The organism is Rhodanobacter glycinis, assembly GCF_900114325.1.
In the GTDB taxonomy this organism is placed as follows: Bacteria; Pseudomonadota; Gammaproteobacteria; order Xanthomonadales; family Rhodanobacteraceae; genus Rhodanobacter_A; species Rhodanobacter_A glycinis.
In genome coordinates this window covers 255,595-312,195 of the sequence record NZ_FOSR01000001.1, presented here as the reverse complement: position 1 = coordinate 312,195, position 56,601 = coordinate 255,595, and the positions used below count along the sequence as shown (strand labels likewise).

Below are 56,601 nucleotides of genomic sequence, written 5' to 3'. Positions count from 1 at the left end.
CGATCTGGTCGCCGGCCTTGACGTCGTTGTATTGCTTCACGGCGATACCGCATTCCATGCCGTTGCGCACTTCGTCCACCAGATCCTTGAAGCGGCGCAGCGATTCCAGCTCGCCCTCGAAGACCACGGTGTTGTCGCGCAACACGCGAATCGGCTTGCTGCGCTTGACGTGACCCTCGGTCACCATGCAACCGGCCACCGCGCCGAACTTGGAGCTGCGGAACACCTCGCGCACCTGGGCGATGCCGATGATCTCCTCGCGGATCTCCACGCCAAGCAAGCCGGAGGCCGCCTGTTTCACCTGGTCGATCACGTCGTAGATGATCGAGAAGTAGCGCACGTCGAGGCCGGCCGTATCGATCACCTTGCGCGCCGAGGCATCGGCACGCACGTTGAAGCCGATCACCAGCGCCTTGGAAGCGGCCGCCAGGGTCGCATCGGACTCGGTAATGCCGCCGACGCCGGCAGCGATCACGTTGACCTTCACGTTGTCGTTGCCGATCGCGCTCAGCGACTCGCGCAGTGCCTGCACCGAACCTTGCACGTCGGCCTTGACCAGGATATTGAGCGTCTGCTGCTCGTTGCCCTGGCCCATCTGCGCAATGATGTCCTCGAGACGGTTGGCCTTGCTGACCAGGCGTGTCTCGCGACGCTTCTGATGACGCTCTTCCGCCACCTGGCGAGCCAGCCGCTCATCGGCCACGGCGACGAAATCGTCACCCGCCTCGGGCACGCCGGACAAGCCGAGCACCTGCACCGGAATCGACGGACCGGCTTCCTGCACGGTCTTGCCGGTCTCGTCGACCAGCGCGCGCATGCGGCCGTATTCGATGCCGCAAACCACGAAGTCGCCGCGCTTGAGCGTGCCCTGCTGCACCAGCACGGTAGCCACCGGGCCGCGCCCCTTGTCGAGGCTGGATTCGATCACCACGCCCGAGGCCGGACCGTCGACCACCGCGGTCAACTCCATCACCTCGGCCTGCACCGTGATCGCTTCGAGCAGATCCTCGACGCCCATGCCGGTCTTGGCCGACACCGGCACGAACATGGTGTCGCCACCCCAGTCTTCCGGGATCACTTCCAGGTTGGCCAGGCCCTGCTTGACGTGGTCGGGATTGGCGTCGTCCTTGTCCATCTTGTTCAACGCCACGATCAGCGGCACCTTCGCCGCCCGCGCATGCTTCACGGCTTCGGCCGTCTGCGGCATCACGCCGTCATCGGCGGCCACCACCAGCACCACGATGTCGGTGGACTGCGCGCCACGGGCACGCATCGCGGTGAACGCGGCATGGCCCGGGGTATCCAGGAAAGTGATCACGCCCTTGGGCGTATCCACGTGATAGGCGCCGATGTGCTGGGTGATGCCACCGGCCTCACCCGAAGCCACCTTGGTACGGCGAATGTAATCGAGCAGCGAGGTCTTGCCGTGGTCGACGTGGCCCATGATGGTGACCACCGGCGGACGGGTGCTCTTCTCGCCATCCAGTTCGACACTCTGGGTATGGGCAGCCAGAGCAGCCTCGGCGTCATTGGCGCTGGCATCAACCGGCGTATGGCCAAGTTCTTCGATCACCAGCACCGCAGTGTCGTGATCGATGGTCTGGTTGATGGTGGCCATCACGCCCATCTTGAACAGGGCCTTGACCACCTCGGAACCCTTGACCGCCATCTTCTGCGCCAGTTCGGCGACCACGTTGGCGTCGCCCACCATCACTTCGCGCACAACCGCAGCCGTGGGTCGGGTGAAACCGTGCGGGCCGGACGCCGTGCTGCCACGCGATGCATCGCGGCTCGCGCCACGCCCGGGCTTGCCACGGCGGCTGGAACGACGCGCGCGGTCGGCGGCGGACAGATGCAACTCGCCACTGGCGAAGCGCTTGCCGCCCGGGGTGTCGTCGCGATCGCGCCCGTGGCGCGCCTTGCCACCACGAGCGGCGTCGGCGGCAGGAGCCGCCGGGGCCGGTGCGGGAGCTGGGGCCGGCGCCGGAGCAACCACTTTCTTCTCGCGCTTGCGCGGCTCGTGAATACGCGGAACGATCATGCCAAAGCTGCTGTGATCGGTGGTGCCGCCAGAACCTGCGGCTGTCGATTCGGAAGCGGACGGCTCGGCAGCGGGCTCGGCCTTCGTTTCAGGTTTGGGCTCGGCCGCCACCGGGCTCGCGGGTGCATCTTCGGCAGCGGGCTTCACAGCCTCGGCCTGCTCTGCCGCGGACTCGGCGTGTGCCGCAGCCTGTTGCTCACGGGCAATGCGTGCCGCTTCCTCGGCCTTGTGCTGCTCGTCGAGTGCGCGCTGCTGCGCTTCTTCCTCGCGGCGATGTTCGGCCTCGGCACGCGCGCTTTCTTCCTGTTCGCGCTGCTGCTGCGATTCGGCCAGCTTGCGCACGGCCTCTTCGCGCTCGGGCTCGGCGCTGGCTTCCTCGGCAATCACGCTGCGCTTGACGTAGGTGCGCTTGGCGCGCACTTCCACGTTCACCGTCTTGGCGCTGCTGGCCGCGCCGCGGCCGCCTGGCGTGGCAACCTTGAGTTCGCTGACCTTGCGTCGCTTCAGGGTGATCTGGCGCGGCGAGCTGTCCTCGACCTCGGCCACGGCTTCGCCCTTGCCGTGCGTGCGACGCAGAAAACCAAGCAGCTTCACCTTTTCAGTGCTGCTGACGACTTGCTCCGGATCGGAGAATTTCATGCCGGCCTCGCCAAGCTGTCCAAGCAGCTTGTCTACCGGCATGCCCAGTACCTGGGCGAGTTGTTTGATCGTGACATCCGACATCGTGTGCTTTCTCCGCCGTTCCCGCGCTTATCGTCCGTGCGGCCTTGCCTGCACGTCCACCTCCATCCATGGCGGGAAGCTGCCTGAGCTTCCCTCGGCGCACCCATCCAGGGTGCTGCCGTTTCGCGGTTAGCCGCCCTTCTCCAGTTCAGCGATCATCGGGGCTCGCGCCGCCATGATCAGTGCCGCAGCCCGCTCCTCGTCCATGCCCTCGATATCGATCAGGTCGTCGACCGCAAGGTCGGCCAGATCATCCATCGTGACCACGCCGCGAGCGGCCAGGGCAAAGGCCGTCGTCTCATCCATGCCGTCGAGGGCCAGCAGCTCTTCGCTCGGCTGGTGCTCGTCGATATCCTCTTCCACCGCCAGGGCCTCGGTGAGCAGCGCATCACGCGCACGCGCACGCAGCTCCTCGACGATGTCCTCGTCGAAGCCTTCCACGGCGAGCAGCTCGGCGCTGGGCACGTAGGCGATTTCCTCAACGCTGGAGAAACCTTCCTGCACCAGGATGATGGCGATCTCCTGGTCCACTTCCAGCTTGTCCATGAACAACTGGCGTGCCGCGTCCTGCTCGGCCTCGCTCTTGGCGGTGACCTGGTCCTGCGTCATCACGTTGAGCTGCCAGCCGGTGAGCTTGCTGGCGAGACGCACGTTCTGGCCACCACGACCGATCGCCTGCGAGAGCTTGTCCTCGGCCACGGCGATGTCCATCGAGTGCTTTTCCTCGTCCATGATGATGGACTGCACTTCGGCCGGCGCCATCGCATTGATGACGAACTGGGCCTGGTTCTCGTGCCACAGGATGATGTCGACGCGTTCGCCGTTGAGCTCGTTGGACACCGCCTGCACGCGCGAACCGCGCATGCCGATGCACGCGCCGATGGGATCGGTGCGGGTGTCGTGGGCCAGCACGGCGATCTTGGCGCGGTCGCCCGGATCGCGGGCACAGCCCTTGATCTCCACCAAACCCTGGCCGACTTCCGGCACTTCGAGCTTGAACAGCTCCATCATGAATTCGGGGGCTGCGCGCGAGACGAACAACTGCGGGCCGCGCACTTCCGAACGCACTTCAAAAAGATAGCCGCGCACGCGATCGCCGACGCGGGCCGACTCGCGCGGAATGGTCTTGTCGCGCGGGATGAAGGCCTCGGCATTGGAACCCAGGTCCAGGTACACGTTGCCGCGCTCGACGCGCTTGACGATACCGGTGATCAGTTCGCCAACGCGGTCGACGTATGCATCGACCACCTGCTGGCGCTCGGCTTCGCGCACGCGCTGCACGATCACCTGCTTGGCGGCCTGCGCGGCAATGCGGCCGAACTCGGCGTTCTCGATCTGCGTCTCGATGTATTCGCCGACCTCGGCGCCCTCACGTTCGTCCAGCGCATCCATCAGGCGCAGCTGGTAGAACGGGGACTCCATCTCGCCATCGTCGGCGATGATTTCCCAACGACGGAAGGTCTCGTAATCGCCGGTGTCGCGGTCGATCGAGACGTGGATGTCCGGATCTTCCTCCGGATAGCGCTTCTTCGCCGCAGAAGCCAATGCGGCTTCCAGCGCTTCGAAGATCACTTCGCGCGGCACGCCCTTTTCGTTGGCAACCGCGTCAACCACCAGCAAAAGCTCTTTGCTCATTGCAGCAACTCCGTAGACACCACCCGGCGCCCGCTCGTTAACTTTGGCATCCGTCCATGAATGCTTGGGATCAAAAAGCGGCCTGTCCATGGCCGCACCATTCAATTCACTTGCCTCAATTCACTTGCCGGCTTTCTTCTTGCTTCGCGTGCTGCCGCCACGCTTGGGCTGCGGCACGTAGCCGAGACCGGCCCAGTCGGGCACCACGCGTGCACTTTCCACCGCGGCATGCTCGAAGCCGAATGCTTTGCCTTCGGCCTCCAGCGCAATCTGCTCGCCTTCCACCGACACCACCTTGCCACGAAGCCGGCGACGCCCGTCGATCGGCGCTTTCAGCAGAATCTTCACTTCCTGCCCCACCACCTTCGCGAACTGCCCCGCGCTGAACAGCGGGCGATCAAGCCCCGGCGAAGACACTTCCAGTACGTAATGCCCCGGAACCGGATCTTCAACGTCGAGCAGCGCCGACAACTCGCGGCTGGCTGCTTCGCAATCGTCCAGAGTGACCTCGCGGCCCTCCGTGGTCTGATCAAGCACGTCCAGATAAACGCGCAGGGTACTCTGCCCTTGCGCCGGGGTGAACTCCACACCGATGCATTCCAGGCCCAGATCACCCAGGACGTCGGTAAAGCGTTGCGCGAGTGCTTGTGTATCCATGTATTGCCCGTCGTGGGATCTGTATGTCAGCTGTCGCCAGAAACAAAAAATGGGCTCAAGCGGCCCATTTCCCTATCTCGCCGATGTCCCGACTCCTCCAGCATCTTTCCGGCGTTGCGGCGCCCTGCGGGCCAGCCAAACAACACGACGCATCCTTGCGCCCAACAAAAAAGCCTCACTAAGGAGGCTTTCTTGTCCAAGAAAGACCTGGTAGCGGGGGCAGGATTCGAACCTGCGACCTTCGGGTTATGAGCCCGACGAGCTGCCAGACTGCTCCACCCCGCATCAGAGTCCGCAAAGTCTAACGAGATGGCCGGTTTCTTGCAAGCCTTATCATCAAACTTTCTTGCTGCTTGCCGCGCATCGCGGCGTGAAACTCAACCGACGAACGCTTGCTTGCACCAGCCCAGCAGCGGTCCCCAGTAGATGCCCAGCGCCACCAGCACCAGCGCATTCAGCGACAGCACGACGCGCAACGTGGCATCCGGCTGCAACTTCGTCAGCACGCCCTCTTCGGCCTTGTCGAAGTACATCATCTTCACTACGCGCAGGTAGTAGTACAGGCCGATGATGGCGAACACCACACCGACGATGGCCAGCCACAACATGTGCGCATCGATGGCAGCCTGCAGCACCAGGTACTTCGCGAAGAAGCCGTACAGCGGCGGCACGCCAGCCAGCGAGAACATCGCCAGCATCATCAGGAAAGCCATCCACGGCGAACGCTGGTTCAGGCCCTTGAAGTCGTCGATCTCCTCGCACTCGAAACCGGCACGCGCCAGCGCCAGGATCACACCGAAGGCGGCGGTGGCCATCAGCGCGTAGCTGATCGCGTAGAACATCGCGGCGGAGTAACCCTCCGGCCCGGCATTGACCAGGCCGATGATCAGGTAACCCATGTGCGAAATGGTCGAGTACGCCAGCATGCGCTTGAGGTTGGTCTGCACGATGGCGACCAGATTGCCGATCGCCATCGACAGCACCGCGATCACGGCCAGCATCGGTTGCCAGTAATGCGCCAGGTCAGCCATGCCGCCTTCGAGCAGGCGGTATGCCATGCCGAACGCGGCCAGCTTGGAAGCCGAGGCAATGAACGTGGTGACCGGGGTGGAAGCGCCCTGGTAGACGTCGGGAATCCACATGTGGAACGGCGCGGCACCCAGCTTGAAGGCGATACCCACCAGCATGAAGATCAGGCCAAACAGCATCAGGTGCGGCATGCCGGCATGGGCGGTGGCACCGTGCAAGGCGGCAAGGTCGAGCGTACCGGCGGCACCGTACACCATCGACATGCCGTACAGCAGCATGCCTGAGGACAACGCACCCAGCACGAAGTACTTCATTGCCGCTTCGGACGACAACGGCGAATCGCGATTCAGCGCCACCAGGCCATACGAGGACAGCGTCAGCAGTTCCAGGCCCAGGTAGATCATCACCAGGTTGCCGGCCGAGACCAGCAGCATCACGCCGATCACCGCGAAGATCATCACCGTGTAGAACTCGCCCTGGAACAGCTTGCGGTCGACCAGGTACGGGCGCGAGTAGATGAATACCAGCACCACGCTCAACAGCGAGAACACCTTGAGTATCTCGGCCGCGCGATCACGGACGAACATGCCGCCGAACGCGGTGACCGTTTCCGGTGGCTGGCCGGCGATGACCAGGTAGATCGCCACCAGCAACACGGCGATGGAGATCCAGTGCAGCACGCCGCGCTGCTCCGGCTTCATGAAGGCGTCCAGCAGCAGCAGAAGGCACGCCGCAGCTACCAGATAGAACTCCGGCAGCAGGACAAGGATGTCGTTGAAAGTCGGCATTGGCTGTGTTTCCGCTTAAATCTTGTGGACGGCGAGCTGCTGCACCAGTTGCGTCACCGAGCTGTCCATCAGATGGACCAGCGGCTCGGGCCAGATACCGATGAACAGCACCAGTGCGGCAAAGGCGGCCAGCACGAAGGTCTCGCGACCATTGATCTCTTTCATTTCGGCCACGTGCGGGTTGGTGATCTGCCCCCACAGCACCCGCTTGACCAGCCACAGTGTGTAACCCGCGCCGATGATCAGGGTGAAGGCGGCGAACAGGCCGATCCACGGATTCGCACTGAAGCTGGCCAGGATCACCATGAACTCGCCGACGAAACCGCTGGTGCCCGGCAGGCCGCAGTTGGCCATCGCGAACAGCACGTAGAAGAAGCCGAACCAGGGCATCACGTTGATCAGGCCACCGTAATCCTTGATCAGGCGCGTATGCAGGCGGTCGTACATCACGCCGATGCAGGTAAACATGGCGCCGGAGACGAAACCGTGCGAGATCATCTGCACCATCGCACCCTGCATGCCCAGGCGCGCCGCGTCGACGTTGCCGTCGTGGCGAATCAGCATGAAGGCGATGAAGATGCCCAGCGTGACGAAGCCCATGTGCGCGATCGACGAGTAGGCCACGAGTTTCTTCATGTCCTCCTGCACCAGCGCCACGTAACCGATGTAGATGATCGCGATCAGGCTGAGCACGACGATCAGCCAGGTGAAATGCTCACCCGCGTCCGGCACGATCGGCAGGATGAAGCGCAGCATGCCGTAGGTACCGACCTTCAGCATCACTGCAGCCAGCACCACCGAGCCGCCGGTTGGCGCCTCCACGTGAGCATCCGGCAACCATGTGTGCACCGGCACCATCGGCACCTTGATCGCGAAGGCGATCAGGAAGCCGAAGAACAGCCAGGTCTGTTCCTTCATCGTCAGCGGCAACGACGCCCACACGTGCATGTCGAACGTGCCCGAGCGCTCATACAGATACATCAGCGCGATCAGCATGAAGACCGAGCCGAGGAACGTGTAGATGAAGAACTTCAGCGTGGCATAGACGCGCCGCGGGCCACCCCAGACACCGATGAGGATGAACATCGGGATCAGCATGGCCTCGAAGAACACGTAGAACAGCAACGCGTCGGTGGCGCAGAACACGCCGATCATCAGGCCTTCGAGCACCAGCATGGCGGCCATGTACTGGTGCGTGTTGACCTTGATGACCTCCCACGCGCCGACCACCACCAGGATGCCGACGATCGTGGTGAGCACGATCAGCGCTACCGAGATGCCGTCCACGGCCAAGCCGTAGTGCACCCCGAGCGAGGCGATCCAGACATGGCTTTCGACCAGCTGCATGCCGCCCGCCGTGGCGTTGTATTGCGGCAGCAGGAACAGGCTCACCACGAAGGTGAGCACCATGAACAGCAGAGCGAGCCAGCGCGCCGCGTTGGGCCGGCCGGAACCGGCCAGCAGCACCGGCACCGCGCCGATGATGGGTAGCCAGATCAGCAGGCTGAGCAAGTGATTGAACATGTGTGCTCGCTTCCCTTATTGCCCGATCAGCCAGTACCCGCCTAGCAGCAGGATCAGGCCGACAATCATCGCGAAGGCGTAGTGATACAGGTAACCGGATTGCAACCGGCGCGTACCGGCGGCGATACGTCGAACCGTCGCTGCCGAACCATTGACCATCACGCCGTCGACCACGGCGGTATCGCCCGCCTTCCAGAACAGGCGGCCAAGTTTCTGGCTTCCCGTGGCGAACAGCGCGTAGTACACGTTGTCGACCCAGTACTTGCGATCGAGCACCGTCCACAACGGCTTCAGCAGGCTCTTGACCTTGTCGGCCATCGCCGGATTGAACAGATAGATGTACGTGGTGATGGCAAAGGCCAGCACGACCAGACCGAACGGCAGGCTGATGAAACCGTCCAGCGCCATGGCGAGCGCACCGTGGAAGTGCTCACCCATCTCGCCGAGGATGTCGTTGGCCGGATTCACGTGGATGGCGCTGCCGAACCAGTGACCGAACAGCAACGGCTTGACCGTGAAGAAACCGACCAGCGCCGACGGGATCGCCAGCAGGATCAGCGGCAGCGTTACCACCCACGGCGATTCTTTCGGCGCGTGCGCAAGGACGCCAGGCTCATGGTGGCCGTGGTCGTCGTGGTGACCGTGTCCATGATGCTCGACGACGGTGAAGCGTTCCTTGCCGTGGAAGGTCAGGTACATCTGGCGGAACGTGTACAGCGCGGTGACGAACGCACCGGCGACCACGCAGAAGTAGGCATAACTCGCGCCCCAGCGGTGCGATTCGCCCACCGCCTCAATGATCGCGTCCTTCGAATAGAAACCGGAGAAGAACGGCACCGCGCACAACGCCAGCGAGCCCACCCACATGGTGATCCAGGTGATCGGCATGTACTTGCGCAGGCCGCCCATGTAGCGCATGTCCTGCTCATGGTGCATGGCGATGATGACCGAACCCGCGCCGAGGAACAGCAGCGCCTTGAAGAACGCATGCGTCATCAGGTGGAACACCGCACCGGCGTACACCGACACGCCCAGCGCCACGGTCATGTAACCCAGCTGCGACAGCGTGGAATACGCGATCACGCGCTTGATGTCGTTCTGCACGATGCCGATCATGCCGGTGAACAGCGCACCGGTGGCACCGATCACCAGCACGAAGCTCAGCGCGGTGGTCGACAGCTCGAAGAACGGCGACATGCGCGCGACCATGAAGATGCCGGCGGTCACCATCGTGGCCGCGTGGATCAACGCGGAAATCGGCGTCGGGCCTTCCATCGAGTCCGGCAGCCACACGTGCAGCGGCACCTGTGCCGACTTGCCCATGGCACCGATGAACAGCAGGATGCAGATCACCGTGGCCGCATCCCAATGCGTGCCCTGGGTAATTGCCAGCGTCTTGCCGACCAGCGTCGGTGCCGCGGCGAACGCGGTGGCGTAGTCCAGCGTGCCCATGAAATACAGCACGGCAGCAATGCCCAGCAGGAAGCCGAAGTCGCCCACGCGGTTGACCAGGAACGCCTTGAGGTTGGCGAAGATCGCCGTGGGCTTCTTGTACCAGAAGCCGATCAGCAGGTACGACACCAGGCCCACCGCTTCCCAGCCGAAGAACAGCTGCAGGAAGTTGTTCGACATCACCAGCATCAGCATCGAGAAGGTGAACAGCGAAATGTAGCTGAAGAAGCGCTGGTAACCGTCGTCGTCGGCCATGTAACCGATGGTGTAGATGTGCACCAGCAGCGACACGAAGGTCACCACCACCATCATCATCGCGGTCAGCCGGTCGATCATGAAGCCGACGCTGGCATTCAGGTGACCGATCTCGAACCAGGTGTACAGGTTGTGGTTGTAGGCCGGTGCGCCGGCAAACCCGATCTGGTAAAGCACGTAGAACGAGAGGCCGCAGGAAATCAGCAGGCCGAGGATGGTCACGCAGTGCGCGCCGGCCCGACCGATCTGCTTGCCGAGGAAACCGGCCAGCAGGCAGCCGACCAGCGGTGCGAGCGCGATCGTCAGCAGGATGGATGTAGACAAAGGCATCGGATCAACCCTTCATGCTGTCGATTTCGGCGACATTGACCGTGCTGCGGTTGCGGAACAGCAGCACCAGGATCGCCAGGCCGATCGCGGATTCCGCCGCGGCCACGGTGAGAATGAAGAACACGAACACCTGCCCGGCCACATCGTGGTTGAAGCGGGAGAACGCGACGAAGTTGATGTTCACCGCCAGCAGCATCAGCTCGATCGCCATCAGCAGCACGATCACGTTCTTGCGGTTGATGAACAGGCCCGCGACGGCGATGCAGAACAGAATCGCACCGAGCACGATGAAGTGCGAAAGCGTAATCATGGCTTGGACTCCTGTTCCGGGGCTGCAGCAACCACCGGTTCGACGGGACGCACGGCGTCCATCTTCACGATGCGGATGCGGTCGCGCGGATTCACGCTGACCTGCTCGCTGGCCATCTGGTACTTGGCACTGTGACGCTGGCGCAGGGTCAACGCGACCGCGACCACCACACCCACCGTCAGGATCAATGCGGCGATCTCGAACGGCAGCAGGTAATTCGTGTACAGCGCGGTGCCCAGCCAGGCCGTGTTGGACTGCCCCGCCGCCGTGGCCGGATTCACGCCCATCGCTTGCGCATGCATGGCACGCACGCCGATCAGCGCCAGCATTTCCACCAGCATCACCACGGCCACGATCAGGCCCACCGGCAGGAACTTCACGAAGCCCTCGCGCAGTTTTTCCTGGTCGATGTCCAGCATCATCACCACGAACAGGAACAGCACCATCACCGCGCCCACGTAGACCACGATCAGCGCGATGGCCAGGAACTCCGCCTCGGCCAGCATCCAGATGCAGGCGGTGCTGAAGAAAGTGAGCACCAGCGCAAGCACGGCGTGCACCGTGTTGCGCAGCGTGATCACCGCCAACGCGGCACCCACCGTGATCACGGCAAAGGCGTAAAAACAGACCAGCTCGAATACTTGAAGATTGATCATGATGCCCTGCCTCAGCGATACGCCGCGTCTTGAGCGCGGGCTGCAGCAATGTCGGCCTCGAAGCGGTCGCCAATGGCGAGCAACTGCGGCTTGGTCACCACGTTCTCACCACGATGCTCGAAGTGGTACTCGTGGATGCTGGTTTCGACGATCGAGTCCACCGGGCAGCTTTCTTCGCAGAAGCCACAGAAGATGCACTTGAACAGATCGATGTCATAACGCGTGGTACGACGCTGGCCATCGCTTTCGCGCGGCGCGGAGTCGATGGTGATCGCCAGCGCCGGGCACACCGCCTCGCACAACTTGCACGCGATGCAGCGCTCCTCGCCATTCGCGTAGCGGCGCAACGCATGCAGGCCGCGGAAACGGTTCGACTTGGGGATGTGCTCCATCGGGTAGCGCATCGTGTACTTCGGGCTGAACATGTAGCGCATGGTCAGCGCCATGCCCTTGAACAGCTCGGCCAGCAGCAGGCTGTTGAAATAGTTGAATATGCGTTTCATCGGATTTCTCAGGCCCCCGCGATGCCGTAGAACTTCATGCAGCCGGCCACCAGCACCCAGACGATGGCGATGGGAATGAATACCTTCCAGCCCAGCCGCATGATCTGGTCATAGCGATAGCGGGGGAACGTGGCGCGGAACCACAGGAACATGAAGGCGAACATGAAGGCCTTGATGAACAGCCAAAAGAAGCTGGCATGGCCAATGAAGCCCCAGGTCACCGGGAACGGGCTCAGCCAGCCGCCGAGGAACAGGATCGAGGCAAGAAAGCTCACCAGGATCATGTTGGCGTATTCGGCCAGGAAGAAGATCGCGAACGCCGAACCGGAATACTCCACGTGGAAGCCCGCGACGATTTCCGACTCACCCTCCGCCACGTCGAACGGGGCGCGGTTCGTCTCGGCCACGCCGGAGATGAAATAGACCACGAACACCGGCAACAGCGGCAGCCAGAACCAGTCGAGGATGCCCTTCGAACCGGCCTGCGCATGCACGATGTCGGTGAGGTTCAGCGAACCGGCCAGCACCAGCACGCACACCAGGCACAAGCCCATGGCCAGTTCGTAGGAGATCACCTGCGCCGCCGAACGCATGGCACCGAGCAGCGCATAACGCGAGTTCGACGCCCAGCCGGCCAGGATGATGCCGTACACGCCTAGCGAGGTCATCGCCAGCAGGTACAACAGGCCTGCATTGGCGTTGGAGAGCACCAGCTTGTCGTTGAACGGAATCACCGCCCAGGCAGCGAGTGCCGGCACCAGCGCCAGCATCGGCGCGAGGTAGTACAGGAACTTGTTCGCATTGGTCGGAAGAATCACTTCCTTGATCAGCAGCTTGACCACGTCGGCAAAGGCCTGCAGCAGGCCCAGCGGACCGATCTTGTTCGGCCCCATGCGCACGTGCATCCAGCCGATGACCTTGCGCTCCCAGTAGACGAACATCGCCACCGCGAGAATCACCGGAATGGTGATGCACAGGATGTAGATGACCGGCCAGATGAGCTGGTTGAGGATCTGTTCGCCCATGTGCCTTACACCTTGCTCAAGGTAATGGCTGCGCCGTAAGGCGGCAGCGTGGCGGTGATGTCCTGCGCGGCCTCGATCCAGACGGCGCCATCAGGCACCGTGCGGTCGACGACCACCGGCAGCGTCGAATCGGCAATGCGCACCTGCACGCCCTCGGCGAGCCCCTGCCGCTGTGCTTCATCCGCGTTGAGGCGCACGGCGGGCGCGCGATTCAGCGGATGCGCATTGAGCGCCGTGGCCCGACGCAGCACGGCGTCGCTGCGGTAGATCGGCCAAGTGGCCAAGCGTGTCAGCCCGGCAGCCGGCTTGCGCTCGGCCAGACCGTCGACCGCAGCCACGGCACGAGCGGTGATGCCATCACGCAGGCCCGCGAGGTCATCGAACTCGAAACCGGCCAGTTGCATCGAACCGCCCAGCGCACGCAGCACCTTCCAGCCCGGGCGCGCCTCGCCCGGCGCTTTCGCACCAGCTTGCACGCCCTGCTCCAGGCCATCCACGTTCACCAGCGTGCCGTCCATTTCCGGCAACAACGCGATCGGCAGGATCACGTCCGCCACTTCGCGCAACGCCGGGCTGGCAAAAGCACTGAAGGCCACGACTTGCGCCGCGCCCAATGCCTTGAGCGCCAACGCGCCATCGGCGAAATCATGCGGCGGCTCCGCCCCGTACAACACGTAAGCCTTGCGCGGCTGCGCCAGCATCGACTGCGCATCGAGGCCACCGGCGCCCGGCACCACGCCAAGCCGGGACAGGCCCAGTGCATTGGCACCGACCGGCAGCTCGTTGTAACCGGCGCCGGTGGCACTGGCGATGAAACGCGCGATGGCGCGCAGCCAGGAGGCCTGCGGATGCGTGACCGCGGCTTCGCCGAGGATCACCACCGCCTTGCCAGCCTTCAGCGCAGCGATTGCATCACTGTCGCCCTGATCACTCTGTGCGGCCCCGATGGCCGTGGCCAGTGCGGCAGGCGCACTCGCGCCAGCCGCCACGGCGGCCTTGGCCAGCGCCAGCAGCGCGTCGGCCATGCCCTGCGGCGGCACGATCGAAGTCGCGGCGAGCTTGTAGTTGAATTCGAAATCGGCCGGATTGACCGCAAACACCTTCGCGCCAACCTTGGTGGCCTGATGCAGGCGGTGGTTGAGCAGCGGCATCTCGTGGCGCAGGTCGGAGCCGACCAGCAACGCGGCCTTCACCTGGCTCACCTCGGCAACCGGCAGCTCGAAGCGCGTGGCCACGGCGTTGTCGGCGAAGTCGAGCTGGCGCAGGCGGTGGTCGACATGGGCACTGCCCAGGCCGCGCGCCAGGCGCATCAGCAGGTCCGCTTCCTCGTTGGTCGTGGCCGGATGCACCAGCACGCCCAGATCGCTGCCAGGGGCCTTCTTCAATGTTTCGGCGGCGACCGCGAGAGCGTCGTCCCACGTCGTGGCCTGCCACTGGCCGTTGCGCTTCACTTCCGGTGCATGCAGGCGATCGGCGGCGTACATGCCCTGGTGGCTGTAACGGTCACGATCGGACAGCCAGCATTCGTTGACCGGCTCGTTGTCGCGCGGCACGGTGCGCAGCACTTCGCCGCGACGCACGTGCAGCCACAGGTTGGAACCCAATGCGTCGTGATAGGCGACCGACGGCTTGGCGATCAGTTCCCATGCACGGGCCTTGAACTGGAACGGCTTGTTGGTCAGCGCGCCGACCGGGCACACATCGATGATGTTGCCGGACAGCTCGGTCTCCACCGTCTTGCCGATGTAGGTGCCGATCTGCAGGTTCTCGCCGCGATTCATGCCACCCAGTTCGTAGGTGCCGGCGATCTCGCTGGTGAAGCGGATGCAGCGCGTGCACTGGATACAACGGGTCATTTCGGTGGCAACCAGCGGCCCGATGTTTTCATCGGCGATGGTGCGCTTGCGCTCGGTGTAGCGCGACACGCTGCGGCCATAGCCCAGTGCCACGTCCTGCAGCTCGCACTCGCCGCCCTGATCGCAGATCGGGCAATCCAGCGGGTGGTTGATCAGAAGGAATTCCATCACGTCCTTCTGGAACTTCAGCGCCTTGTCCGAACGCGTGGTGACCTTCATGCCCTCGCCCACCGGCGTGGCGCAGGCCGGCTGCGGCTTGGGCATGGGACGACCACCCATCTCCACGTCGACCAGGCACATGCGGCAGTTGGCGGCGATCGGCAACTTGCGGTGGTAGCAGAAACGCGGGATGGCGATGCCGACGGCGTCGGCCGCCTCGATGATCATCGCGCCCTTGCGGATCTGCGTGGGCTTGCCGTCGATCTCGATGTTGACGAGGTCGGGCGCGGCGTTGCTGGTGGGCTGCGCACTCATGCAGCGACTCCACTGGTGGCGGTGGCAAACTTGTCGTCGGTCATCGAGCGACCGTTGCGCACGTAGTATTCGAATTCGTTCCAGAACTTGGCCAGGAAACCCTGTACTGGCCACGCCGCAGCTTCGCCGAAGGCGCAGATGGTGTGGCCTTCGATCTGGCCGGCGATGGCCTTCAGGCGATGCAGGTCGTCCTCGGTGCCCTTGCCCTCGACGATGCGCGTGAGCACCCGGTACATCCAGCCGGTGCCTTCGCGGCACGGCGTGCACTGACCGCAAGACTCGGCCTTGTAGAAGCGCGCGATGCGATGACAGGCGCGCACCATGCAGGTGGTTTCGTCCATCACGATCACGGCCCCCGAACCCAGGCCCGAACCGGCCTTCTGCAGGCAGTCGTAATCCATGGTGGCCGCCATCATTTCCTCGGCGTTGAGCACCTTCATCGAGGAACCGCCCGGGATCACCGCCTTCAGCTTGTGTCCGTTGCGCACGCCACCGGCCATTTCCAGCAGCTCGGAGAACGGCGTGCCGAGACGGATCTCGAAGTTGCCCGGCTTGGCCACGTGGCCGGAGACCGAGAAGATCTTCGGGCCACCGTTGTTGGGCTTGCCGAGATTCAGGAACCAGTCGGCGCCATGGCGCAGGATCGCGGGTACCGAGGCATAGGTCTCGGTGTTGTTGATCGTGGTCGGCTTGCCGTACAGGCCGAAGTTGGCCGGGAACGGCGGCTTGAAGCGCGGCTGACCCTTCTTGCCTTCCAGCGACTCCATCAGCGCGGTTTCCTCACCGCAGATGTAGGCACCGGCGCCCAGTGCGCCGTAGATGTCCACATCGATGCCGCTGCCCTGCACGTTCTTGCCCAGCAGGCCGGCGGCATAAGCCTCGGCCAGCGCTTCCTCGAAATGCTCGAACGGCTCGTGGTGGAACTCGCCGCGCAAGTAGTTGTAGGCCACGGTGGAGCCGGTGCAATAGCAGGCGATGGCAAGGCCTTCGATCACTGCATGCGGGTTGTAGCGCAGGATGTCGCGATCTTTCGCGGTGCCGGGTTCCGATTCGTCCGAGTTGCAGAGGATGTACTTCTGCATGTCGCCCTTGGGCATGAACGACCACTTCAGACCGGTGGGAAAGCCTGCGCCGCCGCGGCCGCGCAGACTGGACTTCTTGATTTCCTCGACCAGACCCGCCGGATCGGGCTTCTCGGCGAGAATCTTCTTCCACGCCTTGTAGCCGTCCATCTGGACATAGCTGTCCATCGCCCACGGCTTGTCGAAATGCAGCGTGGTGTAGACGACCTGATGGTCCTGGGGTGCGGGTCCGACCGGACCGGTGGTGCTCGCCATCGTTCTTACTCCAGCCCGTCCAGGATCGCATCGAGCTTCTCGGTGGTGAGCCGCTCGTGGTAATGACCGTTGACCGTCATCGCCGGCGCGTACACGCACGCAGCGATGCACTCTTCTTCCCGCTTGAGGTAGATGCGGCCGTCCGGGGTGCTTTCGCCGAGCTTGATGCCCAGCTTCTTCTCGCAATGCTTCACCAGGTCCTCGGCGCCATTGAGCCAGCACGAGATGTTGGTGCAGATCGCCACGTTGTTGCGACCGACCGGCTTGGTCTCCAGCATCGAGTAGAAGCTGGCGACCTCATAGGCCCACACCGAAGGCAGGTCGAGGTACTTCGCCACGGCGGTGATCAGTTCGTCGGTGAGGAAACCGCCGTTCTGTTCCTGCGCGGCAAACAATGCCTGGATCAAGGCCGAACGCTTGCGATCCGGCGGGAACTTGCCCAGCCAGTGATCGATGTGCTGCCGCGTGTGGTCGGTCAGGACGACGAGCGGATCGACGTTCTTGACCTGGTCGTAATGCCCGGTGGCTTTCATGGGATATCTCCGTCGTGCCGGCTCAGCGATCGACTTCGCCGAACACGAGGTCATAGGTGCCGATCATGGCCACCACGTCGGCCAGCAGGTGGCCACGCACGATGGTGTCGATCGACGACAGATGGGCAAAGCCCGGTGCGCGCAAATGCACGCGGAATGGCTTGTTGGCGCCGTCCGAAACGAGGTAGCAGCCGAACTCGCCCTTCGGCGCCTCGACCGCGGCATAGGTCTCGCCCGCGGGCACGCCGTAGCCTTCGGTGAACAGTTTGAAATGATGGATGAGCGCTTCCATGCTCTCCTTCATCTCTTCGCGCTTGGGCGGCGCAACCTTGTAGTTCTCCACCATCACCGGGCCGGGGTTGGCACGCAGCCATTGCACGCACTGCTTGATGATGCGGTTGGACTGGCGCATTTCTTCGACGCGCACCAGGTAGCGGTCATAGCAATCGCCGTTGACGCCGACCGGGATGTCGAAATCCATCTCGGCGTACTTCGCGTACGGCTGCTTCTTGCGCAGATCCCAGGCGACGCCGGAGCCACGTAACATGGCGCCGGTCATGCCCCATGCCTGGGCATGCTCGGGCGAGACCACGCCGATGCCCACGGTGCGCTGTTTCCAGATGCGATTGGTGGTGAGCAGTTCTTCGTACTCGTCCACCTTGGTCGGGAAATCCGCGGTGAAGGCGTCGAGGAAGTCGAGCATGGAACCTTCGCGCCACTGGTTCAGCCGCTTGAGATCCTTGCCCTTGTGCCAGGGCGACTCGCGATACTGCGGCATCTGCGCCGGCAGGTCGCGGTACACGCCGCCGGGGCGATAGTAAGTGGCGTGCATGCGCGCGCCGGAGACCGCTTCGTAGCAGTCCATCAGCTCTTCGCGCTCGCGGAAGGCGTACAGGAACACCGCCATCGCGCCCAGGTCGAGCGCGTTCGAGCCCAACCACATCAGATGATTCAGGATGCGGGTGATTTCGTCGAACATGGTGCGGATGTACTGCGCGCGTTCCGGCGCCTCGATCCCCAGCAGGTTCTCGATCGCCTTCACGTAGGCGTGTTCGTTGCACATCATCGACACGTAGTCGAGGCGATCCATGTAGCCGATCGACTGGTTGAACGGCTTGGACTCGGCCAGCTTTTCCGTACCGCGATGGAGCAGGCCCACGTGCGGATCGGCGCGGACGATGGTTTCGCCGTCCATCTCCATGATCAGGCGTAGCACGCCGTGCGCAGCAGGATGCTGCGGACCGAAGTTCATCGTGTAATTGCGAATTTCCTGGGCCATCTCAATTCTCCCGCCAGTGGTCGGCGGCTTCGGCCTTGGCCTGCAAAAGGTCAGCGTCATCGCGGATCGTGCGCGGCACCAGCACGCGCGGTTCCACCGAGGTCACCGGTTCGTAGATCACGCGCTTCTGATCGGGGTCGTAGCGCACTTCGACATTGCCGATCAACGGGAAGTCCTTGCGGAACGGATGCCCGACGAAACCGTAATCGGTAAGGATGCGGCGCAAGTCCGGATGACCGTCGTAAATGATGCCGTACAGGTCGAACGCCTCGCGCTCGAACCAGTTGACGCCCGGCCAGATGCCGCTCACCGACGGCAGCATCGGCAGCGAATCGTCTTCGCAAAACACACGCAGGCGCAGGCGCTGGTTGTGCTCGACGGAAAGCAGGTGGATCACCGAGGCGAAACGGCGCGGCTGGTCGACATTGCGCGGGCGATCGCTCCACTGGAAGCGCCCCATGGCCTCGCCTTCCACGCCGCGCGAGAAACCCGTACCGGTAACGGTCTGGGTATCCCATTCGGTCTGGCCGTAGCCGAGGTAGTCGACGCCGCACAGATCCACCAGCTCGCCGAAGCTGAAGCCGGGTTCGTCATGCAGCGCGGAGGCCACCGCAAGCAGGTCGGCGGCAGCCAGTTCGGCGGTGGTTTCATTGCGGGCGGTGCTGATTTTCAGCGTATCGCCGAATCGCGCGGCAAGGCGCTCGGCCAGCGAGGACGATTGCAGGTCGGTCATGACGGCGCCTTCAGGAGCGGGCGATGGTGCTGGTGCGACGAATCTTCTTCTGCAATTGCAGAATGCCGTGGATCAATGCTTCGGCCGTAGGCGGGCAGCCCGGCACGTAGATGTCCACCGGCACGATGCGATCGCAACCACGCACCACCGAATAGGAATAATGGTAATAACCGCCACCATTGGCGCAGCTGCCCATCGAGATCACCCACTTCGGCTCGGGCATCTGGTCATAGACCTTGCGCAATGCCGGGGCCATCTTGTTTACCAGGGTGCCGGCCACGATCATCACGTCGGACTGGCGCGGGCTGGGGCGGAAGATCACGCCGTAGCGATCCAGATCCAGTCGTGCGGCGCCGGCATGCATCATTTCCACCGCGCAGCAGGCCAGACCGAACGTCATCGGCCACATCGAGCCGGTACGCGCCCAGTTCATCAGCGCATCGACGCTGGTGGTGACGAAGCCGCGCTGGACGACGGGGTTGTCGCCGGCTGGACGCAGGATGTCGTCCACCAGGTTCAACGGCTGCGGGTTGTGCATCACCCGGTCGATGGAGGACATCACTCCCATTCGAGCGCTCCCTTCTTCCACACGTAAGCGAAGCCGATCACCAGCAGCAGCAGGAACAATGCCATCTCGATCAGGGCGACAAGGCCGATCTGCTTGAATACCACCGCCCACGGAAACAGGAATGCAATTTCCAGGTCGAAGATAATGAAGAGGATCGCCAGCAGGTAATAGCGCACATCGAAACGCATGCGCGCATCTTCGAATGCTTCGAAACCGCATTCATAAGGCGCAAGTTTTTCCGATTCGGGACGACGCGGACCGGCAAGCATGCCGATCACCAGCAGCGCGATACCAAGGCCGATGGCGACAAGGATGAACAGCAGGACAGGCCAATATTCGGCAAGCACGATGAAACTTACCTCCGCGCCGCATGGCGCATCAGTGACCGTCGGGGGAAACGGTCTGGAACCTCGGGACAGGCCTTGCGGCCAGAATCATCCACATGACGTGGCGTGGACATCCGAATTTCCACGATACAAGCTCGGGAATCTCGCCATTGTACCAGTGCAAATAGGTAACACGACAAGCCTTGACTGCCACCAAGACGCGACAATCACGCACGAATCATGCCGGGTGTCGCGAATTACATGGTGAGCGTGGGGCGTTCGGCGCCAAGAATGCCAGCCAGCAGTGCCTCGATGCGGCTGCGCGCCGCCTCGCCATCGGGCGATTCGTTGAACTGGATGCCGATGCCTGCAGTGCGATTGCCCTGCGCACCCAATGGGGTGATCCACACCACCTTGCCGGCCACCGACAAACGTTCACCGGCGTCGATCAGGTTGACCAGCAGCACGACTTCGTCACCCAGCGTGTACGACTGCGCGGTGGGCGCGAACAGACCGCCCTGTTTCAGGAACGACATGTAGGAGCCGTACAGCGCGGCGGTATCCTTGAACTTCAGCGAGATGATGCCCTGGCGGGCCGCGGCCGGATTCATGCCTGTTCCTGTCGTGCTTGCGCCGGATGGCGTGTCAGCATCCTAGCGAGCACCGGCATGCCGCGCAAAGCCGCATTCACCGCAGTGCGAACTGCCGCTCACAGCCGGCACCAGCCCCAATGGTCGAAGATCCACGGCGAAGGCCAGTCCAGGTGAAGCCTGGCGAAGCACGGACCACTCGATGCAACAGCACTCATGTCGAGCCGATAGCTGCCGTCCGCCCCGCGTGTCATCGGCCATTGCCGCCACGGCCGATCCGAGACGCCAGCCGGCCCCGCCACCAGCAGGCGCAGGAAAGGATGCAGCACCGTCGGCGGCTGCCACGGCAGCCGACCCGTGCCCGAAACCTCCGGCCCTTCCGCTGGAACATAACGCTCCGGACGGGCGGCAAGGCCGCGCATGCGCCTGCCGCTCAACGCCATCTGGGTCGCATGCTCGGTCAAAGCGGAAAGCTTGCGCTGCCGCTGTGCCGGCGAGCCCTCTTCCACGGCCATGGCCAGCCCGTCCTCATGGCTGCCATGGACCGGATAGGCCAGCCACGCGACGGAATCCACGCGACGGGCCAACGCCAATCGGCACATCACGTGCGCCGCGCCGTGGTCCGGATGGCGGTCACCCAATGCCGGCAGCGCCACCAGGGTGGGGGCAAAAGCGTCGATGGCGGCGGTCAGGGCATCCAATGTGATGATCGTGTCGTCCCGCAGTCGCGCCAGCAGACCCATGTCGGGCCAGCCCAGCGGCAACAGTCTGGTCGACGGCACGCCCAGGCGATCCAGCGCACGATGAACCTCGATACGTCGACGACGCCCCCAGCGCTGCCGGTCAACGGCACCGATCCGCCAGCGCCGCTCCAGCCAGCGCTGCGGCCAGGGGTTCGCGTCGCCGTCGGTAAGCAGCACGATCCGCACCTGGCCACCGGCCGCCATCACCTGCTGGATCAGCACTCCCGTGGCCAATGTTTCGTCATCGGGATGTGGCGCCACCACCAGCAGGCGGGTCTGCGCGGACAGCTCGGGCACGGTTACGGTCGACACCGTCCGGTCCCGGGCCTCAGCGCCAGTCGCCAAACAGCTCGAGCAGCAGCAGATCGCCACGCAACGGACCGCGCAAGGCATCGCGGGTGCGGTTGACGCGGTCGTACCAGTGCCCCAGCGATTCGATATCCAGTGCACTGGATAGTGGGCCGTCCTGCCCGCCGGAACGAGCCTTTACCTCGTCGGCCACGGCCTGGGCGGCAAACCACAGTCGCTGTGCCGGCTCGTTGTCCAGCCAGCGCCGCACCACCTCCATGGCTTCGCCGCGACCCGCCGCAAGCGCAGCCAGGTCCTTGCGCACCTCCTTGCGGCGATCGAGTGCGCCTTCGCGTGCCCAGTCGCGCGCCAATCCCGGATTGCCACCGGCCGCGTCGAGCGCGGCCACCGCATCGGCCACGCCTTCGGCCTGCAGCCACGCCAGGGCCTGCTCGCGCGGAGGCAAGGCGAAATCGATGCGCTGGCAGCGGCTGCGGATGGTCTGCGGCAAGCGCCAGGGCGCGTCGGCCACCAGCACCAGCATGGTCTCCCGTGTCGGCTCCTCCAGCGTTTTCAGCAAGGCGTTGGCGGCAGCCGCATTCATGGCGTCGGCCGGATCGATGCTGGTCACCTGCCAGCCGCCGAACTGGCTGGAGGTGGCCAGGCGCGCGGACAATTCGCGAATCTGGTCGACCACGATCTCGCTGCGTTGCACGCCATCCTTGCGCAGGCCGTAACTCAACGTGACCCGATCCGGATGCGTACCGGCATCGAGCAACAGGCAGCTGCGGCAGCGACCACACGCATCGCCATCCACCGGCTGCTGGCACAACAGGCCGCGCACGAAGCGCTGCAGGAAGTCGCGCTTGCCCAGCCCGGCCGGCCCGGCCAGCAGCGGCGCGTGCGGCAAGGCATCGCGTTGGCGCCGCGCTTGCAAGCGCGTCCACGGCTCGGCATGCCAGGGAGGCGTATTCATGGCGTGGCTCCGAAAACGTGGGCGGACGCGTCCAGCGCAGCCTGCAGGACTTCTGCGGGGGCCAGGCTGGCGTCGATCACGCGGAACCGCTCCGGCTCGGCGACGGCAAGCTCGCGGTACGTCGCGCGCACGCGTTCGAAAAAGGCGTCGGCCTCGACCTCGATGCGATCGGCCTCGCCGCGACCGGCGGCGCGCGCACGACCCGTCGACACCGGCAGATCCAGCAACAGGGTCAGGTCGGGTTTCAGGCCGGCACACGCCCACGCTTCCAACGCAGCGATGCGTTCGCGCGGTTGCCCGCGACCACCGCCCTGATAGGCGTAGCTGGCATCCACGTAGCGATCGCACAACACCCAGCGTCCCGCCGCCAACGCCGGCTCGATCACTTCGCGTACCAGTTGCGCGCGGGAGGCGAACATCAGCAACAACTCGCTTTCCGCACTCATGCCGCGCCGCGCCGGATCGAGCAGGATGCTGCGCACCGCCTCGCCCAGATCGGTGCCACCGGGCTCACGGGTCAGCAACAGGTCGATGCCGCGTGCCGCGAAGCGTTCACGCAAACCCGCCAGCAAGGTGCTCTTGCCGGCGCCCTCGCCGCCTTCCAGGCTGATGAATTTGCCGCGTGGAGCAGTCATCGACGACGCAGTCATGGGCAACGCTTCAGTTGATAGCAGGCCACATTGTGATTTTGCTCCTGCAAGGTGTCGGCGAACACGTGGGTACCGTCGCCGCGAGCGACGAAATACAACGCGGTACCGTCCGCCGGATGCAACGCCGCCTCGATCGCCGGTTTGCCCGGCAACGCGATCGGCGTGGGCGGCAGGCCCGGGCGCGTGTACGTGTTGTATGGCGTGTCGGTGGTGAGATCGACCTTGCGGATGTTGCCGTGGTAATTCGCGCCCATGCCATAGATCACGCTGGGGTCGGTCTGCAGCAGCATGTGCTTCTGCAAGCGCCGCACGAACACGCCGGCGATCTTCTCGCGTTCGTCGGCACGCCCGGTTTCCTTCTCCACGATGGAAGCAAGGATCAGCGCGTCGTAGGGCGTGGCCAGCGGCAAATTCTCCGCACGCTGCGGCCACAGCCGGGCCAGCATCTTGACCATCGCCTCGTGCGAGCGCTTGAGTACATCAAGGTCGGTGTCGCCCTTCACGTAGGCGTAGGTCTCGGGCAGGAAGCGTCCTTCGGGTGCTTCGCCTGCCGCACCGATGCGCTGCATGATCGTCGCGTCGTCCAGCCCCACGCTGTCGTGCTTCAGTTTCGGCGCCTGCTGCAAGGCCTGCAGCATCTCGTGGAAAGTCCAGCCATCGACGATGGTGAAGTCGCGCTGCAACACCTTGCCCTTGGCCATGTTGTCCAGCAACCGGGTCGGCGTGATGCCGACCGGCAGCGCGTACTCGCCGGCATGCAGGCGACCGGTCACGTGCATGCGTTCGGCCAGCAGGCGCCAGGCGAAGGGTGCGGCATGGGTGAAACCGCGCCGGCGAAGTTCGCGCACGATTTCCTTGAAGCTGGTGCCGCGCCCGATATCGATGCTCTGCCCGGCCGCTGTCACCTGCATGGGCGCGGCGGTGAAGCGCGTGAAGTCGCGCCAGCCCCAGGCCAATGCGGCGACCAGTGCCAGCACGACTACCAGTGCCAGCACGCGCGCCAGTGCGCCCCCCCGTGTTGTCTTGCGTCGACTCATGCCTGCTCCATCGGAAAGCCAAGGTCCGCCCAGTGCGCCTGCATCGCGCGCGTGACTGGGCCGGGACCATACACGTTATCGCCCACGGCCTGAACCGGCAGGATGCCGCGCACGCTGGAAGTGAGGAACAGTTCAGACGCACGCAGGCATTCGTCCAGCGGCAAATCACGCACCTGCGCCTGCGGCAGGGCAGCCAGCACCTCGGCACGCGCCACGCCGGCCACGCCGCAACGTTCCAGCGACGGTGTCATCGCCACGCCATCGATCACCGCGAACAGGTTGGCCGACACGGCCGAGATCACGCGGCCATGCACGTCGCACAGCAGCCCCTCGGCAATCGCCGGATCGTTCCATTCGGCCCGCGCCAGCACCTGCTCCAGTCGATTGAGGTGCTTGAGGCCGGCCAGCGTCGGCTGTTCCGCCAGGTGCGTCTTGCACAAGTGCAGGCGAATGCCATCGACATGGGCCGATGCCATCGACGGCATCGGGAACGACGCCACGATACGCGTGCAACGCGGACTTGCCGGCATCGCGTAACCGCGTTCGCCGACACCCCGGGTCAGCGTGATGCGCACCACCGCACCAGCCATGCCTTCGCATACCCGGCGTGCCTCGCGCTCCAGCGATTCGGGATCGGGTAACGGCAGGCGCAGGCGTTCGCAGCCATGGGCCAACCGCTGCATGTGGCGTGGCCACAGCGGGGCGCCACCGGCGACGAAGCGGATGGTCTCGAACAGGCCATCGCCATAACCCAGCCCGCGGTCGTCCGCGGAGATCGTGTCGGCCGGCTCGCCGTCGACCAGCCTCATGCGCCCGCCATGCCCAAGGCGCGCAACAGGCCACGCGCCTTGGCCCGCGTCTCGTCCAGCTCCTTCTCCGGTACCGAGTCGGTGACGATGCCAGCACCGGCGCGCAGCGAAACCTGTGCGCCCTCGACGGCAAGCGTGCGAATCAGGATATTGAGGTCCATGTCGCCATTATCGTCCAGATAGCCCAGCGCACCGGTGTAGGCGCCGCGCGGCTCCTGTTCGAGCGCGCCGATGATGTCCATGCAACGCACCTTGGGGCAACCGGTGATGGTGCCACCAGGGAACGTCGCGGCGATCACCTGCCCTGGCGTAATGCCCGCACGCGCGCGGCCGCGCACATTGGAAACGATGTGGTGCACGTGCGCGTAGCTTTCCACCACCATCAGCTCGTCAACCTGCACGCTGCCCGGCACGCACACGCGCCCCAGGTCATTGCGCTCCAGGTCGATCAGCATGACGTGCTCGGCACGCTCCTTCGGATGCGTGGTGAGTTCGCGGATGCGCTCGACGTCGTCGTCGCCCGCCACGCGGGGCCGGGTGCCGGCAATCGGGCGCGTCTGCAGCAGGCCGTCGCGCGACTCCACCAGGCGCTCGGGCGATGAACTGACCACCGCCCATCCCGGCTGTTGCAGCAAGCCCGCGAAGGGCGCGGGATTGGCGGCGCGCAACGATCGCATCAAGCTCGCCGGCGAAGGTGGCTCGGCGTAATGCGCGGTCCAGCGACGCGAAAGATTGACCTGGAACACGTCGCCGTCGCACAGATGCTCGTGGATGCGCCGAACGCCTGCCAGAAAGTGCTGCGGATCGTCCTCGTCGATCCCCAATGGCGCGGCCAGCGGCAGCTCGGGCATCGGCGTGTCCAGATCGGCTGCCAGGGTGTCGAGCCAGTGTTCACTCCCCTCTTCCGCGACCAGCACCGTTCGATCACCGACATGATCGACGATGGCCGCAGCCGGGATGCGCAACGCGAATGCGACCGGCATGGCGCCCGTCGAAACGGGAAGGCGCAGGCTGGGCTCGATCTGGCCAACCAGTTCATAGCCGAGATAGACAAACCAGCCACCGTGGAACGGCACGCCATCCTCGATCCGTTCGCGGCGATGCGCAGACCAGACAGCATCCAGCGCATCGAGAAAACTGCCGGGGACGACGATGCCCTGCCCGTCGCGCACGGTGCCGTCGGCACCCAGCGCCAGCGATGCACTACCGGCAGTAAAGAGGATATCGAAGCGCGATTGCGGCGTACCGGTGACCGCGCTGGCCAGCAGCGCGGGATAGCGCTGCGGATACGACGCGGCCGGCGCGAGCAGATCGCGCCGGCCGGGCAGGATTCGCGTGACCGAGGCCACGCGGTTCAGACGCGACGGAAGACGAGCGTGCCGTTGGTGCCACCGAAGCCGAACGAGTTCGACATGACGACGTTGAGGTCGGCCTTTTCCGCCTTGTTCGGCACCAGGTCCATGCCGAGCGCAGCGACTTCCGGATCGACGTCGACAAGATTCATCGTTGGCGGCATCACGCCATCGCGCAGCGCCATCAGCGAGAAGATCGCCTCCACGCCGCCGGCCGCGCCAAGCAGATGCCCGGTAACCGACTTGGTGGAGCTGACCGCGAACTGCCCCTTCTTCGTGGCGTGCTCGCCGAAGACATTGCGAATCGCCTTCGCTTCGCCCAGGTCACCCACCGGCGTGGATGTACCGTGTGCATTGACGTACTGCACGTCGGACGGCTGCAGTTGCGCATCGTGCAGCGCGTTGCGCATGGCCAGTTCGGCGCCATCGCCGCTGGGCGCGGTGATGTGATACGCGTCGCCGCTCATGCCGAAACCGATCAGCTCGCCCAGGATGTGGGCGCCACGGGCCTTGGCAAACTCGTATTCCTCGAGCATCAGCATGCCCGCGCCGTTCGACAGCAGGAAGCCGTCGCGACCGACATCCCACGGACGACTGGCGTGCGTCGGATCATCATTGCGCGTGGACATCGCCTTGGCCGAGCAGAAGCCCGCCATCGCCGTCGGCGTGGTAGCGAACTCGGCGCCGCCGGCAATCATCGCGTCGGCATCGCCGTACTGGATCAGGCGCATCGCCATGCCAATGTTGTGCGCGGCCGTGGTGCAGGCCGAGACCAGTGCGATGTTCGGCCCCTTCAGGCCGTGATAGATCGACAGGTTGCCGGCGACCATGTTGATGATCGAGCTGGGCACGTAGAACGGCGACACCTTGCGCGGGCCCTTCTCGGCCAGTTCCAGCGCCGTGGACTCGATGGTGTGCAGGCCGCCGATACCGGCACCTGCAGCGATGCCGATGCGGCCGGCATTCGCGTCCGTGACCACCAGCCCCGACTGCCGGAACGCATGCGTGCCGGCAACGATGCCGTAGTGAATGAACGGATCCATCCGCTTGAAATCCTTCGCGATGGCGCGCCGCTCGTCATCCGGCGTATCGGTGCCGACGAAATAGGCGTCGACAGGATCGAAATCACGGACTTCGCCCGCAATGCGGGTGGCATAGGCGCTGACGTCGAAGTTGGTGACAGGGCCAATGCCGCTGTGACCCTCGACGACGTTCTTCCAGGCGGTGGCGATGTCGTTGCCGACCGGCGAGACGATGCCCATGCCGGTCACTACCACACGTCGTTTGCTCATGGATGAAAGTTCCTTCGTGCTCCGGGGATTCGGACGGCCCGCCGTCGCTTTCCCTCATTCTCGGGTGCCCGCCGAACCAGCACACCATACGGGATCGGACGTTGCAGATTGCAGAAACGAAAACTGCGCCCGTTCGGCGCAGCTTCCGATATCGCCACGTGAGCGACGGCACGGCCTGCGCCGTTGGCCGCCACATGTCGATCAGTCCTTGGTGTGGGCCTTGATGTAATCGACGGCCTGCTGCACGGTGGTGATCTTCTCGGCTTCCTCGTCCGGAATCTCGGTCTCGAACTCTTCCTCGAGGGCCATCACCAGTTCGACCGTGTCCAGCGAATCGGCGCCCAGATCATCCACGAACGACGCATTCGTCGTGACTTCATCCTCTTTCACGCCCAACTGCTCGACGACGATTTTCTTGACACGCTCTTCGATGGTGCTCATGTTGCCAAACCTCCCACGGGGAATTTGCTTGATTCAGCGCCGGCCTCGGCCGGCAAAGACCGGCGGATTGTAGTGGCTAAACCGTGAAGTCGCCACGTACCTGCCGCCGGCAATGGTACGGCGCCGACCCCACGGTCGACGCGAAGGATCAATTGTCGCCTAAAACGAAGCCGCTGGCGACAACTGTTTGAATACGCTTCCGAATGGAACCGGAACCTAGGAGCGTGGACGGTAGAAACTTTCGAGGCGAAAAAGTGGCTGCGTGAGGACAGATTTTCGGCGATTCGCCGGCCCATAGTGGTTCTATGGGCCAAGAAGCGACGGGAATATGGACCACGCAGACGCTTTTGCAGCCCGGAAGATTTCTGCCGCCCACGCTCCTAGAACTGGCTCACGAAGCCGGATCGACACGCTTCGTGCAGGAAACGTGAATGCCTCAGGGCATGTACATGCCGCCATTGACGTGCAACGTCTCGCCGGTGATGTAGGCCGCGGCGGGCGATGCAAGAAACGCCACCGCCTGCGCAATGTCCGAGGCCTCGCCCAGCCGCCCCAGGGCGATTTGCCCCAGCAACGCCTGCTTCGACTCTTCCGGCAACGCACGGGTCATGTCGGTATCGATGAAACCGGGCGCCACCACGTTGACGGTAATGCCGCGGCTGCCGATCTCGCGCGCCAGCGACTTGGAGAAAGCGATGATGCCCGCCTTCGCCGCCGCGTAATTGGCCTGCCCCGGATTGCCGGTCAGGCCGATCACCGAGGCGATCGAGATGATGCGCCCCTTCTTCGCCTTCATCATGCCGCGCATCACCGCCTTGGACGTGCGGTAGACCGAGGTGAGGTTGGTGTCGATGATCGCCTGCCAGTCCTCGTCCTTCATGCGCATCAACAGTTGGTCGCGGGTAATGCCGGCATTGTTGACCAGGATCGAGACCGCGCCGAACTCCTTGGCGATATCGCCGATCAGCGCCTCGACGGCGGCACCGTCGGTCACGTTCAGCACGCGGCCATGGCCGCCGTGCGCAGCCAGGCGCTCGCCGATCGCGGCGGCGCCGGCGTCACTGGTGGCCGTGCCGATCACGGTCGCGCCCTGGGTGGCCAGGGTGTCGGCAATCGCCGCGCCGATGCCGCGGCTGGCGCCGGTGACCAGGACGACTTCACCTTGCAGTGTGTTGCTCATCAATCGGATTCCTTGCGGGAATGAATTGGAAAAAGGGTCAGGAAACGGCTGTTGAAAAGCGTAACGCGTGCCCGCTCAACGCCATTCGGCCAACGCGGCATCCATCTCGGCAGGCGCACCAATGGCGCGCGACTGTACGCTCTTGTCGATGCGCTTGATCAAGCCGGACAACACCTTGCCGGGGCCGCACTCGGCCACTTGCGTGGCACCACCGGCAGCCAGCACCTGCACGCACTCGGTCCAGCGTACCGGCAGGTACAGCTGGCGCTGCAAGGCGCCACGAATGTCGTCGAGGCTGTCATAGGCCTTCGCCTCGGCGTTCTGCACCACCGGAATCGCCGGCGACTGCCAATCGATCGAAGCCATGCGCTCGCCCAGGCGATCCGCCGCTTCGCGCATCAAGGCGCAGTGCGAAGGGACCGACACGGCCAGCTTCACCGCTTTCTTCACGCCAAGCTCGGCCAGTTTCGCCAGTGCGCGATCCACGGCTTCGGCATTGCCCGCGATCACCAGCTGACCCGGCGAATTGTAATTGGCCGGCGCCACCACCTGGCCCTGCGCCACCTCTTCGCACACCGCTGCGATCTGCGCGTCGTCGCCACCGATGATGGCCGCCATCGCGCCAACACCGGCCGGCACCGCCGACTGCATCAAGCGGCCACGCTCGGCCACCAGCGCCGCCGCCTCATGCAGCGACAAGGCACCTGCGCAAACCAGTGCGCTGTACTCGCCCAGACTGTGGCCGGACAGGCATGCCGGCTGGGCGCCGCCCTGCTTCTGCCACACGCGCCACACTGCCACGCTGGCGGCCAGCAAGGCCGGCTGGGTATTTTCGGTGCTGTTGAGCTGCGCTTCCGGTCCCTGCTGACTGATCTGCCACAGGTCGACACCAGCACCTTGCGACGCCTCGTCGAACGCGGCCTTCACCTCACCATGCGCGCTCGCCAGTTCGGCCAGCATGCCGACCGACTGCGAGCCCTGGCCCGGAAACACGAAAGCTAGCGAAGCAGAAACTGGACTCATGGCAGCAGATCACCGTCGACTGAAACCGCAATGGTGCCAGCATCGGCGCGCATGCGCAGCCGTATTCGCACCACGAAACGCATGATGCCGCCTCGCGGGCGGCATCATCTGCATCCGGACTGACGACCGACTCAGTAGCGCAGCAGTGCCGAAGCCCAGGTGAAACCGCCGCCAAACGCTTCCAGCAGCAGGTTCTGGCCACGCTGCACCTTGCCCGAACGCACCGCGTAATCCAGCGCCAGCGGCACCGAGCCGGACGAGGTATTGGCATGCTTGTCGACGGTCACGATCACCTGGTCCATCGACATGTGCAACCGCTTGGCGGTCGCTTCGATGATGCGCAGGTTGGCCTGGTGCGGGATCAGCCAGTCCAGCTGCGACTCGTCCATGCCCGCGGCCTTCAGGGTCTCGTCAACCAGTGCGTCGAGCGTCTTCACCGCCACCTTGAACACTTCGCGGCCGGACATGCGGATACGCACGCCATGATTGGGCTCATCCTTGAAACCGACGGACACGCCTACCGGGTTGTACAGCAGCTCCTTGAAGCCGCCGTCGGCATGCAGGCAGGTGGCATGGATGCCCGGTTCACTGGAGGCTTCCAGCACCACGGCGCCCGCGCCATCGCCGAACAGCACGCACGTCTCGCGCTCGGTCCAGTCGACCATGCGGGTCAGCGTCTCGGCACCGATCACCAGCGCCTTTTTGGTCTGTCCGCTCTTGATGAACTTGTCGGCCACGCCCAGGGCGTAGACGAAACCCGAACAGGCGGCATTGACGTCAAACGCTGCGCAGCCATTCGCGCCCAGGCGGTGCTGCACCAGGCAGGCAGTGGACGGAAAGATGATGTCGGGCGTGGTGGTGCCCAGCACTATCAGATCGAGCTCGGACGCCTTGACCCCCGCCGCCTCCAGTGCACGCTGCGCGGCCAGGAAAGCCAGGTCGCCGGTGGTCTCGCCATCAGCGGCGATATGACGCTGGCCGATGCCGGTGCGTGAACGAATCCATTCATCGCTGGTGTCCACGATCTTTTCCAGATCGGCGTTGGTCACCACGCGCTCGGGCAGCGCACTGCCGGTAGCGATGATTCGGGAGTAGATCGAGGCCATTCACCTGTCCATCAGCGGAAATCGGAAACAGCGCACGGACGCCCGACGAAAGCGAAGTGCGCGCGTGAGGCGCCAAAGGCTACGTGCAAAGGCCCCGCAAACGCAAAGCGGCGCGTTACCGCGCCGCTCGCTGAACGGATGCCGGCACGCGGCCGATCAATCCTCGTCGGCAACCGCGACGGCGGTCTCGATCACCTTCTTGCCACGGTAGTAACCGTCAGCCGTGACGTGGTGGCGCAGATGCACTTCGCCGCTGGTCGGATCGGTCGACAGCTGCACGGTCTTCAGCTTGTCGTGGGCACGGCGCATGCCGCGGGTGGACGGGGTACGGCGGCTCTTGGCAACGGCCATGGTAGTTCTCCGGGTAAATCAGTGGTTCTTGAGTTCGCGCAATGCCGCGAACGGGTTGTCGTCACGCTCCGCGGCCGACGCATCGTCGTGTGCGGAACCGGTTACTTCGTCGGGTAGCGTGCTGTCCGGATTGACCGGAACCAGCGGCAACGCCAACAGCATTTCATCCTCGATCACGTCCGCCAGGTTCAGCTTGCCATCGCCGGAAACCAGCAGCGGCTCGCAACCCGGCGGCAGGCCGGCTTCCTCCGACTCGCGCCGAATCAGGCCGAGCCGGGTATTCACCACCACCGGCAGCACGAACGGCTCCAGCGTACGCTGGCAAACCAGCGTCAGCGGTGCCTGGGCACGCACATCGAGGTAAGCCGTGTCGAACTCGTCCCGGCCGAAATCCAGCTCGAAACTCGCCGTTCCCTCGCTCGACGCCAACACCTCGCACAAGCGGGCAAGGGCGCCAACGGGCAACGATCCTTCGAACGAACGCCGCGCCGAGACCATGCGCCAAGCGTCCACGGACTCTGGCAGTGTCACGGACATAATCGCGAAATAGTATGTTTGACCCCGTCCGAAGTCAACCAGTACAGGGGCTCGGACCATGCGAACCGTTCCATTTTGCCTGAAATGGCGGCATGCGTCAGACTGTTCTTCCGCCGACTTCCCCCGGATTCTCGTGGATGCCTACCTGACAATCGGCGTGGTCGCCCTGTTCGTACTGCTGGCCATCGCCGTGGTGGCCAGCCTGCTGTTGCGCCGCCGGCTGTCCCGCCGTAGCGCCAGCATGCGCTATCTGCTGGAACTGGCCGACCACCTGGAAAGCGACCTGAAGACCTGCCGCGCCGAACTGCAGCAGGCCCATGCCGTGATGTCGCTCAACCCCGACCTGCCCGCCGCCAGCGAACAGGAAGCCGCCCATGCCATCGAGGCCGGCCTGCGTTCCTTGCTGCAACAGCGCCTGTGGATACGCGACCGCGCCCCGCGCGCCAGCCAGGCCGAGCTGGACGAGGCCGCGCGCTCGATGAGCGATGCCCGCGAGCGCCTGCGCCCCTTGCTGCAGGCCCTTGGCCAGGCCCAGCGCGAGCTGGATAGCGCCATGCGCGAGCATATTCGCCGCGAGCCGGAAGCATGAGCATCCCGCGGGTTGTCCTGGGGTCCACCTCGCGCTACCGCGCCGAACTGCTGCGCCGGTTGCTGCCGGATTTCGAACAGCGTGCCCCCGGCACCGATGAAACCCCGCTGCCCGGGGAGACTCCTGCCGAACGTGCGCTGCGCCTGGCCATCGCCAAGGCCGAAGCGGCGGCGAATGGCCTGCCCGGTGCGTTGGTGATCGGTTCCGACCAAGTGGCCGAGTTCGATGGCACGGTGCTGGACAAACCCGGCTCCGCCGAACGCGCCCATGCACAGCTGACCGCCTGTTCCGGCCGTACCGTGCAGTTCCATACCGCCGTGTGCCTGCTCGATACCCGCGATGGCCGCAAGCGCACCCATGTCGACCACACCCGCGTGCGCTTCCGCCCGCTCGAGGCCGACGCGATCACCCGCTACATCGAACGCGAACAACCGCTGGACTGCGCCGGCAGCTTCAAGTGCGAAGGTCTCGGCATCAGCCTGTTCGAACGCATCGACAACGACGATCCCACCGCCCTGATCGGCCTGCCGCTGATCGCGCTGGCCCGCCTGCTGCGCGAAGCCGGCCTCGCCCTGCCCTGACCCGGCCTACAACGTGCTGGTGATTGCTGCATGCGCCTGCAGCCAGATCGGACAGGCATCGCGTTGCGCCTGTGTTGCCGGCACGGGCGCCGGTGCATGCGATGGCACCCGCCCCGCATAGAACGCCACGCGCTTGCGGCCGTCGTAAAGATCCAGCCGTCGCAATGGCCTGGGATCATCGATCCGGGAACACAGCCCGCCCAGCCAACCCGTGCGGTCGTGCACGCGCAAGGCATCCTCGCCCACCGCCAGCAGCATCGGCGCACCGGCATGCTCCGCCCGCAAGGCGGCCCCATCGCGATGCCACACGGTCAACTGCGGTGCGCGGCCATGGAAGGTGTTGAGCGGGCTGTCCAGCACATAGACCGGGGCGCGGCCATCGAGCTGGAAATCCAGCTCCGCGGCCAACATGAAGTTGTCGGCTACCAGCACGCTGCCGGACGGTTGCGCGCGCAACAGTTCGCGTGCCACGGCGCCACTTTCACGCCAGCCCACGAAGTTCCACGGAAACGCCTTTACCCCGGCCAACATACGCGCAGCCCCCGGCCACGCGGCCACGCCCAGATAGGCCAGCCCGGTCAATTGACCCAACGCCGCTAGCGCGAAAGCCACTCGGGCAACGATCCGCCAACCACGCCGCACGGCCAGCGGACGCCACAGCACCGGTAGCGCGGCCAGCAGCGGCAGGTAGCCGGGCAGCGGCCAGTGCGCGCGAAAGTGCAGGTCGTCGGCGAACAAGCCGGCGACGAAATACACCACGATGAAGGTAAGCGAGGTCCACGCCAGCACATCCCACGGCCCGCCCTCGCCGCGTCGACACCAGCAGCGCCATGCCGTCCACAGCAACATGGCATACAACAGTGGCGTGCAGGCCAACGCCTGTTCCAGCGGCTGCACCAGCGCATCGGCGTGGAAACGCCATGGGTTGCGCTGGATCAGCTGAAACGCCAACCCGGCCCCATCCTCTTGCCAGTTGGATATCAACAAGGGCAGCAGGCCCAGGGTCGCCACCGCCAGCGCCAGCCAGAAACCGCCGCGTCGCCATTGCTTGCGCCCGCGCGGACTGAATATGCAAAGCAACAGGCCCGCCAGCATCGGCATCGCGGCGCGGTAATGGGTCAGCCAAGCCAGCGCCAGTGCCACGCCCAGCAGCAGCCAGTCGCGCATCCGGTTCTCGTCCATCGCGCGCACCAACGCCAGCAACGCCAGCATGATGGCCACCGTCAACGGCACATCCGGCAACGCCAGCACGCCCAGGCTTACCGCCAATGGCAACACCAGGCACCACAGGCCGGCTTGCCATGCCATTGCCGATGCGCCGAAGCACCGCCTGGCAAACGCCACCACCAGCCACGGCAAGCTGCTGCCGATCAACAGGAACGGCCAGCGCATGCCGAACAGTCCATGCCCGGCCACGTCCTCACCCAGCCGGATCAGCCATGCCGTCAGCGGCGGCAGGTCGCTGTAGCCCCACGCAAGATGCCGGCTTTCCTGCCAGTAGAACGCCTCGTCGCCGAAGGGCGCGAGCGTGCATGCAATCACCAGCTTGATCGCCAGCAACACCACGAATGCCGTGACGAAGGTCGCTCGCCAGCGCGCAAGGGCCGCCGTTACACTGGCCTGGTCAGGCATGGGCCGCCGGCCGCGCCATTCGCACCGCTATCGAAAAAACCATGTCCGCCATCACTCCGCTTCGCGATGAAATCCTGCATCAACGCCTAGAAAGCGCACTGGCCCAGGTCAACCAGGTGCTGCTGGGCAAGCCGCGTCAGGTGAAACTGGCGTTTGCCGGCCTGATCGCCGGCGGCCACCTGCTGCTGGAAGACGTGCCCGGCGTGGGCAAGACCACGCTGGCCCGCGCGCTGGCGGCCAGCTTCGCGCTGGAATTCCAGCGCGTGCAGTTCACCAGCGACCTGCTGCCTTCGGACATTATCGGGGTCAGCGTGTACGAGCGCGAGACGGGCGAGTTTCGCTTCCATCCCGGCCCGATCTTCAGCGGCCTGTTGCTGGCCGACGAGATCAACCGTGCCACGCCCAAGACGCAGAGCGCGTTGCTCGAGGCGATGGCGGAAAACCAGGTGACCGTGGATGGCCAGACCCACACGTTGCCGCGGCCGTTCTTCGTGGTCGCCACGCAGAACCCGCTGGACCTTGCCGGCACTTTCCCGCTGCCCGACTCGCAACTCGACCGCTTCATGCTGCGCCTGTCGCTGGACTATCCGGACGCGGCCGCCGAACGCGCGCTGCTGAATGGTGACGATCGGCATGACCTGCTCTCCCGCATGACGCCACAGCTGGACGATGCCGCACTCATTGCGCTGAACCGTCAGTCGCAAGGCATCACCGTGAGCAGCGCGCTGCTCGACTACTTGCAGGCGCTGCTCACGGCCAGTCGTCGGCATGCGGACATTCGCACCGGCCTGTCGCCTCGCGCCGGCCTCGCCCTGCTCGCGGCGTCCCGGGCGTGGGCCTTGCTCAGCAGCCGCTCGCATGTGTTGCCGGAAGACATCCAGGCCCTGTTCGTCCCGCTGGCCGCGCATCGACTGGTACCTGCCCGCGGTGCCAGCGGCGATACCCTCGCGCGCACCCTGCTGGCCGAAGTCGCCGTCGACTGATGCCCGCCACCTTGCGCCGCGTGCAGCAGTGGGCCGAGCGCCGACTGCCTGCGCTGACCCGCTACCGACGACCCGAACCGCTGCCGATCGAACTGCATCGACGGCGCATCTATATCGTGCCCACCTCCTTCGGCCTCGGCTTCACCGTGCTGCTGCTGGTGATGCTGGTCGGTGCGCTGAATTATTCGAACAATGCCGCGCTGCTGCTGACCTGTCTGCTTGGCGCAGCCAGTGCCGCCAGTATGCTGGTGGCGTTCCGCACACTGGATGGCCTGCGCTTGCAAAACATTCGCGCCGGTCACGCAGTCGCCGGACAGCCGATCGATGTCAGCTTCGGTTTCACCTCGCACCGAACACGTTGCGCCGTGCGATTGGATGCGGGCGACACGGGAGCCGCATTCGCCGTGGATGCCACCCGCGGCGAGACCGACGTCACCGTGTCACTGGCCACCGAACATCGCGGCTGGCAAACGCTGCCCCGCCTGCGCGTATGGACGACCTGGCCACTGGGCCTGTTCCGCGCATGGAGCTGGCTGCACCCGGAACAAGCCGTGCTGGTGTGGCCACGCCCGGAAGCCGAGGGGCCGCCGCCCGGTGGCCATGCCGAGGACGAACAGCGGCAGCGCCTGCACCACGGCGATGACCCGGCCAGCTTGCGCGACTACCGCCGCGGCGACCCGATCCGCCATGTCGCCTGGAAAGCCAGTGCCCGACATCACGACTTGCTGGTGAAAGATTTCGAGGAGCCGGAAACGCGTCGCGATTGGCAACTGGACTGGCGCCAGCTCGGTCGCATGGACCACGAACGTCGCATTGCGCGGCTGGCCCGCTGGCTGGGCGAAGCACAGGCCCAGGGACGCCGCTACAGCCTGTGGCTGCCGGACGAGCCCATCGAAACCGGCAGCGGTCCGTCGCACTACGAGCGCTGCATGAACGCGCTGGCGCGCTTGCCATGAGCCACCTCGCCAAGCACGCGGAAATACCGCTCGATGCGCGCGCCTTCGGCCTGCTCTGCTTGACCGTCGCCGTCGTACTCGCGCTGCACGCACCGCACCTGCCGTGGTGGCTCAGCGCAGTGCTGGCGCCGGTACTCGCGTGGCGCTGGTGGCAGCGGCATCAGCATCCCGGACGCGTGCCGGTCTGGCTCAAGCTGCCGCTGCTGGGCGCGTTGGCGCTGGCCATCATCGTGTATTACGGCAGCCTGTTCGGACGTGCGCCTGGTACGGCGCTAGCGGTCGGCCTGCTGGTATTGAAGATGCTGGAGAGCGAGCGCCAGCGTGATGCCCGCGTCGGCGTCGGCTTTGCCTGTTTCGCCCTGATGACGGCGCTGCTGTTCGACCAGGGCATGGTCGTCACTGCCGTCGTCGTGCTCGGCCTGCTGCCGGCGCTGGCCACCTTGCGCGTACTGGAGCCGGCACAGCCGCGATCACGCGGCCTGCCGCGCGAACTGCTGCCCGGACTGGGCCTGCTCGGCGTTGCCCTGCCACTGGCCCTGCTCGCCTTCGTGTTCGTACCCCGCCTGAGCTCACCGTTATGGGGTGCCCCCAATGCGCACGAAGAGCGCACCGGCCTCAGCGACCGGATGACCCCAGCCGGCTTCACCCAATTGCTGACCGATGACCGTCCGGCGATGCGGGTGAGCTTCGACGGGCCGCCGCCACCGCCGGACCTGCGCTACTTCCGTGCCTACGTGATGGCTTACTACGACGGCACCAGTTGGCAATACCACGACGTCGCCAATCAGCACCCCGCCACGATCGAGGTCGCACGCAGCATCCACTACCGAATCAGCCTGGAACCCAGCCACCAGCGCGTGCTGCCCACGCTGGACGTGCCGGTCGACGTACCGGCGGGCGCCCATATGCGCCGCGACCACGTGGTCATGGCCGACAAGCCGGTGAACGACCCCTTGAGCTACAGCGGCACCTCGGCCACGCGTTACCACCTGGAGCCGCAACTGGGGGCGCATCACCAGCGCTGGCTGCAATTGCCCGATGGATTCAACCCGCGCACCCTGGCGCTGGGGCAGGCGTGGCGCCAGCGTTACGGCAGCGACGACGCGGCCATCGTGCAGGCGGCGCTGTCACTGTTCCATGACGGCGGCTTCCGCTACACGCTGGCGCCGGCACCGCTGGGGCGCAACGCCATGGATGACTTCCTGTTCGACACCCGCGAGGGTTTCTGCGAGCACTATTCGTCCGCATTCACCGTGCTGATGCGCGCCGCCGGCATTCCTGCACGAGTGGTCACCGGCTATCAGGGTGGCTACTGGAGCGATGCCGGGCACTATCTGCTGGTGCGCAACTCCGATGCGCATGCGTGGAGCGAGGTGTGGCTGGCCGGGCGCGGCTGGGTGCGCATCGACCCCACCGCTGCCGTGCGCCCGCAACGCGTCGATCTTGGCGCTGCAGCGGCCGCCGGCGACCAGTTACCATGGACCCAGACGGGTTGGCTGCAATCCCTGCGCAACCACTGGGACATCGTCAACCACTGGTGGAACGAAGGCGTTATAGGGTTCGATACACTGCGTCAGCGCGGCCTGTTGACGCCCTTCGGCATCCGCAAGGCCGATCCGGCGCTGCTGGGCCTGCTGCTGGCGATCAGTTGCGTGCTGTCCGGCGCACTGGGCCTGGTATGGGCCTTGTGGCGCCGTGGTGAAGCCGATCCAGCCCGTGCAGCCCTGCGCGCGCTGGAACGAAAGCTGGCGCGCTGCGGTGTCGTGCGGCGACACGGCGAGGGTCCGCGGCATTATCTCAGTCGCGCCGCCCGCGCCCTGCCGGCACGACGGGTTGAATTGCAACAGTTGATGGACTGCTATCTTGAGCTTCGTTACGCCCATGTCGAGCCGCCACCTGAATTCCTGCAGCGCTTTCGTCACGCCGTACGGAATTTTCGAGTCATTCGCGTGGTCAAATGAGTACACGCAGCCGTACCTCGCGTATGTGTCCTCCCCACTGGAGAAACCGTGATGTCTCCCCGCTACAGAATATTGATACTGGCCGCAGCCAGCGCTGCCCTCGGCGCCTGCGCCACCATGCCGCAGCCGCTGCAAGGCAACTACGCCAATGTCCCCACGTCCGCCGCGCAACAGGGTGGTGCCGGTGGTGAGCAGGTGCGCTGGGGCGGCGAGATCATCAAGACCGAGCCGGGTCCGCAGGAAACCTGCTTCTACATCCTGGCGCGACCGCTCGACAGCCAGGCACGTCCGACCCAGGGCAATTCGGGTGAAAGCCAGGGTCGCTTCGTCGCCTGCCACGCCGGCTTCTATGATCCCGAGGTATTCACCCGCGGGCGTGAGCTGACCGTCACGGGCACCCTGCACGGCACGGTGTCGCACAAGGTGGGCGAGTACGAGTACGCCTATCCGCGCGTCGAGGCCAACGTGGTCTACCTGTGGCCAAAACGCCCGATATACGTGAACAATCCTTACCCGCCGGGTTTCTATGATCCGTTCTGGGGCCCGGGTTGGGGTCCGGGCTGGGGCTACGGCGGTTATCCGTACTGGGCGGCTCCGCGCGTCATCGTGGTGCGCCGCCCACCACCGCCGCCGCACAAGTAACGCTCACGAAAACGCCGGCCATGCAGCCGGCGTTTTCGCATCCACGGTACCGATCCGCGCGAAGAGATCGGCGCCCGGATCAGCCCGGTGGCCAATGCAGCGACCGACCCGCGAGCAGGTGCACGTGGATGTGATACACGGTCTGGCCGCCGTGCTCATTGCAATTGATCACCGTGCGGTAACCCTGCTCGGCGAACCCTTCCCGCTTGGCGTAACCGGCGCATGCCAGCAGCAGCTTGCCGAGCAGGGTCGCGTCGTCCGCCGTCGCATCGTTGAGCGTGGCGATCGGTTTGCGGGGAATGAACAGCACGTGCACCGGCGCCTGCGGATTCACGTCGCGGAAACCGATGATCTCGTCATCCTCGTAGACGATGTCCGCGGGAATCTCGCGCCGGATGATCTTGCCGAAAATCGTGTCGCCCATGCTCACCTTCTCCTGTTTCACTTACAGACGCAGCAGCATACCGTGTGCCGCCGGCGCGACTTGCCTGAAGCCGAATTTCTCGTAAAGCCGGTACGCCGTGCCATCGGCAATCAAGCCCACCATCGTGCGCGGTTGCGCCGTTTCGTGGACACGCGCCATCAGCGCCTCCATGATGCGCCGCCCCAAGCCACGCCCTTGCCAGGCCGGGGTGACCGCGATGTCGACCACGAACAGAAACAGGCCGCCGTCACCGACCACGCGTCCCATGCCGACCAGTTCGCCATCGACTCGCACGCACACCGAGCACCAACTGGCCGGCAGTCCGGCCGTCGCGCCTTCCTCGCTCATCGCACTCAGGCCGGCGGCGACACGCAACGCGAGATATTCGGCCGGGGCCGGAATCTCGAGCGTCAGTACCGGATCGTGCGCCATCCTCGTTCAATCCACCGACAGGCGGCTGCCGAACGCATGCGCCAGCGTGCCGCGATCCACGTATTCCAGTTCGCCCCCCAGCGGCACGCCATGCGCCAGCCGGGTCGGCTTGATGCCGGCCGCGCGCGCCAGTTGCGCCAGATAGTGCGCGGTGGCCTCCCCTTCAACCGTGGGGTTGGTGGCCAGAATCATTTCCTCGATCTCGCCTTCGCCCAGGCGTTCACTGAGCAAGTCCAGGCCCAGCTCCTGCGGCCCCAATCCGTCCAGCGGCGACAGGCGCCCCATCAGCACGAAATACTGACCGCGATAACCGGTGGCCTGTTCGATCGCGGCCAGATCCACCGGCGACTCCACCACGCACAGCAAGTGACGGTCACGACTGGCATTGCTGCAAATCGTGCACATCGGCTCCTCGCTGAAATTGCGGCAGCGGGTGCAATGGCCGATGCGTTGCATCGCTTCGTGCAACGTATCGGCCAGTTTCAGGCCGCGCTCGCGTTCGCGCTCAAGCAGGTGGAACGCCATCCGCTGCGCACTCTTGCCGCCCACGCCGGGCAGGCAGCGCAGGGCTTCAATGAGATCAGCGAGAAGTGGGGAGCCGGAGGACATGATTGACTCGAGAAGTGAGTGGAGAGAAGTGAGGAGTGAGAGAAAAGCGAAGAGCTGCGCTTGATGCTCTCTCACTCCTCACTTCTCTCCACTCACTCCTGTCTTCTCAGAACGGCATCTTGAAGCCTGGTGGCAGGTTCATCCCGGAGGTGACGCCGCCGAGCTTGCTCTTGCTGGCCTCGGCCACCTTGTTCACCGCGTCATTGACCGCGGCGGCGACCAGATCCTCGGCCATCTCCGGATCGTCGGCGAACAGCTTGCGGTCGATGGTCACGCGGCGCACCTCGTGCGCACCGGTCATCAGCACGCTGACCAGGCCGCCGCCGGCATTGCCGGTGACCTCCAGCTTGGCGATCTCGTCCTGCGCGCGCTTCATGTCTTCCTGCATCCGCTGCGCCTGCTGCATCAACTGGCCGATTTGACCTCTCATCTCATGTACTCCGAAGTGTTCAGTGTTCGATGGGCTTGACCGAGCCGGGTACCACGCGTGCGCCGAAATCGCGCTTGAGCGCCTGTACCAGCGGGTCTTCCTCGATGGATTGCTCGGCTGCCGACTGCGCCGCACTGCGGGCGCTGGCCGCACGGGCGGCGGGAGTCTGGGTATTGCCGTTCTCGTCGCTGACGAAACGCAGGCGGATCGGCTCGCCCAGTGCCTGGCTGATGCGATCGGCCATCTGGCCGACCATCGGCTCCACTGCCAGATGCATGTGGGCGGCCTGCAAGGCGAGTACCAGCGTGTTGCCATCACGTTCGCGCAGGGCCGCGTTCTGCGCCAACTGCCCCAGCGGTCCGCGCAAACCGGCCTGCTCGATCATCGCCTCCCAGTCCGGCAGGCCGTCGGCGCGGCGCGCGACCGGAGCGGGAGCCGGGGCCGGCACGGGAGCCGCTGCAGCAGCTGCCACGGGCTCGGCACGATGCGAGGCCACCGGGGCTGCGGAGACAGGCGCAGCAGCGACCGGCGCGCGCTGAGGGACGGGTGCCGCAGCACGCGGAGACGCTGGCGGCGCTGCAGGGGCCGCTGCCCCACTGGTACGCGCGGGCCGTGCGCCTGCCCCGTCGTCCGCAGGGCGGAACGCCAGCATGCGCAACAAGGCCATTTCGAAACCGGTGCGCGCATCCGGCGCCAACACAAGGTCGCGGCGCCCGCCGGTGGCAATCTGGTAATACAGCTGCACGTCTTCCGGCGCCAGCTGTTCGGCCAGCCCGGTCAGTGCCGCGTCACCCTCGTCCGGGCGGTAGCCCGGCACCAGCTGGATCAGCTGGATGCGATGCAGCACGGCCGCCAGGTCGTCCAGCACGCCAGCGAAATCCGGCGAGTAAGAGGCAATCCGCTCGCATTCGGTCAAAAGCCGAGCGCCATCGCCATCGGCCAAGGCCTGCAGCACGCCCAGCACCTGACCGCGTTCCACGCTGCCGAGCATGGCGCGCACGTCATCGGCCTTCAGCGCGCCGCCGCCATAGGCAATCGCCTGGTCGAGCAGCGACAAGCCGTCACGCAGCGAACCATCGGCGGCATGCGCCAGCTCGCCGATCGCGGCTTCCTCGTATTCGATGTTCTCGGCCCCAAGAATGTGCCGCATCTGCCCGCTGATCTGCTCGGGCAGCAGCCGTTTCAGGTTGAACTTCAGGCAACGCGACAGCACCGTCACCGGCAGTTTCTGCGGGTCGGTGGTGGCGAGCAGGAATTTCACGTGCGGCGGCGGCTCTTCCAGCGTCTTCAACAGCGCGTTGAAGGCCGGCTTGGACAACATGTGCACCTCATCCACCAGGTACACCTTGAAGCGGCCGCGCGACGGCGCGTATTGCGCGTTCTCGATCACCTCGCGCACATCATCCACGCCGGTGTTGCTGGCCGCATCGATCTCCAGCAGGTCCACGAAGCGACCGGCATCCACCGCGGTGCAGACCGAACACTCGCCACACGGATCGGCCGACTCGCCCCGCTCGCAGTTCAGCGACTTGGCGAAGATGCGCGCGATGGTGGTCTTGCCGACGCCGCGCGTGCCGGTGAACAGGTAGGCATGGTGCATGCGTCCGGTATCGAGCGCGTTGGTCAACGCGCGCACCACGTGTTCCTGGCCCACTAGCTCGGCGAACTTGCGGGGGCGCCATTTGCGCGCGAGGACTTGATAAGACATTCCATACCACCTTGGGGCGAATGTCGATTGTGCCAAGTCGGGCGTGCTAAGTCAGTAAAACCCATCCCGGAAATGGCGGCAGCCCCGCCAGCCACACCCCGGCACCCGAATCATCCACTACCGTTGCTTCCTTCCGGACCTGGCGGAGTTTGCGGACTATCGTCGCGGGGGGACCGACGGGGCCACCATGGACGTCAAGCGATATCGCTTGATTGATTTGCTGTTGCGCCAGCCTGGCAGGGCCGTCGCATGACTCAAATTCTGGCGGAGAGAGCGGGATTCGAACCCGCGATACGTTTTACCGTATACACACTTTCCAGGCGTGCTCCTTCAACCACTCGGACACCTCTCCGCATGCAAAACCCTCGTCACCGGACAAACCGCTCCGGTGAAGAGGCGAAAGGATAGCGGCCGCCAGCGCAACTGACAAGGGATCGATGAACTCAGCCAGCGTCCACGCGAGGGGCCGAAGGGGCGTCCAAGGCAACCCGCTGGCCTGCCCCCACCACCCGGTAACCACGCGCCGCGAGCGCCTGGCCATCGGCCACACTGCCATAGTGGTAAAGCAGCAGGCGCGCCTGCGTGGCCGCGTCGTACTCCCGTTCGATATCGTCGATGCCGGTATGCGAGGGGTTGCCGTGCAGGCCGCAATCGTGGGCGATCAGCTCGCTGCCACCGGCACAGTGCTGCAGCACTTCGGGAATCGGCCGGGTGTCGCCGGTAAAGGCAAAACTGCCTGCCAGGGCAAGGCCGAACGAGGTCCCTGGACGATGATGGCGCGAAGGAAATACATCGAACCACAAGCCATCGAGCCAGAAGCCGCGCGTGCACGGCACCAGCCGGAACGCTTCCCAGTAATTGACGCCACCCTCGGCCAGCACGCCCGGATAATCCGCCACCCGCGCCTGCAGCCACGGCACCAGTGCGGCATGGCAGAACACGCGGATGCCGCCGCGCAAGGCTTCGTCGAACCATACGCGGGTGAACAACCGTTCCATCCCGCCGACGTGGTCCATATGCGTGTGGGTGATGTAAATCGCCTGCGGCAAGCGACCGTAGGCGGCCTGGTAGCGGTCGAGCGTGTCCGGACCGCAGTCGATCAGCAGCAACGGCTCGCCATCGCGCTCCAGCACTGCGGCCGACGAGCCCAGCTCCACCGCATGCGCAGCACCGGTTCCAAGGAAGTGAAGATGCCAGTTCATGCCTGCAGGGTACGCTCGTAGCCACGCATCAGGGGCGTCCACAGCTCGGCATCGAACGCGGCCTCGCCCTGCTTCGCCGCGCCCAGCTTCAGCAATGAGCGACGCAGTCGCTGCAGGTTGGACTGCCGCCAGCCCGCGGCGACTGGGCGCCATTCGCCGCGGTCGAAATCGATCAGGTACAGACCTTCCACCGTCACCAGCACATTGTGCGCATTGAGGTCGGCATGCCAGATGCCTTCGCGATGAAAACGGGCAACCAATTCACCCACCGCCTCCGCCAACGCCGCATCAAGCTGCCCCGCGGACAGGCATTCGGCCAGCGTACGGGCGTCGGCAATGCGCCGGGTGATCAAATCGGCGCGATAGAACAAGCCGTGCCGGACATAACGGGCGGCCACGACCGCTGGTCCCGGCAGGTTGCGCCGGGCGATCTCGGCCAGCAGGCGGAATTCGGTGAATGGCCGCGTGCGATCCGCGCCGCGCCAGAGATAACGATCCCCCAGCAGGCGTGCCACCAGCCCACCTCTGCGATAATGTCGCAGTACGCACTCGCCGGCAGGCGTGGCGATCACGGCGACGCCGCCACGTCCACCGGACTGCGTGCGCAAACTGCCCCGTTCGCGCCAGTAATCCGGCGCAAACCAGTCACCATCGACTTGTGGCGACACCACGGCGTCGAACAGAATCGCGCCATCGGCTTCTTCGCGCAGTTGCTCTTGCATCGGTGCTTCAGCGGCTCCGTCTCACGTCCATTGCCCGGCGATTCTACATGTCCGCTCCCGTTTCGATCTGCCTGCTGCGTACTTCCGCCATCGGCGACGTCACCCATGTGGTGCCACTGGTACGCACGCTGCAGCAGGCGTGGCCGCAAACCACGCTGACCTGGATCGTGGGCAAGCTGGAGCGCAAGCTGGTGGGCGACCTGCCTGGCGTGGAGTTCATCACTTTTGACAAGAGTGCCGGTTGGGCCGGCATGCGCGAGGTATGGCGCACGCTGCAGGGGCGACGTTTCGATGCGCTGCTGCAGATGCAGGTGGCGATGCGCTCGAATCTGCTCAGTGTCGGCATCAGGGCCGACCGGCGCATCGGCTACGACCGCGCCCGCGCCAAGGACCTGCACGGACTAGTCGTCAACGAGCGCATTCCCGCGCGCAGCGGCGAACACGTGCTGGACGCGATCGGCAGCTTCTGCGAACCCTTGGGCCTGAAGCAGACCGGGGTGCGCTGGGACATTCCGGTTTCCGACGAAGCCCGTGCCTGGGCGGCCGAACAACTGCCTGGCGACACGCCCACCCTGCTGGTCAGCCCCGGCTCCAGTCATGCACTGCGCAATTGGCGGCCAGAACGCTATGCCGCAGCCATGGATCACGCCGCCACGCGCGGCTGGCGCGTGGCGTTGGTCGGTGGCCCCTCGCCCGCCGAACGCGCCTTGGCCGACACCGTGCTCGCCGCTTGCAAGCTGGCGCCGCTCGATCTCACCGGCAAGGACACGCTGAAGAAACTGATGGCCCTGCTCGACCGCGCCCAGTTGCTGCTGACGCCGGACTCCGGGCCGATGCACATGGCCAACGCCGCAGGCACCAAGGTGCTGGGACTTCACGCCGCCAGCAACCCCGACCGCTCCGGCCCCTACTCCGACCGGCGCTGGTGCGTGGACAAGTACGACGAGGCGGCACGCAAATATCTGCACAAACCCGCCGCCGACATCCCTTGGGGCACCAAGATCGAATATCCCGGCGTGATGGATCTGATCGCGGTGGACGAGGTGATCGAGCGCTTCGACGCTTTCGCGAAAAGCCAGGAGTGAGTCGAGAGGAGTGAGAAGTGAGAGAAAAGCGCTGAGCTGCCGCTTTTCTCTCACGCCTCACTCCCTTTTTCCTTGCTCACTTCTGCCGTGCTCACTTCTGCTGTCGATAATCCTGATACGACTTTTCCTCGACCAATTGCGAGCCGAGCTTCACGTTGATCTCGCGCTTCACGGCGGCGCGTTCGTCGTTGCGGAAGTACACCGAACGGGCCAGCTCGATGAATTCGGCGTCGAAAGCCTGCGCTTTTTCCTTCAGGCGGATATGGTCCTCGATATCCCACAACGCCTCGTTCACCGCCAACAGGCGGGCGCGTTCGTCGGTAATGTCGGTTTGCGAAGCGGCATCGTTCAACCAGGTGGCATTGAGCAGATCCAGCTCGTTGCGCACATTGGCCAGCTTGGCCGCATCGGCGATGCGCCGCGACTTGATCTCCAGAATCGTGATCTTGTCGATCAGCTCGCCATGGGACACCGGTACCTGGATAAGGCTCATGAAAACTCCACTTGGAAACGAGGCAAGGCCAGCGCGCACCACCGGCCGTGGCGCCAATGATAGCGGCGAAACGGCCCGACGCCTGAACCGATTACCGTGCAGCGCCGATGCGCCGTACCACCTCATCGAAGAAGGTTTCAGGCAATACGCCACGCACCGGCACGCTCCACCAGCCATCGCGTGCGAATTTCCGGCACTTCACCGCGTCCTTGGCCGTCATCAGCAACGGCAGGTCGTCGTGGAAATCGACATCGGAGGGCACAAAGGCGTGGTGATCGGCGAAAGCGTGCTCGATGACGTCGATGCCCTGCGCCCGCAAGCTGTCGAAAAAGCGTTGCGGGTGGCCAATGCCGGCCACTGCATGCACGCGCAGCCCGCGAAAAGCGCCCAATGGCTGCTCCCGCCCGTCCGGGATGCCGCGCACGACACTGCCCTCGAGCCGCATGGTGAACTCGCCAGCCACACGGGTTTCGCCGTTGCAGACGCGAAAATCCACGGCATGCAACCGGGACATCGGCTCGCGCAGCGGCCCCAGCGGCAGCAATCGGCCATTGCCGAAGCGGCGCACGCCATCGATCACGCAGATCTCCACATCACGCGCGAGGCGGTAATGCTGCAGGCCGTCGTCGGCCACGATCACGTCGCAACCGGCATCGATCAGCAAGCGCGCCGCCGCCGGGCGATCGCGCCCCACCGCCACCGGCACGCCGCTGGCGTGGATCAGGCACGGCTCGTCGCCTACCTGCACCGGATCGGGGGCATCGCTCAACAGCAGCGGCTCACGCTGGTCACCGCCGTAACCACGGCTGACCACACCGGGCTTGCGCCCGCGTGCGCGCAACGCCTCGACCAAGGCAATCGTCAGCGGGGTTTTGCCGGTACCGCCAACGGTGAGATTGCCCACCACGACGACCGGAACCGGCAGTGTCTCACTGCGCAGCCAGCCGTTGCGGTAAACCCATCGCCGCAGCCGCCCCGCGCCGCCGTAAAGCACGGCCAGCGGCCAGCACCACCAGGGCACTCGACCGTTGTCGTACCAGGCCAGCGCAAGCGTGTCGGCCAGAGCCATCGGGAGTGTGCTCAGTCGTCCGCGCCGCTCTGCAGCGGTTCGTTGAACTGCATGCGATGCAACATGGCGTAATAGCCATCCATGTCCATCAACTCGGCGTGCGTCCCACGTTCGACGATACAGCCCTGATCCATCACGGCGATCTGGTCGGCATGCTCGATGGTGGACAATCGATGGGCGATCACCAGGGTGGTGCGGTTCTGCATCAGTTTCTGCAACGCCTGCTGGATCAGCCGTTCCGATTCGGTGTCCAGTGCGCTGGTGGCTTCGTCCAGTACCAGGATAGGCGCGTTCTTGAGGATGGCACGGGCAATCGCGATACGCTGGCGCTGGCCACCGGAAAGCAGGTTGCCGTCCTCGCCTACATGGCTGTGGATGCCGTCCGGCATGTTGCGGATGAATTCCATGGCATTGGCGGCTTCGGCAGCGGCGATGATCGCATCTTCGCTCGCGTCGGACAGTTCCCCATAAGCGATGTTTTCAGCCACGGTGCCATCGAACAGCACCACGCTTTGTCCCACCCAGGCAATCTGTCGGCGCAGTGAGGCCAGCGTATAGCTCGTGTAATCCTCGCCATCCAGCACAATGCGGCCGGCCGTGAGCTCATTGAAGCGCGGCAGCAGGCTGGCCAGACTGCTCTTGCCACTGCCCGAACGGCCAACGAGCGCTGTCACCGTGCCAGGCGCGCAATGCAGGTCGATGCCACGCAATGCCTCGAAGTCGCTGCGCGGATAGCTCAACCGTACGCTTTCGAAACGAAGATCGCCGCGTGCACGCTCAAGCACGCGGTTCCCGCCATCGACCTCGGACGGCAGGTCCATTATCTCGAACAGATCTTCCGCCGCAGATACACCACGCTGGATATTTGCCTGCACATTGGTGAGCCGCTTCAGCGAGGGCAACATTGCACCCATGGCCGTCAGCACGCTGAAAAAAACGCCTGGCGTGATGTTGTCGATCACGCTCGGGCGCGTGCCTAGCCACACCAGCGCTGCCAGCGCAAACGCGCCCACGTCCTGAATGGCCGAGCTGGACATGGCATTGGTGGCTGCAATCTTCAGATTGAGCCGGCGGGTGCGATGAGTCACATCGTCGAATCGACCTGCTTCGCGCCGCTGGCCACCGTAAATACGTACTTCTCGATGTGCGTTTACCGACTCCTCCACTGCACTGGTAACCGAACCCATCGTGCCCTGGATACGTCGGCTGATCACCCGATAGCGACGGCTCACCACCGTGGCGATCAAGGCAACCGCCGGTACCATCAGCAGCAAAGCCAACGTGAGGTAAGCACTGTTGCTCAACATCACGTAAAGCATCGCGATGACCATGAGTCCTTCGACCACCGCCGCCTTTAGCGCATCGGTGGAAGCCGATGCCACTTGTTCGCTGGTATAGGTAATGCGAGAGATCTGCTGGCCCGAGGGCTCGCCGCCGAAGAACGCTGCCGGCAGCCTCAAATAGGCTGCGAACACATCGCGCTGGATCGTCTGGACGATATTTCGTCCGATGTAGGCTATGCCGTAATTGCTGACAAAAGTGCCGATGCCTCGCACCACGAAAATCCCGATGATCCAGATTGGCATCCAGAAGATCAGATAAGGATCCTTCTTCGCGAACAGTTGATCGATCATCGGCCGCAGCAGCTTGGTGAACGCCGCAAGACCTGCAGGATCGGCCGCCATGCCGATCATCGTGATCAGACCTACCACCCAGTAGCGCCGCGTGTATCCCAGCAGCCGCTTGTAGACTTGCCAGGTTTTCGCATCCCAGACGGCAGGCTTCGAGCTACTCATTGCGACGTATCCGGACGATCCGGCGTGGTGGCAATCGCCAGATGGGTAAACCCGAGTTGGCCCAGCGCATCCATCGCGGTGACCACGCTCTGGTGCGAGCTCATCGCATCGGCGCGGATGGTCACCTGGCGGTCGCGTTCATCACCCGCCACGCGGGCGATCGCCTGCTTGAGTTGGTCCACGCTGGTTCCTGCTACTTCGTCACTGCCCACGTAGAAATGCCCCGCGCGGTCCACCATCACGGTCAGCACCGGCGGTTGCATGTCGCGGTCCTGCGCACTGGCCTGCGGCAGGTTTACCTGCAGGCGCGAGTGCTGCACAAAGGTGGTGGTCAGCACGAAGAACATCAACAGGGTGAGCAGCACGTCGATCAACGGGATCACGTTGATCTCGAAATCGTCGCTGCGGCGATCGTTGCCTATGCGCATGGGCGATCAGACCGCTGCATGGCCGGTAGCAGCCGGCGTCCGTCGCACACGTGCCGGAGCCACCGGCGAAACCGGCGTGAGGTCATCCAGCAGCACGATGGCCTGCTTCTCCATCTCCACGCAATAAGCCGATACTTTCGAGCGGAAGTAACGATGCAGCACGTAGGCCGGGATCGCCACCGTGAGGCCGCTGGCCGTGCAGATCAGCGCCTCGCCGATGCCGCCGGCCATGCGCGTCGGATCGGCCATGCCGCCGCCCATTACTTCCATGAACATGCGGATCAGGCCGATCACGGTACCGAACAGGCCCAGCAACGGGCCGATCAGCGCAATCGTGCCCAGCGTGTTCAGGTAACGCTCCATGCGATGCACCACGTGGCGACCGGTATCCTCCAGCCGCTCCTTGATCTGGTCGCGCGGACGATGGCGCACGGCCAGCGCCGAGGCCAGCAGTTCACCCAGTGGCGAACCTGCGGACAATTGCTCCAGGTGCGACGGGTCGAGCTTGTCGGAACGCGCCCACTCGCGCACTTCCTGGCCCAGGCCAGGTGGCAGCACGGAGCTGCGACGCAGCGTCCAGCAACGCTCCAGCACGATCGCCAGCGCGATCGCCGAACAGATCAGGATGGGCAGCATGGCCCAACCGCCCGCCATCAGAATGTCCAGCACACCAACCCCCATCTGCACGAACTGCGGAAACGCGCATCATAGCAGCGTCCCCGTCCGCTACCGTGCGTCCGGTGGCAGTTGCGCAACCGCGTGCCCGCAGGCCTTCATTCACGCCAATAGCGTGGTTGCCGCTGGCGCCACGTGGCAGCCACATGGGCTGACTCGGTCACCGGAAAATCCACCTCGATGGCTCCACGGACCGCCGTGTTCAGCACCGGCACGCCGGCCTCGGCATAGCGCTGCAGTACCTGCGGTCGCGGATGGCCGAAACGGTTGCGCCAGCCCGCCGAGACGATCGCCAACCGTGGCCGTAGTGCGGCAATGAATCCGGCGCTGGATGACGTCAAACTGCCGTGATGCGGCACCAGCAGGATGGGTGCCGGGCCAGGTTCCACTGCCGCAGCCACCGCCGGTTCCACCCGCTTGCTGATATCGCCCGGCAACAGCAGACGCCCGCCTGGCCCTTCCACCAGCAACACGCAGGAACGGTCGTTATCGCGTCGACTCGGCGCCGCGGACACCGGATTGAGCACGCGAAAACGCACTTTGTCCCACGTCCACGCCTGGCCGGCGAGGCACGGCTGCATCGGCAAGGCCATCTTCTCCACTTCGCCGGCGTAACGGCGCGCATGCGGAAACGCGCCCGCCACCGCCACTGCACCACCGGCATGATCGTTGTCGGCATGGCTGATCATCAGCATGTCCAACCGATCGATGCCCAGCGCGTGCAGCGATGGCGTCACCACCGCCTGCCCCAGGTCGAAACCGGAGGGATAACGCGCGCCGGCGTCGTAGACCAGCACGTGATGTCGCGTGCGCACCACCACCGACAACCCCTGCCCCACATCCAGCACCCACATCCGGAAGGCACCAGTCGCCGGGCGTGACAACGGCGGCCACAGCAGGGGCAGGAACAACAGTATGCCCAGCCATCGCAACGGCACCCCGCGCGGCATGAACAACCAGAGGGCGCCCAGCATGGCCAGCAACAGCGCCCACGGCTGCACCGCCGGCAGATACCAGTGCGCGCCCGGCCATGTCGCCATGTGCTCCAGCAGCCACCATTGCGCATGCGCCATCCAGCCCGCCAGGCGCCATACCGGCGTGGCCAGCGGCGGACACAGCAACAGCATGAGCAGGCCGAACAAGGCACACGGCACGATCGCGAAACTGACGAACGGCACCGCGACCAGGTTCGACAAGGCGCCGACCAGCGACGCCTGACCGAAAAACCACAGACCCAGCGGCAGCAGCGAAACCGTCATGACCAGTTGCCCTGCCGTCAGTTCGTGCAGGAACGCTCGCCAACCGCGTCCACGTCCAACCAGACACAGCAGCAGAAACGCCACCCCGACGAACGACAACCAGAATCCCGCCGACAACACCGCCAACGGATCGAACAGCAGCATCGCGATCATCGCCAGCGCCAACGCATGCGCACCACCGACATGACGGCGGCTGCAACGCGCCAGCGCCACCACGGCGATCATCAACAACGTGCGCACCGTGGGCAGGCCGAACCCTGCCAGCGCGCCGTAGACGAGTGCTGTCGCCAAGGCCGCCGCAGCCTGTGCCGACGGGCGTGGCCAGCGCAACGCCAGCATCGGACACAGCGCATACAGCAAGCGTGCCAGCCAGACGCCGAAAACGGCCGCCACGCCCACGTGGAAACCGGAGATGGCGATCAGGTGCGAGACACCGTTGGCACGCGCCACCTCCCAGTCGTTTTCGTCCAGCCCACGCGTATCGCCCACCGTGAAAGCACGCAGCAGATCCGCGTCGTGGGCATTCGGCACCCGGCGCATGATTTCGTCGGCCAGCCAGCCACGCAAGCGATTCACGCAGAACGCTGGCGAGGCGCGCAGCGCATTGGCCGGATCGTCACGCACATAGCCCACGGCCACGATGCCGCGTTCCAGTGCGCTGCGTTCGCTATCGGCGCCACCGGGATCGATCATCCCGCGCGGACGCTTCAGACGCAGCGTGAGATGCCAACGCGAACAGGGATGCAATGCGGGTGGCTGGCCGTACCAGGCCAGTCGCACCAGCCCATGCAGCGGCACCGGGTGGCCATCCAGAACGACACGCTCCAGGCGCAACTGGAAAGCCGTGGCGTGCGCGCGCACCTGTGGCAGATCGGCGACCTGCCCGGTCACGCTGAAATCGCGCCCTTCCAGATGGCGCGGCAAGCGCGCCTCCATCGCCAGGCTTCCGCGCCAGACCGCCCAGGCAAGGCCGAGCAGCAACACCATCACCCAACGCAGGCGCGGCCAACGCCAGCAACACGGCAAAGTGCCAGCAGCCAACAGCAACATGCTCCAGCGCGGCGGCAGCACCGGCAGCCACTGCACAACCAGTACACCGGCCAGCAAGGCCAGCCCGATGCCGATCGTTCCCTGTCCCGCCACACGCGCCATGCCTGCGCCTTGCCGCCCTCCGACCGGGCAAGCCTAGCCCGCCGAACGCCGGATGCCTGTAGGCGAACGCCGTTATCGCCTGTAGCTACCCGCAGCGGCAGAGGCGCATGGGCGCCTCGACCAGCGCCTGCAATGCCTGCGCCGAGTTACGCCGCCACGTGCTCGCGCAACATGCCGTTGTGCAACTCCAGCGTGCGATCCATCCGTGCTGCCAGACGCTGATCGTGGGTGACCAGGATGAAGCTGGTGCCGATCTCGCGATTGAGCTCCAGCATCAGCTCATAGACTTGGGCGGCATTGGCTTCGTCGAGATTGCCGGTGGGCTCGTCACCCAGCACGCAGGCCGGCCGGGTCACCAGCGCCCGGGCCACCGCGCAACGCTGGCGTTCGCCGCCGGAAAGCTCGGACGGCTTGTGATGCGTGCGCTGACCCAGGCCGACGCGTTCCAGCAAGGTCATCGCCTGCTGCTCGGCTTCGGGAATCGGCGTGCCGCGAATCAGCAGCGGCATGCATACGTTCTCCAGCGCGGTGAATTCGGGCAGCAGGTGATGGAACTGATAGATGAAACCCATCGAGCGATTGCGCACGCGCCCGCGCTCGGCATCGGACAGCGTCGACAGCACGCGCCCTTCCACCGCCACTTCGCCACGGGTCAGCGTGTCGAGCCCGCCGATGATGTGCAGCAAGGTGCTCTTGCCCGAACCCGAGGCGCCCACGATGGCCAGCGTCTCACCGCGCTTCAGCTCGAAGCTGGCATCGACCAGCACCTCGGTCTTCAGGCCGTCTTCGGCATAGGTCTTGGCGATATGGCTGACGCGCAGCACGGTGTCGTTGTTCATGGCATTCGACTTATTCATAGCGCAGCGCCTGCGCCGGCTGCGTGCGCGAGGCGCGCCACGCGGGATAAAGGGTAGCCAGCAGCGAGAAGGCGAAGGTAACCACGGTGACCCAGAGCACGTCGTGCCACTCCAGCCGGCTTGGCACCTGGCTGATGTAATAGACATCGGGCGACAGGAACTGCACGTGGAACACATCCTGGATCCAGTCGACGATGTTCGGCAATTGCCACGACAGCAGCGAGCCAAGACCCACACCGAAACCGATGCCGACCAATCCCACCAGCACGCCCTGCACCATGAACATGCCCATGATGCTGCGCGGCGTGGTGCCCAGGGTCCGCAGGATCGCGATCTCGGCCTGTTTGTCGGTCACCAGCATCATCAGCATCGAGACCAGGTTGATCACCGCCACCAGCACGATCAGCGACAGGATGATGCCCATCACCAGCTTCTCCATCGAGATGGCGGAGAAGAAATTGGCGTTGTCCTGCATCCAGGTCCGCACCGAGTAGATGTCACCCAACTTGTCGGAAAGCTCGTGCGCCACCGGGGCGGCATTCCAGAGATTGTCCAGCTTCAGGCGAATGCCGGTAGGGCCAGCCAGGCTGCGCAGTGCCTCGGCATCCTGCATGTTGATCAGCGCGAGGTTCGCGTCGTAGTCGTGCATGCCCAGCGAATAAATGCCGGTGACGTGGAAACTGCGCACCAAGGGCACCGAACCGAACGGCGTGGCACGCAGTTGCGGCACGATCACGATGATCTTGTCGCCCACCGACACGCCCAATTGCATGGCCAGCTCGTTGCCCAGAAGGATGTTCCAGCTTTTCGACGTGAGCGAATCGAACTGGCCCGAGACCATGTGCTTGCTGAAGTCCGACACCTTCGGTTCCAGCTTCGGCTCGATGCCTCGCACCATGGCGCCGGAGGACCCCCGTCCTTGCAGGAACGCCTGCACGTCGACATACGGCGCCGCGCCGCGCACGTGCGGATTGGCATGCGTGATCTCGAGCGCGCGCTGCCAGTTCTGCATGCCGGACGCATCGATGCTGGACACCGTGGCATCGGAAACCGCGCCCAGAATGCGTGAACGCAGCTGGAAATCGAAGCCGTTCATCACCGACATCACGGTGATCAGCGCCATCACGCTGATCGTGATGCACACGATGGACACGCTGGAAATGAACGAGATGAACTGGTTGCGTCGTTTGGCGCGGGTGTAACGCAGGCCGATGAAAAGCTCGAGCGGTCGAAACATGGGCAGGTCGCTTGTGGGGTTCGCTGGGCAGGCCGCCCGGACATCCATTATCAGGTATTCGGTGAGACCGTGCCGGCAAGGCAAAGTGCCCGGGTTCAGGATGACGAATCGGCGGCGGTTACGTCCCGCACTGCCAACCGCATGCGCAGGCGGCGGCGAATGTCGGGGTCGCTGTTGTCGGGCGCGAGCAGCAAGGTCGTGATGCGTTGATCCTGCTCGCGCAGGCGCAGCAACACGAAGCTTCCCAGCACGCGGAACGACAGCAGGGTGGCCATCGCGTCGTCGCCATTGCCCCGATGCAGATTCCAACCGCCTTCGGCGGCCCAGCCCGCCGCTGTCACATCCGCATCCGAGCGATGCCGCATGGCATGCAGCCACAAACCCAACGCCAGGATGACCAAAGCCGGCTTCAGCCACCACGCGAAGCCGCACGAGGCAATGGCCAGCACGGCCAACACCAGTACGGCGGTCAAAGCACGCGCAAGCAGCCGCGACGGCTGGTACTCAAAGCCGATGGCGGGCGCGGATGTCATCGATGATCGACTGCCAGTCCGCACGGGGCGCTCGCGCGTGCCCCATCACCCAGTCCCACAGATCGGGGTCCTGCACATCGAGCAGTTCGTCGAAGGCTTGGCGCTGCGCTTCGCTGGCCGACGGAAACGCCTCGTCCAGCCAACCGCCGAACAAGGCATCGAGTTCGCGGGTGCCGCGGCGGGTGCGCCAGCGCAGGCGCTTGATGTGGGCTTCGTCCATAGATCAAAGCGCGCGAAGCGCCTCCTTTGCTCCCTCTCCCGTTCGGAGAAAGGATTGAGGTGAGAGGATCAATCTTGCGACTGAGCAGTATTCGAAGGAAAGCTTTTTCAGCCTTCTCGCGAGCACCCTCCCCTCATCCGCCCTGCGGGCACCCCGGATCGAGTCCGGGGCAGGCTCTTCTCCCCGGAGGGGAGAAGGAAGCATGGTGTCGCCGCTGGGCGGCGACGTTTCCTTATGAGCGACGTTCCACGATCAGCTTCTTGATCTCCGCGATTGCCTTGGCCGGGTTGAGACCCTTCGGGCAGGTGCGTGCGCAGTTCATGATGGTGTGGCAACGGTACAGCTTGAACGGGTCTTCCAGGTCGTCCAGGCGTGCCCCGGTGTCTTCGTCGCGGCTGTCGACGATCCAGCGGTAAGCCTGCAGCAGCACGGCCGGACCGAGGTATTTGTCGCCGTTCCACCAGTAACTCGGGCAGCTGGTCGAGCAACAGGCGCACAGGATGCACTCGTACAGGCC

At 64.8% G+C, this 56,601-nt stretch carries 57 protein-coding genes, 2 tRNA genes and 1 other RNA gene (2 of these 60 cut by a window edge); 7 read left to right on the top strand and 53 right to left on the bottom strand.

The window, feature by feature from the left end; genetic code table 11:
• The 32 genes from infB to BMY90_RS01315 all read right to left on the bottom strand — a co-directional run.
• Window positions 1-2,764: the 5' portion of a translation initiation factor IF-2 gene (infB, locus tag BMY90_RS01470; protein WP_092700678.1), read on the bottom strand. 38 nt of this gene lie to the left of the window's left edge; 2,764 of the gene's 2,802 nt are visible here — the first part of the coding sequence; the start codon lies at window positions 2,762-2,764; the stop codon falls past the left edge of the window.
• Between the two features lie 129 nt (window positions 2,765-2,893).
• Window positions 2,894-4,399 (bottom strand): transcription termination factor NusA, encoded by a 1,506-nt coding sequence (nusA, locus tag BMY90_RS01465; RefSeq protein ID WP_092700675.1) that lies wholly within the window; start codon window positions 4,397-4,399, stop codon window positions 2,894-2,896.
• A gap of 120 nt (window positions 4,400-4,519) precedes the next feature.
• Window positions 4,520-5,056, bottom strand: a complete 537-nt coding sequence (locus BMY90_RS01460; protein WP_008217033.1) for a ribosome maturation factor RimP — start codon at window positions 5,054-5,056, stop codon at window positions 4,520-4,522.
• Between the two features lie 208 nt (window positions 5,057-5,264).
• Window positions 5,265-5,341 (bottom strand) — tRNA-Met (locus BMY90_RS01455).
• Between the two features lie 92 nt (window positions 5,342-5,433).
• Window positions 5,434-6,873: an NADH-quinone oxidoreductase subunit NuoN gene (gene nuoN / locus BMY90_RS01450; RefSeq protein WP_092700673.1), complete on the bottom strand. Its 1,440-nt coding sequence runs from the start codon at window positions 6,871-6,873 to the stop codon at window positions 5,434-5,436.
• A gap of 15 nt (window positions 6,874-6,888) precedes the next feature.
• Window positions 6,889-8,397: an NADH-quinone oxidoreductase subunit M gene (locus BMY90_RS01445; RefSeq protein WP_008217037.1), complete on the bottom strand. Its 1,509-nt coding sequence runs from the start codon at window positions 8,395-8,397 to the stop codon at window positions 6,889-6,891.
• Between the two features lie 15 nt (window positions 8,398-8,412).
• Window positions 8,413-10,434: an NADH-quinone oxidoreductase subunit L gene (gene nuoL, locus BMY90_RS01440; protein WP_008217040.1), complete on the bottom strand. Its 2,022-nt coding sequence runs from the start codon at window positions 10,432-10,434 to the stop codon at window positions 8,413-8,415.
• A gap of 4 nt (window positions 10,435-10,438) precedes the next feature.
• The gene (gene nuoK / locus BMY90_RS01435) at window positions 10,439-10,744 is read right to left on the bottom strand and encodes an NADH-quinone oxidoreductase subunit NuoK (protein WP_008217043.1); all 306 of its coding nucleotides are present in this window, start codon (window positions 10,742-10,744) and stop codon (window positions 10,439-10,441) included.
• Window positions 10,741-11,400: an NADH-quinone oxidoreductase subunit J gene (locus BMY90_RS01430; protein ID WP_008217046.1), complete on the bottom strand. Its 660-nt coding sequence runs from the start codon at window positions 11,398-11,400 to the stop codon at window positions 10,741-10,743. Before BMY90_RS01430 ends, nuoK begins: the two co-directional genes overlap by 4 nt.
• Before the next feature lie 11 nt (window positions 11,401-11,411).
• A complete protein-coding gene (nuoI, locus tag BMY90_RS01425; RefSeq protein WP_008217047.1) occupies window positions 11,412-11,903 on the bottom strand; it encodes an NADH-quinone oxidoreductase subunit NuoI in 492 nt (163 codons plus the stop codon).
• Window positions 11,904-11,911: 8 nt separating this feature from the next.
• Window positions 11,912-12,928: an NADH-quinone oxidoreductase subunit NuoH gene (gene nuoH, locus BMY90_RS01420; RefSeq protein WP_008217050.1), complete on the bottom strand. Its 1,017-nt coding sequence runs from the start codon at window positions 12,926-12,928 to the stop codon at window positions 11,912-11,914.
• Between the two features lie 5 nt (window positions 12,929-12,933).
• On the bottom strand, window positions 12,934-15,258 hold the full coding sequence (nuoG, locus tag BMY90_RS01415) for an NADH-quinone oxidoreductase subunit NuoG (RefSeq protein ID WP_092700670.1): 2,325 nt from the start codon (window positions 15,256-15,258) through the stop codon (window positions 12,934-12,936).
• On the bottom strand, window positions 15,255-16,595 hold the full coding sequence (gene nuoF, locus BMY90_RS01410) for an NADH-quinone oxidoreductase subunit NuoF (protein ID WP_008217055.1): 1,341 nt from the start codon (window positions 16,593-16,595) through the stop codon (window positions 15,255-15,257). The genes nuoG and nuoF overlap by 4 nt, the downstream gene beginning before the upstream one ends.
• Window positions 16,596-16,600: 5 nt before the next feature.
• Window positions 16,601-17,128 (bottom strand): NADH-quinone oxidoreductase subunit NuoE, encoded by a 528-nt coding sequence (gene nuoE / locus BMY90_RS01405; protein ID WP_092700668.1) that lies wholly within the window; start codon window positions 17,126-17,128, stop codon window positions 16,601-16,603.
• Window positions 17,129-17,150: 22 nt separating this feature from the next.
• On the bottom strand, window positions 17,151-18,407 hold the full coding sequence (locus BMY90_RS01400; protein ID WP_008217060.1) for an NADH-quinone oxidoreductase subunit D: 1,257 nt from the start codon (window positions 18,405-18,407) through the stop codon (window positions 17,151-17,153).
• A gap of 1 nt (window position 18,408) precedes the next feature.
• Window positions 18,409-19,140 (bottom strand): NADH-quinone oxidoreductase subunit C, encoded by a 732-nt coding sequence (locus BMY90_RS01395; protein ID WP_008217061.1) that lies wholly within the window; start codon window positions 19,138-19,140, stop codon window positions 18,409-18,411.
• Window positions 19,141-19,150: 10 nt separating this feature from the next.
• Complete coding sequence (locus BMY90_RS01390) at window positions 19,151-19,708, bottom strand: NuoB/complex I 20 kDa subunit family protein (protein ID WP_008217063.1); 558 nt, start codon at window positions 19,706-19,708, stop codon at window positions 19,151-19,153.
• Complete coding sequence (locus tag BMY90_RS01385; RefSeq protein ID WP_008217064.1) at window positions 19,699-20,055, bottom strand: NADH-quinone oxidoreductase subunit A; 357 nt, start codon at window positions 20,053-20,055, stop codon at window positions 19,699-19,701. Before BMY90_RS01385 ends, BMY90_RS01390 begins: the two co-directional genes overlap by 10 nt.
• Window positions 20,056-20,291: 236 nt before the next feature.
• A complete protein-coding gene (locus BMY90_RS01380) occupies window positions 20,292-20,645 on the bottom strand; it encodes a PilZ domain-containing protein (protein ID WP_008217065.1) in 354 nt (117 codons plus the stop codon).
• Window positions 20,646-20,743: 98 nt separating this feature from the next.
• Complete coding sequence (locus BMY90_RS01375) at window positions 20,744-21,679, bottom strand: PIG-L deacetylase family protein (protein WP_092700666.1); 936 nt, start codon at window positions 21,677-21,679, stop codon at window positions 20,744-20,746.
• Between the two features lie 16 nt (window positions 21,680-21,695).
• Complete coding sequence (gene holB / locus BMY90_RS01370) at window positions 21,696-22,631, bottom strand: DNA polymerase III subunit delta' (RefSeq protein WP_092700663.1); 936 nt, start codon at window positions 22,629-22,631, stop codon at window positions 21,696-21,698.
• On the bottom strand, window positions 22,628-23,266 hold the full coding sequence (gene tmk / locus BMY90_RS01365) for a dTMP kinase (RefSeq protein WP_092701066.1): 639 nt from the start codon (window positions 23,264-23,266) through the stop codon (window positions 22,628-22,630). The genes holB and tmk overlap by 4 nt, the downstream gene beginning before the upstream one ends.
• 11 nt (window positions 23,267-23,277) lie before the next feature.
• Complete coding sequence (gene mltG / locus BMY90_RS01360; protein WP_008217074.1) at window positions 23,278-24,318, bottom strand: endolytic transglycosylase MltG; 1,041 nt, start codon at window positions 24,316-24,318, stop codon at window positions 23,278-23,280.
• Window positions 24,315-25,127, bottom strand: coding sequence for an aminodeoxychorismate lyase (gene pabC, locus BMY90_RS01355; RefSeq protein WP_008217076.1), 813 nt, complete (start codon window positions 25,125-25,127; stop codon window positions 24,315-24,317). The genes mltG and pabC overlap by 4 nt, the downstream gene beginning before the upstream one ends.
• Window positions 25,124-26,476, bottom strand: coding sequence for an aminodeoxychorismate synthase component I (locus BMY90_RS01350; protein WP_425438637.1), 1,353 nt, complete (start codon window positions 26,474-26,476; stop codon window positions 25,124-25,126). The genes pabC and BMY90_RS01350 overlap by 4 nt, the downstream gene beginning before the upstream one ends.
• 5 nt (window positions 26,477-26,481) lie before the next feature.
• The gene (gene fabF / locus BMY90_RS01345; RefSeq protein ID WP_092700660.1) at window positions 26,482-27,771 is read right to left on the bottom strand and encodes a beta-ketoacyl-ACP synthase II; all 1,290 of its coding nucleotides are present in this window, start codon (window positions 27,769-27,771) and stop codon (window positions 26,482-26,484) included.
• A 201-nt stretch (window positions 27,772-27,972) separates the two neighbouring features.
• Entirely contained in the window at window positions 27,973-28,212 is a 240-nt protein-coding gene (gene acpP, locus BMY90_RS01340; RefSeq protein WP_008217083.1) for an acyl carrier protein, read from the bottom strand.
• A 436-nt stretch (window positions 28,213-28,648) separates the two neighbouring features.
• On the bottom strand, window positions 28,649-29,392 hold the full coding sequence (gene fabG, locus BMY90_RS01335) for a 3-oxoacyl-ACP reductase FabG (RefSeq protein WP_092700657.1): 744 nt from the start codon (window positions 29,390-29,392) through the stop codon (window positions 28,649-28,651).
• A 75-nt stretch (window positions 29,393-29,467) separates the two neighbouring features.
• Complete coding sequence (gene fabD, locus BMY90_RS01330) at window positions 29,468-30,415, bottom strand: ACP S-malonyltransferase (protein WP_092700655.1); 948 nt, start codon at window positions 30,413-30,415, stop codon at window positions 29,468-29,470.
• 131 nt (window positions 30,416-30,546) lie between these two features.
• On the bottom strand, window positions 30,547-31,521 hold the full coding sequence (locus BMY90_RS01325; protein WP_008212758.1) for a beta-ketoacyl-ACP synthase III: 975 nt from the start codon (window positions 31,519-31,521) through the stop codon (window positions 30,547-30,549).
• Between the two features lie 156 nt (window positions 31,522-31,677).
• Entirely contained in the window at window positions 31,678-31,872 is a 195-nt protein-coding gene (gene rpmF / locus BMY90_RS01320) for a 50S ribosomal protein L32 (RefSeq protein WP_008212760.1), read from the bottom strand.
• Between the two features lie 18 nt (window positions 31,873-31,890).
• The gene (locus tag BMY90_RS01315) at window positions 31,891-32,370 is read right to left on the bottom strand and encodes a YceD family protein (protein ID WP_008212762.1); all 480 of its coding nucleotides are present in this window, start codon (window positions 32,368-32,370) and stop codon (window positions 31,891-31,893) included.
• Between the two features lie 172 nt (window positions 32,371-32,542).
• Between BMY90_RS01315 and BMY90_RS01310 the strand changes: the two genes are divergently transcribed.
• Window positions 32,543-32,998 carry a hypothetical protein gene (locus BMY90_RS01310; protein WP_008212765.1) on the top strand — a complete coding sequence of 152 codons (456 nt, stop codon included), beginning with the start codon at window positions 32,543-32,545 and terminating at the stop codon, window positions 32,996-32,998.
• On the top strand, window positions 32,995-33,579 hold the full coding sequence (locus BMY90_RS01305; protein ID WP_092700653.1) for a Maf family protein: 585 nt from the start codon (window positions 32,995-32,997) through the stop codon (window positions 33,577-33,579). The genes BMY90_RS01310 and BMY90_RS01305 overlap by 4 nt, the downstream gene beginning before the upstream one ends.
• A gap of 6 nt (window positions 33,580-33,585) precedes the next feature.
• On the opposite strand, the gene BMY90_RS01300 is transcribed toward BMY90_RS01305, so the two are convergent.
• A complete protein-coding gene (locus tag BMY90_RS01300; protein ID WP_092700651.1) occupies window positions 33,586-35,211 on the bottom strand; it encodes an ArnT family glycosyltransferase in 1,626 nt (541 codons plus the stop codon).
• 41 nt (window positions 35,212-35,252) lie between these two features.
• On the opposite strand from BMY90_RS01300, the gene BMY90_RS01295 reads away from it, so the two are divergent.
• Genes BMY90_RS01295 through BMY90_RS01280 form a run of 4 tightly spaced genes read left to right on the top strand, consistent with a single transcriptional unit; the run spans window position 35,253 to window position 39,753 of the window.
• Window positions 35,253-36,194, top strand: a complete 942-nt coding sequence (locus tag BMY90_RS01295; protein WP_092700649.1) for an AAA family ATPase — start codon at window positions 35,253-35,255, stop codon at window positions 36,192-36,194.
• A complete protein-coding gene (locus tag BMY90_RS01290) occupies window positions 36,194-37,150 on the top strand; it encodes a DUF58 domain-containing protein (RefSeq protein ID WP_092700646.1) in 957 nt (318 codons plus the stop codon). The genes BMY90_RS01295 and BMY90_RS01290 overlap by 1 nt, the downstream gene beginning before the upstream one ends.
• Window positions 37,147-39,111 carry a transglutaminase TgpA family protein gene (locus BMY90_RS01285; protein WP_092700643.1) on the top strand — a complete coding sequence of 655 codons (1,965 nt, stop codon included), beginning with the start codon at window positions 37,147-37,149 and terminating at the stop codon, window positions 39,109-39,111. Before BMY90_RS01290 ends, BMY90_RS01285 begins: the two co-directional genes overlap by 4 nt.
• A 51-nt stretch (window positions 39,112-39,162) precedes the next feature.
• Window positions 39,163-39,753: a Slp family lipoprotein gene (locus BMY90_RS01280; protein WP_037100422.1), complete on the top strand. Its 591-nt coding sequence runs from the start codon at window positions 39,163-39,165 to the stop codon at window positions 39,751-39,753.
• Between the two features lie 79 nt (window positions 39,754-39,832).
• Here BMY90_RS01280 and BMY90_RS01275 read toward each other — a convergent pair whose 3' ends face one another.
• From BMY90_RS01275 to BMY90_RS01235, 9 genes are all read right to left on the bottom strand, one after another.
• Window positions 39,833-40,177, bottom strand: a complete 345-nt coding sequence (locus tag BMY90_RS01275) for a histidine triad nucleotide-binding protein (protein WP_092701061.1) — start codon at window positions 40,175-40,177, stop codon at window positions 39,833-39,835.
• 21 nt (window positions 40,178-40,198) lie between these two features.
• Window positions 40,199-40,609 (bottom strand): GNAT family N-acetyltransferase, encoded by a 411-nt coding sequence (locus BMY90_RS01270; RefSeq protein WP_008212784.1) that lies wholly within the window; start codon window positions 40,607-40,609, stop codon window positions 40,199-40,201.
• Between the two features lie 6 nt (window positions 40,610-40,615).
• Window positions 40,616-41,218, bottom strand: coding sequence for a recombination mediator RecR (gene recR, locus BMY90_RS01265; protein ID WP_008212786.1), 603 nt, complete (start codon window positions 41,216-41,218; stop codon window positions 40,616-40,618).
• A 106-nt stretch (window positions 41,219-41,324) separates the two neighbouring features.
• Window positions 41,325-41,648, bottom strand: a complete 324-nt coding sequence (locus tag BMY90_RS01260) for a YbaB/EbfC family nucleoid-associated protein (RefSeq protein WP_008212789.1) — start codon at window positions 41,646-41,648, stop codon at window positions 41,325-41,327.
• 19 nt (window positions 41,649-41,667) lie between these two features.
• A complete protein-coding gene (gene dnaX / locus BMY90_RS01255; protein WP_092700640.1) occupies window positions 41,668-43,356 on the bottom strand; it encodes a DNA polymerase III subunit gamma/tau in 1,689 nt (562 codons plus the stop codon).
• An 82-nt stretch (window positions 43,357-43,438) separates the two neighbouring features.
• Window positions 43,439-43,535: signal recognition particle sRNA small type (gene ffs, locus BMY90_RS01250), an RNA gene on the bottom strand.
• 83 nt (window positions 43,536-43,618) lie between these two features.
• Window positions 43,619-43,708: transfer RNA gene (locus BMY90_RS01245), tRNA-Ser, on the bottom strand.
• Window positions 43,709-43,799: 91 nt separating this feature from the next.
• Complete coding sequence (locus BMY90_RS01240) at window positions 43,800-44,558, bottom strand: MBL fold metallo-hydrolase (protein WP_008213936.1); 759 nt, start codon at window positions 44,556-44,558, stop codon at window positions 43,800-43,802.
• Window positions 44,555-45,280 carry a 3-deoxy-D-manno-octulosonic acid kinase gene (locus BMY90_RS01235; RefSeq protein WP_092700637.1) on the bottom strand — a complete coding sequence of 242 codons (726 nt, stop codon included), beginning with the start codon at window positions 45,278-45,280 and terminating at the stop codon, window positions 44,555-44,557. Before BMY90_RS01235 ends, BMY90_RS01240 begins: the two co-directional genes overlap by 4 nt.
• 47 nt (window positions 45,281-45,327) lie before the next feature.
• Here BMY90_RS01235 and BMY90_RS01230 point away from each other — a divergent pair, with 47 nt between their 5' ends.
• The gene (locus tag BMY90_RS01230; protein WP_092700635.1) at window positions 45,328-46,365 is read left to right on the top strand and encodes a glycosyltransferase family 9 protein; all 1,038 of its coding nucleotides are present in this window, start codon (window positions 45,328-45,330) and stop codon (window positions 46,363-46,365) included.
• Between the two features lie 91 nt (window positions 46,366-46,456).
• Here the strand turns inward: BMY90_RS01230 and BMY90_RS01225 are convergent, their stop codons facing one another.
• The 11 genes from BMY90_RS01225 to BMY90_RS01175 all read right to left on the bottom strand — a co-directional run.
• Window positions 46,457-46,858 (bottom strand): DUF6165 family protein, encoded by a 402-nt coding sequence (locus tag BMY90_RS01225; RefSeq protein WP_092700632.1) that lies wholly within the window; start codon window positions 46,856-46,858, stop codon window positions 46,457-46,459.
• Window positions 46,859-46,949: 91 nt separating this feature from the next.
• Complete coding sequence (gene lpxK, locus BMY90_RS01220) at window positions 46,950-47,927, bottom strand: tetraacyldisaccharide 4'-kinase (RefSeq protein WP_092700629.1); 978 nt, start codon at window positions 47,925-47,927, stop codon at window positions 46,950-46,952.
• 11 nt (window positions 47,928-47,938) lie between these two features.
• Window positions 47,939-49,723 carry a lipid A export permease/ATP-binding protein MsbA gene (gene msbA / locus BMY90_RS01215; RefSeq protein ID WP_092700626.1) on the bottom strand — a complete coding sequence of 595 codons (1,785 nt, stop codon included), beginning with the start codon at window positions 49,721-49,723 and terminating at the stop codon, window positions 47,939-47,941.
• A complete protein-coding gene (locus tag BMY90_RS01210) occupies window positions 49,720-50,151 on the bottom strand; it encodes an ExbD/TolR family protein (RefSeq protein ID WP_092700623.1) in 432 nt (143 codons plus the stop codon). The genes msbA and BMY90_RS01210 overlap by 4 nt, the downstream gene beginning before the upstream one ends.
• 6 nt (window positions 50,152-50,157) lie before the next feature.
• A complete protein-coding gene (locus BMY90_RS01205) occupies window positions 50,158-50,820 on the bottom strand; it encodes a MotA/TolQ/ExbB proton channel family protein (RefSeq protein WP_175481468.1) in 663 nt (220 codons plus the stop codon).
• 104 nt (window positions 50,821-50,924) lie between these two features.
• Window positions 50,925-53,237 carry a DNA internalization-related competence protein ComEC/Rec2 gene (locus BMY90_RS01200; RefSeq protein WP_092700620.1) on the bottom strand — a complete coding sequence of 771 codons (2,313 nt, stop codon included), beginning with the start codon at window positions 53,235-53,237 and terminating at the stop codon, window positions 50,925-50,927.
• A 146-nt stretch (window positions 53,238-53,383) separates the two neighbouring features.
• A complete protein-coding gene (lolD, locus tag BMY90_RS01195) occupies window positions 53,384-54,094 on the bottom strand; it encodes a lipoprotein-releasing ABC transporter ATP-binding protein LolD (protein ID WP_139201658.1) in 711 nt (236 codons plus the stop codon).
• Window positions 54,087-55,331, bottom strand: coding sequence for a lipoprotein-releasing ABC transporter permease subunit (locus BMY90_RS01190; protein ID WP_092700617.1), 1,245 nt, complete (start codon window positions 55,329-55,331; stop codon window positions 54,087-54,089). Before BMY90_RS01190 ends, lolD begins: the two co-directional genes overlap by 8 nt.
• Before the next feature lie 95 nt (window positions 55,332-55,426).
• On the bottom strand, window positions 55,427-55,864 hold the full coding sequence (locus BMY90_RS01185; RefSeq protein ID WP_008213925.1) for a protein YgfX: 438 nt from the start codon (window positions 55,862-55,864) through the stop codon (window positions 55,427-55,429).
• Complete coding sequence (locus BMY90_RS01180) at window positions 55,836-56,084, bottom strand: FAD assembly factor SdhE (RefSeq protein ID WP_008213922.1); 249 nt, start codon at window positions 56,082-56,084, stop codon at window positions 55,836-55,838. The genes BMY90_RS01185 and BMY90_RS01180 overlap by 29 nt, the downstream gene beginning before the upstream one ends.
• Window positions 56,085-56,316: 232 nt before the next feature.
• Window positions 56,317-56,601 carry the end of a succinate dehydrogenase iron-sulfur subunit gene (locus tag BMY90_RS01175; protein WP_008213921.1) on the bottom strand. The gene runs 495 nt beyond the window's last position, so 285 of the gene's 780 nt are visible here — the last part of the coding sequence; its start codon lies beyond the right edge, outside the window — the gene reads right to left on this strand; the stop codon is at window positions 56,317-56,319.

Coding starts and splice junctions, on each gene's coding strand:
- msbA (WP_092700626.1), bottom strand. CDS start 49,723: ATGAGTAGCTCGAAGCCTGCCGTCTGGGATGCGAAAACCTGGCAAGTC.
- BMY90_RS01185 (WP_008213925.1), bottom strand. CDS start 55,864: ATGACATCCGCGCCCGCCATCGGCTTTGAGTACCAGCCGTCGCGGCTG.
- BMY90_RS01280 (WP_037100422.1), top strand. CDS start 39,163: ATGTCTCCCCGCTACAGAATATTGATACTGGCCGCAGCCAGCGCTGCC.
- nuoF (WP_008217055.1), bottom strand. CDS start 16,595: ATGGCGAGCACCACCGGTCCGGTCGGACCCGCACCCCAGGACCATCAG.
- BMY90_RS01210 (WP_092700623.1), bottom strand. CDS start 50,151: ATGCGCATAGGCAACGATCGCCGCAGCGACGATTTCGAGATCAACGTG.
- nuoH (WP_008217050.1), bottom strand. CDS start 12,928: ATGGGCGAACAGATCCTCAACCAGCTCATCTGGCCGGTCATCTACATC.
- nuoN (WP_092700673.1), bottom strand. CDS start 6,873: ATGCCGACTTTCAACGACATCCTTGTCCTGCTGCCGGAGTTCTATCTG.
- recR (WP_008212786.1), bottom strand. CDS start 41,218: ATGTCCTCCGGCTCCCCACTTCTCGCTGATCTCATTGAAGCCCTGCGC.
- lolD (WP_139201658.1), bottom strand. CDS start 54,094: ATGAATAAGTCGAATGCCATGAACAACGACACCGTGCTGCGCGTCAGC.
- BMY90_RS01240 (WP_008213936.1), bottom strand. CDS start 44,558: ATGAACTGGCATCTTCACTTCCTTGGAACCGGTGCTGCGCATGCGGTG.
- nusA (WP_092700675.1), bottom strand. CDS start 4,399: ATGAGCAAAGAGCTTTTGCTGGTGGTTGACGCGGTTGCCAACGAAAAG.
- acpP (WP_008217083.1), bottom strand. CDS start 28,212: ATGAGCACCATCGAAGAGCGTGTCAAGAAAATCGTCGTCGAGCAGTTG.
- BMY90_RS01285 (WP_092700643.1), top strand. CDS start 37,147: ATGAGCCACCTCGCCAAGCACGCGGAAATACCGCTCGATGCGCGCGCC.
- BMY90_RS01395 (WP_008217061.1), bottom strand. CDS start 19,140: ATGACCGACCTGCAATCGTCCTCGCTGGCCGAGCGCCTTGCCGCGCGA.
- fabF (WP_092700660.1), bottom strand. CDS start 27,771: ATGAGCAAACGACGTGTGGTAGTGACCGGCATGGGCATCGTCTCGCCG.
- pabC (WP_008217076.1), bottom strand. CDS start 25,127: ATGAGGCTGGTCGACGGCGAGCCGGCCGACACGATCTCCGCGGACGAC.
- tmk (WP_092701066.1), bottom strand. CDS start 23,266: ATGACTGCTCCACGCGGCAAATTCATCAGCCTGGAAGGCGGCGAGGGC.
- dnaX (WP_092700640.1), bottom strand. CDS start 43,356: ATGTCTTATCAAGTCCTCGCGCGCAAATGGCGCCCCCGCAAGTTCGCC.
- rpmF (WP_008212760.1), bottom strand. CDS start 31,872: ATGGCCGTTGCCAAGAGCCGCCGTACCCCGTCCACCCGCGGCATGCGC.
- BMY90_RS01275 (WP_092701061.1), bottom strand. CDS start 40,177: ATGGGCGACACGATTTTCGGCAAGATCATCCGGCGCGAGATTCCCGCG.
- BMY90_RS01270 (WP_008212784.1), bottom strand. CDS start 40,609: ATGGCGCACGATCCGGTACTGACGCTCGAGATTCCGGCCCCGGCCGAA.
- BMY90_RS01390 (WP_008217063.1), bottom strand. CDS start 19,708: ATGGGAGTGATGTCCTCCATCGACCGGGTGATGCACAACCCGCAGCCG.
- BMY90_RS01315 (WP_008212762.1), bottom strand. CDS start 32,370: ATGGTCTCGGCGCGGCGTTCGTTCGAAGGATCGTTGCCCGTTGGCGCC.
- BMY90_RS01300 (WP_092700651.1), bottom strand. CDS start 35,211: ATGCCTGACCAGGCCAGTGTAACGGCGGCCCTTGCGCGCTGGCGAGCG.
- BMY90_RS01295 (WP_092700649.1), top strand. CDS start 35,253: ATGTCCGCCATCACTCCGCTTCGCGATGAAATCCTGCATCAACGCCTA.
- BMY90_RS01260 (WP_008212789.1), bottom strand. CDS start 41,648: ATGAGAGGTCAAATCGGCCAGTTGATGCAGCAGGCGCAGCGGATGCAG.
- BMY90_RS01305 (WP_092700653.1), top strand. CDS start 32,995: ATGAGCATCCCGCGGGTTGTCCTGGGGTCCACCTCGCGCTACCGCGCC.
- BMY90_RS01180 (WP_008213922.1), bottom strand. CDS start 56,084: ATGGACGAAGCCCACATCAAGCGCCTGCGCTGGCGCACCCGCCGCGGC.
- BMY90_RS01290 (WP_092700646.1), top strand. CDS start 36,194: ATGCCCGCCACCTTGCGCCGCGTGCAGCAGTGGGCCGAGCGCCGACTG.
- BMY90_RS01445 (WP_008217037.1), bottom strand. CDS start 8,397: ATGTTCAATCACTTGCTCAGCCTGCTGATCTGGCTACCCATCATCGGC.
- nuoI (WP_008217047.1), bottom strand. CDS start 11,903: ATGAAACGCATATTCAACTATTTCAACAGCCTGCTGCTGGCCGAGCTG.
- lpxK (WP_092700629.1), bottom strand. CDS start 47,927: ATGGCTCTGGCCGACACGCTTGCGCTGGCCTGGTACGACAACGGTCGA.
- BMY90_RS01460 (WP_008217033.1), bottom strand. CDS start 5,056: ATGGATACACAAGCACTCGCGCAACGCTTTACCGACGTCCTGGGTGAT.
- BMY90_RS01400 (WP_008217060.1), bottom strand. CDS start 18,407: ATGGCCCAGGAAATTCGCAATTACACGATGAACTTCGGTCCGCAGCAT.
- BMY90_RS01230 (WP_092700635.1), top strand. CDS start 45,328: ATGTCCGCTCCCGTTTCGATCTGCCTGCTGCGTACTTCCGCCATCGGC.
- fabG (WP_092700657.1), bottom strand. CDS start 29,392: ATGAGCAACACACTGCAAGGTGAAGTCGTCCTGGTCACCGGCGCCAGC.
- BMY90_RS01430 (WP_008217046.1), bottom strand. CDS start 11,400: ATGATCAATCTTCAAGTATTCGAGCTGGTCTGTTTTTACGCCTTTGCC.
- BMY90_RS01325 (WP_008212758.1), bottom strand. CDS start 31,521: ATGGCCTCGATCTACTCCCGAATCATCGCTACCGGCAGTGCGCTGCCC.
- BMY90_RS01200 (WP_092700620.1), bottom strand. CDS start 53,237: ATGGCGCGTGTGGCGGGACAGGGAACGATCGGCATCGGGCTGGCCTTG.
- BMY90_RS01235 (WP_092700637.1), bottom strand. CDS start 45,280: ATGCAAGAGCAACTGCGCGAAGAAGCCGATGGCGCGATTCTGTTCGAC.
- mltG (WP_008217074.1), bottom strand. CDS start 24,318: ATGAGTCGACGCAAGACAACACGGGGGGGCGCACTGGCGCGCGTGCTG.
- BMY90_RS01225 (WP_092700632.1), bottom strand. CDS start 46,858: ATGAGCCTTATCCAGGTACCGGTGTCCCATGGCGAGCTGATCGACAAG.
- nuoE (WP_092700668.1), bottom strand. CDS start 17,128: ATGAAAGCCACCGGGCATTACGACCAGGTCAAGAACGTCGATCCGCTC.
- fabD (WP_092700655.1), bottom strand. CDS start 30,415: ATGAGTCCAGTTTCTGCTTCGCTAGCTTTCGTGTTTCCGGGCCAGGGC.
- nuoK (WP_008217043.1), bottom strand. CDS start 10,744: ATGATTACGCTTTCGCACTTCATCGTGCTCGGTGCGATTCTGTTCTGC.
- holB (WP_092700663.1), bottom strand. CDS start 22,631: ATGAATACGCCTCCCTGGCATGCCGAGCCGTGGACGCGCTTGCAAGCG.
- BMY90_RS01190 (WP_092700617.1), bottom strand. CDS start 55,331: ATGTTTCGACCGCTCGAGCTTTTCATCGGCCTGCGTTACACCCGCGCC.
- BMY90_RS01380 (WP_008217065.1), bottom strand. CDS start 20,645: ATGAATCCGGCCGCGGCCCGCCAGGGCATCATCTCGCTGAAGTTCAAG.
- nuoG (WP_092700670.1), bottom strand. CDS start 15,258: ATGAGTGCGCAGCCCACCAGCAACGCCGCGCCCGACCTCGTCAACATC.
- nuoL (WP_008217040.1), bottom strand. CDS start 10,434: ATGCCTTTGTCTACATCCATCCTGCTGACGATCGCGCTCGCACCGCTG.